The sequence below is a fragment of the Teredinibacter franksiae genome, assembly GCF_014218805.1.
Classification (GTDB): domain Bacteria; phylum Pseudomonadota; class Gammaproteobacteria; order Pseudomonadales; family Cellvibrionaceae; genus Teredinibacter; species Teredinibacter franksiae.
The window spans coordinates 461,372-519,042 of sequence record NZ_JACJUV010000008.1; the positions used below are offsets into that span (position 1 = coordinate 461,372).

Annotated in this window: 50 protein-coding genes, 1 other RNA gene and 1 pseudogene; 9 read left to right on the forward strand and 43 right to left on the reverse strand. The window is 46.5% G+C overall.

What is annotated here, in order from left to right; translation table 11 throughout:
* Positions 1-612: a hypothetical protein gene (locus H5336_RS21595; RefSeq protein WP_185236521.1), complete on the reverse strand. Its 612-nt coding sequence runs from the start codon at positions 610-612 to the stop codon at positions 1-3.
* 516 nt (positions 613-1,128) lie between these two features.
* On the opposite strand from H5336_RS21595, the gene H5336_RS21600 reads away from it, so the two are divergent.
* Positions 1,129-1,794, forward strand: coding sequence for an outer membrane protein (locus H5336_RS21600; protein WP_185236522.1), 666 nt, complete (start codon positions 1,129-1,131; stop codon positions 1,792-1,794).
* Positions 1,795-1,918: 124 nt separating this feature from the next.
* Here H5336_RS21600 and H5336_RS21605 read toward each other — a convergent pair whose 3' ends face one another.
* From H5336_RS21605 to H5336_RS21615, 3 genes are all read right to left on the reverse strand, one after another.
* Positions 1,919-2,881 carry an HlyD family secretion protein gene (locus tag H5336_RS21605; RefSeq protein WP_185236523.1) on the reverse strand — a complete coding sequence of 321 codons (963 nt, stop codon included), beginning with the start codon at positions 2,879-2,881 and terminating at the stop codon, positions 1,919-1,921.
* Positions 2,881-3,246: a DUF3302 domain-containing protein gene (locus H5336_RS21610; RefSeq protein ID WP_185236524.1), complete on the reverse strand. Its 366-nt coding sequence runs from the start codon at positions 3,244-3,246 to the stop codon at positions 2,881-2,883. Before H5336_RS21610 ends, H5336_RS21605 begins: the two co-directional genes overlap by 1 nt.
* A gap of 125 nt (positions 3,247-3,371) precedes the next feature.
* On the reverse strand, positions 3,372-4,067 hold the full coding sequence (locus tag H5336_RS21615; protein ID WP_185236525.1) for a MaoC family dehydratase: 696 nt from the start codon (positions 4,065-4,067) through the stop codon (positions 3,372-3,374).
* Between the two features lie 252 nt (positions 4,068-4,319).
* Here H5336_RS21615 and H5336_RS21620 point away from each other — a divergent pair, with 252 nt between their 5' ends.
* Both H5336_RS21620 and H5336_RS21625 read left to right on the forward strand, forming a co-directional pair.
* Complete coding sequence (locus tag H5336_RS21620) at positions 4,320-5,555, forward strand: tyrosine-type recombinase/integrase (RefSeq protein WP_185236526.1); 1,236 nt, start codon at positions 4,320-4,322, stop codon at positions 5,553-5,555.
* Between the two features lie 101 nt (positions 5,556-5,656).
* Positions 5,657-7,948 (forward strand): PQQ-dependent sugar dehydrogenase, encoded by a 2,292-nt coding sequence (locus H5336_RS21625; protein WP_185236527.1) that lies wholly within the window; start codon positions 5,657-5,659, stop codon positions 7,946-7,948.
* A 142-nt stretch (positions 7,949-8,090) separates the two neighbouring features.
* Here H5336_RS21625 and H5336_RS21630 read toward each other — a convergent pair whose 3' ends face one another.
* Positions 8,091-8,297 (reverse strand): cold-shock protein, encoded by a 207-nt coding sequence (locus H5336_RS21630; RefSeq protein ID WP_185236528.1) that lies wholly within the window; start codon positions 8,295-8,297, stop codon positions 8,091-8,093.
* Between the two features lie 701 nt (positions 8,298-8,998).
* Entirely contained in the window at positions 8,999-9,460 is a 462-nt protein-coding gene (locus H5336_RS21635; RefSeq protein WP_185236529.1) for a GNAT family N-acetyltransferase, read from the reverse strand.
* A 190-nt stretch (positions 9,461-9,650) separates the two neighbouring features.
* Between H5336_RS21635 and H5336_RS21640 the strand changes: the two genes are divergently transcribed.
* The gene (locus H5336_RS21640; protein ID WP_185236530.1) at positions 9,651-10,712 is read left to right on the forward strand and encodes an acyltransferase family protein; all 1,062 of its coding nucleotides are present in this window, start codon (positions 9,651-9,653) and stop codon (positions 10,710-10,712) included.
* 16 nt (positions 10,713-10,728) lie between these two features.
* Here the strand turns inward: H5336_RS21640 and H5336_RS21645 are convergent, their stop codons facing one another.
* From H5336_RS21645 to H5336_RS21675, 7 genes are all read right to left on the reverse strand, one after another.
* Complete coding sequence (locus H5336_RS21645; protein WP_185236531.1) at positions 10,729-11,205, reverse strand: RDD family protein; 477 nt, start codon at positions 11,203-11,205, stop codon at positions 10,729-10,731.
* A gap of 257 nt (positions 11,206-11,462) precedes the next feature.
* Entirely contained in the window at positions 11,463-12,779 is a 1,317-nt protein-coding gene (locus H5336_RS21650) for a GGDEF domain-containing protein (RefSeq protein ID WP_185236532.1), read from the reverse strand.
* A 26-nt stretch (positions 12,780-12,805) separates the two neighbouring features.
* Complete coding sequence (locus H5336_RS21655) at positions 12,806-14,125, reverse strand: GGDEF domain-containing protein (protein WP_185236533.1); 1,320 nt, start codon at positions 14,123-14,125, stop codon at positions 12,806-12,808.
* Between the two features lie 798 nt (positions 14,126-14,923).
* On the reverse strand, positions 14,924-16,213 hold the full coding sequence (locus tag H5336_RS21660) for a DEAD/DEAH box helicase (RefSeq protein ID WP_185236534.1): 1,290 nt from the start codon (positions 16,211-16,213) through the stop codon (positions 14,924-14,926).
* Between the two features lie 252 nt (positions 16,214-16,465).
* The gene (locus H5336_RS21665; RefSeq protein WP_185236535.1) at positions 16,466-16,858 is read right to left on the reverse strand and encodes a DUF2750 domain-containing protein; all 393 of its coding nucleotides are present in this window, start codon (positions 16,856-16,858) and stop codon (positions 16,466-16,468) included.
* Between the two features lie 78 nt (positions 16,859-16,936).
* Entirely contained in the window at positions 16,937-17,185 is a 249-nt protein-coding gene (locus H5336_RS21670; protein WP_185236536.1) for a hypothetical protein, read from the reverse strand.
* Between the two features lie 147 nt (positions 17,186-17,332).
* The gene (locus tag H5336_RS21675) at positions 17,333-17,815 is read right to left on the reverse strand and encodes a YajQ family cyclic di-GMP-binding protein (protein WP_185236537.1); all 483 of its coding nucleotides are present in this window, start codon (positions 17,813-17,815) and stop codon (positions 17,333-17,335) included.
* Positions 17,816-18,607: 792 nt separating this feature from the next.
* Between H5336_RS21675 and H5336_RS21680 the strand changes: the two genes are divergently transcribed.
* Positions 18,608-19,603, forward strand: a complete 996-nt coding sequence (locus tag H5336_RS21680; protein WP_185236538.1) for a GGDEF domain-containing protein — start codon at positions 18,608-18,610, stop codon at positions 19,601-19,603.
* Between the two features lie 82 nt (positions 19,604-19,685).
* On the opposite strand, the gene H5336_RS21685 is transcribed toward H5336_RS21680, so the two are convergent.
* Both H5336_RS21685 and H5336_RS21690 read right to left on the reverse strand, forming a co-directional pair.
* Entirely contained in the window at positions 19,686-20,789 is a 1,104-nt protein-coding gene (locus H5336_RS21685; RefSeq protein ID WP_185236539.1) for a mechanosensitive ion channel family protein, read from the reverse strand.
* A gap of 401 nt (positions 20,790-21,190) precedes the next feature.
* Positions 21,191-21,937: a hypothetical protein gene (locus H5336_RS21690; RefSeq protein WP_185236540.1), complete on the reverse strand. Its 747-nt coding sequence runs from the start codon at positions 21,935-21,937 to the stop codon at positions 21,191-21,193.
* Positions 21,938-22,176: 239 nt separating this feature from the next.
* On the opposite strand from H5336_RS21690, the gene H5336_RS23220 reads away from it, so the two are divergent.
* On the forward strand, positions 22,177-22,362 hold the full coding sequence (locus H5336_RS23220) for a hypothetical protein (protein ID WP_246439468.1): 186 nt from the start codon (positions 22,177-22,179) through the stop codon (positions 22,360-22,362).
* Positions 22,363-23,225: 863 nt separating this feature from the next.
* Here H5336_RS23220 and H5336_RS21700 read toward each other — a convergent pair.
* Both H5336_RS21700 and H5336_RS21705 read right to left on the reverse strand, forming a co-directional pair.
* Complete coding sequence (locus tag H5336_RS21700; protein ID WP_185236541.1) at positions 23,226-23,843, reverse strand: DUF4136 domain-containing protein; 618 nt, start codon at positions 23,841-23,843, stop codon at positions 23,226-23,228.
* A gap of 1,154 nt (positions 23,844-24,997) precedes the next feature.
* On the reverse strand, positions 24,998-26,023 hold the full coding sequence (locus H5336_RS21705) for an IS630 family transposase (protein ID WP_185235916.1): 1,026 nt from the start codon (positions 26,021-26,023) through the stop codon (positions 24,998-25,000).
* 695 nt (positions 26,024-26,718) lie between these two features.
* On the opposite strand from H5336_RS21705, the gene H5336_RS21710 reads away from it, so the two are divergent.
* Positions 26,719-27,687 (forward strand): transposase, encoded by a 969-nt coding sequence (locus H5336_RS21710; RefSeq protein WP_185236542.1) that lies wholly within the window; start codon positions 26,719-26,721, stop codon positions 27,685-27,687.
* A 215-nt stretch (positions 27,688-27,902) separates the two neighbouring features.
* A pseudogene (locus H5336_RS23955) lies at positions 27,903-28,233 on the forward strand (transposase); the annotation flags it as partial.
* A 1,017-nt stretch (positions 28,234-29,250) separates the two neighbouring features.
* On the opposite strand, the gene ltrA reads toward H5336_RS23955, so the two are convergent.
* From ltrA to H5336_RS21775, 12 genes are all read right to left on the reverse strand, one after another.
* A complete protein-coding gene (gene ltrA, locus H5336_RS21720) occupies positions 29,251-30,540 on the reverse strand; it encodes a group II intron reverse transcriptase/maturase (protein ID WP_185231675.1) in 1,290 nt (429 codons plus the stop codon).
* A gap of 614 nt (positions 30,541-31,154) precedes the next feature.
* A complete protein-coding gene (locus H5336_RS21725; RefSeq protein WP_185236544.1) occupies positions 31,155-31,601 on the reverse strand; it encodes a hypothetical protein in 447 nt (148 codons plus the stop codon).
* A 134-nt stretch (positions 31,602-31,735) separates the two neighbouring features.
* On the reverse strand, positions 31,736-32,029 hold the full coding sequence (locus H5336_RS21730) for a DUF7684 family protein (protein ID WP_185236545.1): 294 nt from the start codon (positions 32,027-32,029) through the stop codon (positions 31,736-31,738).
* A gap of 116 nt (positions 32,030-32,145) precedes the next feature.
* The gene (locus tag H5336_RS21735; protein WP_185236546.1) at positions 32,146-32,400 is read right to left on the reverse strand and encodes a hypothetical protein; all 255 of its coding nucleotides are present in this window, start codon (positions 32,398-32,400) and stop codon (positions 32,146-32,148) included.
* Between the two features lie 117 nt (positions 32,401-32,517).
* The gene (locus H5336_RS21740; RefSeq protein WP_185236547.1) at positions 32,518-32,931 is read right to left on the reverse strand and encodes a hotdog fold thioesterase; all 414 of its coding nucleotides are present in this window, start codon (positions 32,929-32,931) and stop codon (positions 32,518-32,520) included.
* Positions 32,928-34,226 (reverse strand): AMP-binding protein, encoded by a 1,299-nt coding sequence (locus tag H5336_RS21745; protein ID WP_185236548.1) that lies wholly within the window; start codon positions 34,224-34,226, stop codon positions 32,928-32,930. The genes H5336_RS21740 and H5336_RS21745 overlap by 4 nt, the downstream gene beginning before the upstream one ends.
* On the reverse strand, positions 34,217-35,227 hold the full coding sequence (locus tag H5336_RS21750) for an enolase C-terminal domain-like protein (RefSeq protein ID WP_185236549.1): 1,011 nt from the start codon (positions 35,225-35,227) through the stop codon (positions 34,217-34,219). Before H5336_RS21750 ends, H5336_RS21745 begins: the two co-directional genes overlap by 10 nt.
* Positions 35,228-35,232: 5 nt before the next feature.
* Complete coding sequence (gene menB, locus H5336_RS21755; protein WP_185236550.1) at positions 35,233-36,084, reverse strand: 1,4-dihydroxy-2-naphthoyl-CoA synthase; 852 nt, start codon at positions 36,082-36,084, stop codon at positions 35,233-35,235.
* A 2-nt stretch (positions 36,085-36,086) separates the two neighbouring features.
* A complete protein-coding gene (locus tag H5336_RS21760) occupies positions 36,087-36,845 on the reverse strand; it encodes an alpha/beta fold hydrolase (protein WP_185236551.1) in 759 nt (252 codons plus the stop codon).
* Complete coding sequence (menD, locus tag H5336_RS21765) at positions 36,842-38,554, reverse strand: 2-succinyl-5-enolpyruvyl-6-hydroxy-3-cyclohexene-1-carboxylic-acid synthase (RefSeq protein WP_185236552.1); 1,713 nt, start codon at positions 38,552-38,554, stop codon at positions 36,842-36,844. The genes H5336_RS21760 and menD overlap by 4 nt, the downstream gene beginning before the upstream one ends.
* On the reverse strand, positions 38,544-39,941 hold the full coding sequence (locus H5336_RS21770) for an isochorismate synthase (RefSeq protein ID WP_185236553.1): 1,398 nt from the start codon (positions 39,939-39,941) through the stop codon (positions 38,544-38,546). The genes menD and H5336_RS21770 overlap by 11 nt, the downstream gene beginning before the upstream one ends.
* Positions 39,942-40,199: 258 nt before the next feature.
* On the reverse strand, positions 40,200-42,617 hold the full coding sequence (locus tag H5336_RS21775; protein WP_185236554.1) for an esterase-like activity of phytase family protein: 2,418 nt from the start codon (positions 42,615-42,617) through the stop codon (positions 40,200-40,202).
* Positions 42,618-42,773: 156 nt separating this feature from the next.
* On the opposite strand from H5336_RS21775, the gene H5336_RS21780 reads away from it, so the two are divergent.
* Positions 42,774-44,108 (forward strand): cellulase family glycosylhydrolase, encoded by a 1,335-nt coding sequence (locus tag H5336_RS21780; RefSeq protein ID WP_185236555.1) that lies wholly within the window; start codon positions 42,774-42,776, stop codon positions 44,106-44,108.
* Between the two features lie 241 nt (positions 44,109-44,349).
* On the opposite strand, the gene H5336_RS21785 is transcribed toward H5336_RS21780, so the two are convergent.
* From H5336_RS21785 to H5336_RS21850, 14 genes are all read right to left on the reverse strand, one after another.
* The gene (locus H5336_RS21785; RefSeq protein ID WP_185236556.1) at positions 44,350-46,608 is read right to left on the reverse strand and encodes a vWA domain-containing protein; all 2,259 of its coding nucleotides are present in this window, start codon (positions 46,606-46,608) and stop codon (positions 44,350-44,352) included.
* Between the two features lie 111 nt (positions 46,609-46,719).
* Positions 46,720-47,094 (reverse strand): hypothetical protein, encoded by a 375-nt coding sequence (locus tag H5336_RS21790; RefSeq protein ID WP_185236557.1) that lies wholly within the window; start codon positions 47,092-47,094, stop codon positions 46,720-46,722.
* Between the two features lie 62 nt (positions 47,095-47,156).
* Complete coding sequence (locus tag H5336_RS21795) at positions 47,157-47,387, reverse strand: SlyX family protein (protein ID WP_185236558.1); 231 nt, start codon at positions 47,385-47,387, stop codon at positions 47,157-47,159.
* Positions 47,388-47,478: 91 nt separating this feature from the next.
* Complete coding sequence (locus H5336_RS21800) at positions 47,479-47,913, reverse strand: YcgN family cysteine cluster protein (protein WP_185236559.1); 435 nt, start codon at positions 47,911-47,913, stop codon at positions 47,479-47,481.
* Positions 47,910-48,203, reverse strand: coding sequence for a YcgL domain-containing protein (locus tag H5336_RS21805; protein WP_185236560.1), 294 nt, complete (start codon positions 48,201-48,203; stop codon positions 47,910-47,912). The genes H5336_RS21800 and H5336_RS21805 overlap by 4 nt, the downstream gene beginning before the upstream one ends.
* A complete protein-coding gene (gene rnd, locus H5336_RS21810; protein ID WP_185236561.1) occupies positions 48,200-49,363 on the reverse strand; it encodes a ribonuclease D in 1,164 nt (387 codons plus the stop codon). Before rnd ends, H5336_RS21805 begins: the two co-directional genes overlap by 4 nt.
* A 6-nt stretch (positions 49,364-49,369) precedes the next feature.
* Positions 49,370-49,963 carry a recombination mediator RecR gene (recR, locus tag H5336_RS21815; RefSeq protein ID WP_185236562.1) on the reverse strand — a complete coding sequence of 198 codons (594 nt, stop codon included), beginning with the start codon at positions 49,961-49,963 and terminating at the stop codon, positions 49,370-49,372.
* A complete protein-coding gene (locus H5336_RS21820) occupies positions 49,963-50,283 on the reverse strand; it encodes a YbaB/EbfC family nucleoid-associated protein (protein ID WP_185236563.1) in 321 nt (106 codons plus the stop codon). The genes recR and H5336_RS21820 overlap by 1 nt, the downstream gene beginning before the upstream one ends.
* 3 nt (positions 50,284-50,286) lie before the next feature.
* Complete coding sequence (gene dnaX / locus H5336_RS21825) at positions 50,287-52,404, reverse strand: DNA polymerase III subunit gamma/tau (RefSeq protein WP_185236564.1); 2,118 nt, start codon at positions 52,402-52,404, stop codon at positions 50,287-50,289.
* A gap of 204 nt (positions 52,405-52,608) precedes the next feature.
* A complete protein-coding gene (locus tag H5336_RS21830) occupies positions 52,609-53,535 on the reverse strand; it encodes an AEC family transporter (protein ID WP_185236565.1) in 927 nt (308 codons plus the stop codon).
* A 105-nt stretch (positions 53,536-53,640) separates the two neighbouring features.
* A complete protein-coding gene (locus tag H5336_RS21835; protein ID WP_185236566.1) occupies positions 53,641-54,060 on the reverse strand; it encodes an NINE protein in 420 nt (139 codons plus the stop codon).
* 543 nt (positions 54,061-54,603) lie between these two features.
* Positions 54,604-54,700: signal recognition particle sRNA small type (gene ffs / locus H5336_RS21840), an RNA gene on the reverse strand.
* 152 nt (positions 54,701-54,852) lie between these two features.
* Entirely contained in the window at positions 54,853-56,037 is a 1,185-nt protein-coding gene (locus H5336_RS21845; protein WP_185236567.1) for a phosphoglycerate dehydrogenase, read from the reverse strand.
* 280 nt (positions 56,038-56,317) lie between these two features.
* A complete protein-coding gene (locus H5336_RS21850; protein WP_185236568.1) occupies positions 56,318-57,433 on the reverse strand; it encodes a phosphoserine transaminase in 1,116 nt (371 codons plus the stop codon).
* Between the last annotated feature and the right edge of the window lie 238 nt (positions 57,434-57,671).

Consider the following 57,671-nt stretch of genomic DNA (forward strand, 5'->3'; position numbering starts at 1 on the left):
CTACTTCCCCGAAGGGAAACTACCCATAAGCACCTGGGTCAACCTATCTATTCGCCGCAAGCGTTCCTCAGGTTCCAACCCTTCAATAACGAAGGCCTCTACACTTGATCGCCACAGGAGGTTATTTCGGATTGCCTGGCTACCCGACTCAAGCACCCATGCATTATTCTTCGCCACAGCGGCTATAACGGTAGCCGTACGGTCTTGCTCAGCAGCATTCATCCCAGGCGCTACCTGAAAAAATTGGGATACACGCTTAGAAGACTCCACCTGGTTATCGAGTACTGCGAGGCCTAACACATAGGTGGCATTAGAAGCGTCTGTGGTAAAACGGTAACCACGCTTTTCCAACAGTTCTTTTACTTGCCCCATCATGTGGGAAATAAGCATATTTGCATCAGGCTCACCTTCTGGAACAGACCATATAATGCCGTTTTCGTACCAGCTAAAAGTATCACCAACTAAGGGGCTAAACGTTGGACTTTTTGTAGCCGCAGCAGAATAGGCTTGCTTGGCGCGAATATCGTCTTCTTCGCTCGATGGGTTAGGGCTGGTACAGGCGGTAAACAAAACAGCCAATAGAAAAATAGCTAAGGCTTTAAATGAGAGCATGGTTAATCCTAAATTTGGTCCGAATGTGATTATACATTTGATACTGGCAACAGGAACCAGCGTTATTAGCCTGTTTCAACAATTCATTTTCAGTGCACCCCGCTAGTATTTTCCGTAACTAGAAACTCACCAACAAAAAATATGGGATGGATATTCTACATTACACGAAGGTAGCGTTCATAACCCTCGCCTATGATTCGAGCTTTGCGCTTCGATCTACCAGGATTTCAATTACCGAAATTACCGAAATTACCGCCACAGGCTAAATTAACAACCGCGCTTCACAACAACATTGAACCTGTTCATGCTACCCAATGGAGCGCCACGGTTACTTGAAGCTTTACCCTACGGAGCGTTATAAAGCGACTAATACGACCGGTAATCTCGTGCCAACCAACAAGAAAGCATGATTTAGTTTTGCCACGCTGGTGAATCATCGTTAAACTTCCACATTTTAAGCTGATTGGGGAACCAGACAACAAGTTCAGCTTCTACTTCCCCCCTACGGAGAACACAATGCATAAACGTTTTTATAAACCCGCCCTAATGTGCATCGCATTAGCCATTTTTTGGAGCTCTAGCACACAAGCTAGGCGTGTAGGTTCTGGTGAGGCCATTTTTATATTGCCCTATGTCCAGAGTCAAACCATCGATTTTGAAGGTGGCGCCAAGGCTGACATCAATTCAGACCCAGGTATAGGTTTCGGTTTTGCTTACAACTACAGCTCAAAACTTGCCGGCAGAGTTGATTTTCTTTGGAACAATGTAAGTTACGATGCCACCAGAATTATTGACGATGCTGACAAAACAGAAGAAATTGTATCGGGCAGGCTAGACACCTTTAACCTTTTACTGGGTGGGGAATATTACTTCCTCGAAAACGAATTATCTCCGTTCGTTGCAGCGGGCATTGGCTGGAATTATATCGATACGAATATTCCATCTGGCCCACCATCGAATGTCTGCTGGTGGGACCCGTTCTGGGGGTATATTTGTAGCGGATATCGACCAACCTACGGCTCAAATGAATTTTCGTACAACTTTGGCCTTGGGCTGCGGGTGCCGGTAGGACGATCAAATTTCCTAAAAGTAGGCTACTACACGAGCTATTCGGATCTAAACAACTCAACCTCTTCTACTTCAATCGATACGTTTCGATTCGAATTTGGATTCAGCTACTAAGAAGCAGTAACCGACATTTTGTTGAAATACCGCTTCATTGAAGCCAAAAAGACTACCGGAGAAAGCTCTAAACGACTTCCTCCGGTTTTTTTTGAGCAGAATTTAGATGCCCTTTAGGGAGCTTTTAATGAAATGGGAACAGATAGTCCACCCAAGCGGACATACGCAGTAATATTTTGCGCACAATCGCGATATGATGAAAATGCTTCGAGTAAATAGCTGACTGAGCATATGCGCCGCCCGGAACCCGCCCGGCATACTTTTCAAAGCGCTCATCAGTGATATGAATTAATACCGGAATCTGCCCAGCCAAAGGCGCCATTGCCGGGCTAACCAGATCCCCCGACGCCTGAACTTGGCCCTCGGCAAGTGCCGGTAAAACAGATTTCACCTCCGCGCTAAAGACCGTTCCCGGAATACCATCGAAAGCAACCTCAGCCTCCGAGCCAACCTCCAAACGCAACATCGTATTCTGACTGAACCAACCAATAAGGTACTGCTCGTCCGTCGCAATAAATATCATTACGGGTCGCTGAGGTATATTCGACGCTCGCATACCGTGCCATAGCGCTACCTGAGTAACGTAACCATCAGCGGGAGCTCGCTCAGTGGTTTGCTCTAGCTGATAATTGGCTTGTGCAAGTTGTGCGTGTAAATCGTTCAACGTAGCCGTGGCTAAATCAAAATCTCTTTTGCTACCTGCGTTACGCTGAAATAGAGAGTTGGCACGATCAATATCGGCATTAGCCAATTCTATACGCGCCTCTAAGCCTTTAATGGTGTATTGAAAGGGCGTAGGGTCCAAGCGGAACAAGACATCACCTTTTTCCAAGGATTGATGATGGCCCTTTACCGCCACTTCTATTACTTCGCCGTTAACATGCGGCACTATTGGTGTCGATATAAAGTACTGCCTACTTATTTCAGCGTAGGGGTGGTTGTAATTCAGGGTTAAAATGAGCCCGCCCATAAATACAATTCCACCTAACACAGCGGTAGGTATACTCCATTTATTGAGGGGGATTTTGAAAACCTTAAATAGAACAATACAAATTGCCGCATAGGTGAGGATTAACAGTGAATCCATTACTTTTCCTCCCCAGCGCTTTCACTATGGCCTACAGCAGAACCCGCTTTTTCAAGCTCCTCCAGCCGCTGAGATAGCAATTTTATTTGCGCTGTAATACTTGCAGGGCTTTCACCTCTATCGCCCCCAGAGGAGGCCATACCCCACCCTCGATCCTCTCGGTAAAGCGTGGCCCATATCCACAAAAAAGGCCAAATAAAATGCAATGTAAACAAGCTTATCCAGCCAGCATAGTGTATTGCGTCCTGATGTGGATGGTTACGATGTACTGAAATCTCATACGGAATATCATGAATCACAATAATGCCGTAAAAGATCGTTACAGTCGCGAAGATCAATATTACGAGTGCCACATAATCCAACACTTTGTTATCTCCATTTTATTTAGGTCACCTCTAATTAATTGCTTTTGGACTCTGACGCTGTGTGGGCAGAGACTAAAATCAAATATTTGAGGTGCTCTCAACTATCGACTATCGACTATCAAGGCTTAAACGGTAGGTAATTGCAGGTAAACGCGGGTAATCATCTCTACAGTACAAGCTTCCTTTCTGCTTGGCGCTATTTCGATGTGAATCTCTTCGGTGATATCCAGGCTGCGTTTGTTGGCAACCAACTCCCTTAAAATGCTTCTGGTACGAATTGCGTTGCCAGGTTTAACGGGAGCAAGAAAACGCGCATTGTTCAACCCACAATTCACGATTAAACGTGCGTTGGGGTAATGTAGGCTGGCATAAGCCTCTAGGCTGCGAAGCTTGGGGATGAGCGACAAGATAAGAAAGCCATGGGCAACCGTCGATTTAAACGGCGAGGAATGTTTGGCCTGCTCCGGGTCTACATGGATCCACTGCTTGTCACCCGTAACCTCAGCAAAATTGTCTATATCTTGCTGACTTAGCTTATGCCAATCGCCAATATGTATTTCTTGGCCAAGTCGGGATTGTAGCCGCAGCTTTAATTCGAGCACTTCAGAGGTAGGGATTACAGCGGAATGTTGCTCCTCATTGGCTACCGCCATTAATCTAGAAAACCAGGCACTGGCAAATGAGTTAGAAAATGAATTAGTAACTGATTGGTTAAAGTTTTCTTTCAACTCTCTAACCTGAGGCTCCCACTTTTTGATGAACTCGCCATTGCTGATCTGTATCTGCTGGCTCTTTTCTTTCAATAAGTTAACCAGTTTCACCAGAGCAATCCCCTTTTACAGTTAAACCAGTAATAGTTGGAGGTTTAGAACAACCTCGTTGAGGGCAATTAGTTACGAACTTGGGCATTCTACGGCATATCCCCACCGTAACAAGTGCTGTAATCATAGCGGTTTTAACGAGCAAACCAAATCCAAACAGTCCAAAACATTAACTAATTACGCTAAATTATTGATATATATAGAAACTTTGCCATAGAATAGGTTGAATTCACTCACGTTAATTGACCGCCTTTGAACTCACCAACCCCCATATTTGACAACTTCGACACGCTTGATAACCCCTTCCACCAGAAGGTCTTCCATATTGCGTCTTTCTTTGGCCGCAAGGAAGCTATTTTAGCGGCCGATACAGACTATGAGTTTTCACTTAAATTTTTGTACAGCTATATTGGCAGTAGTGCTACGTTTAGCGCCTACCGTCGCGAGCTGGAACGTCTGCTGCAGTGGTCCTGGTTTGTACGAAAGCTACCGATTACCGGGCTAAAACGAGAAGACATCGAAGCCTATGTAAAATTCGCCCGCAACCCTCCGGCCGCCTGGATTGGCTTAAAAAACGTGGCGCGCTTCAAACAGATTGGCGGTGACCGTAAACCCAATCCCGACTGGCGCCCCTATGTCGTCAGCATAAACAAAGAGCTCGTACGTGCAGGTATTACACCAACGATAGAACAATACGAGCTGTCTCAAAGTGCGCTAAAGGCCACCTTTTCTGTGCTCTCGTCCTTCTTTGGGTACCTCATTCAGGAAGGCGTGGTGGAAGCGAACCCCGTAGCGCTTATTCGGCAAAAAAGTAAATTCATTCAAAAAGAGCAAACACAAAAACCTATACGGCGGATATCAAACCTTCAGTGGGATTTCCTTAAAGAGCTCGCTCAAGAGTTAGCCGAACAAAACCCTGTAAAGTACGAACGCAGCCTGTTTATCCTTAATTGCTTATTCGGTATGTACCTGCGTATATCCGAAGTGGTTGCAGATGAACGCTCTACCCCCACCATGGGAGATTTTCAGCGGGATATGGACGGTAACTGGTGGTTCCACGTTACCGGTAAAGGCAATAAAAATCGCATTGTGACCGTATCTGACGAAATGCTTAATGCCCTTAAACGTTATCGCCAATTCCTCAACTTACCGGTACTCCCTGTATCTGGAGAGCGAACCCCCTTAGTGGCCAAAACAACCGGGCGTGGCGCGGTAACCAGCACAAGACAAATTCGCTCCCTACTCCAAGAGCTGTTCGATCAAGCCTACGAAAAAATGGTTAAAGAAGGCTTCGCCGACGACTCACAAGACCTGCGCTCGGCTACCGCGCACTGGCTGCGCCACACCGGCATTTCCGAAGATGTAAAAATTCGCCCGCGCGAACATGTCCGAGATGACGCAGGCCACGCAAGCATGGCAACCACTGACAAATACATCGACAGTGATTTACGCGAGCGCCACGCTTCCGGCCGACGAAAAAAGCTCTAGCCCTACCAAACTGATAAAAATTGTAAAAACCGCACCCAGTAGCTCCTGACTGGTGCAGGTTAAATGATAGGCTGCCTTCTTAACCTGAGGGAGCAAACACTATGTATCGACTTACCGGTACCCCGGCCCGCTTCGTATTCGCACTGGCCATCAGCTCGCTATATGCCTGCGGGGGCAACTCAACCGGCGGCAGTAACAACACACCCGCTAATTCCAGTAGCGCTACCTCAGCATCATCAAGCTCCAGCGTGTCTAACGTCAGCTCTTCCAGCTCAAGTATCTCATCAAGCGCCAGCGCTAGCGTTAATTCTTCAACAAGCAGCGCGTCTCAGTCCAGCGCAAGCAGCGCGGCATTAACCCGAGTGAGTAACACCCACTGTATTGCACCTACTCAAGTATCTCAGGGTGATACTAATTTTTCGTTTACCCAGGCTTTCCCCAATTTACCGGCAATATCTGGGCTGCTGGGGTTATTCCAAGCACCGGGTGACAACAACCATTGGTACGCATTGATACGCAACGGGTTGATATTGCGCTTTTCTACCGACACCAACGCCAGCACAACTGATACGTTTTTTGATCTAAGCGCTTCGGTACGTACCAGCTTCGAAATGGGTATGCTGGGCTTAGCGTTTCATCCGCAATTTGCCACCAACGGTGAATTTTTTATCTCTTACAACAACAATAATAACGAATCGGTTATCTCTCGATTCACCTTCAGTGGTGCCCTACCCGTTGCCACCAACACGGAAGAAATAATACTTACCGTTGCCCAGCCGGCACAAAACCACAATGGTGGCAATATCGGCTTCGGGCCGGATGGTTATCTTTATATAGGTTTTGGCGACGGAGGCGGCTCTAACGACCAATATGGTCACGGGCAAAACACCCAAACCTTGCTCGGAAATTTACTCCGTATAAATATCGATGCAGACACAGGCTACACCATTCCCAGCGACAACCCCTTCGTGGGGAATGCTAACTTTTTACCCGAAATATACGCCTATGGCCTACGCAACCCATGGCGCTGGAGCTTCGACAGCCAAAACGGCAGCCTTTGGCTGGCCGATGTTGGCCAAGGAAAATATGAAGAAGTGAACATTGTAAACCCCGGTGACAACCTGGGTTGGCCAATAATGGAGGGCAACAACTGCTTCGGCAGTAATGCCTGCTCAAGCGAGGGCCTCGCACTGCCCATTACCGAATACGACCATTCTGGCGGTGCCTGCTCAATTACCGGCGGCTTTGTATACCGAGGTAATGACAATGATATTAGCGGCCATTATTTTTACGCCGATTACTGCACCGGCGATATTTACCGCACCTGGCACGACGGAACAGAGTACCAGTCTGAAATTATTGGCCCAAGCCACACAAATATTGCGGCATTCGGCCAGGGCCACAGCGGCGAAGTCTATGCGCTAGCGGTCAGCGCGAGCGCCGGCAATAATATTTTTAAAATTGAGCAAACAGAAAGCGGTAATAGCAATATTCCACAACTGTTATCGGCCACCGGCTGTTACCAGTCCACACCTGACAAAACGCCTGCCGAGAGCCTTGTACCCGTTAGCCTCAACGCTCCGTTTTGGTCAGATGGCGCAGAAAAGGAACGGTTTTTTGCCATTCCAGACAACACCTACATCAGCCTTGATAATGACGGCGATTTTGAGTTTCCTCAGGGAGCGGTTCTGGTTAAAAACTTTTACGACGGCAGCCAAATACTGGAAACTCGCCTGCTTATGCACCACAGCACAGGCTGGGCAGGATACAGCTATGAATGGCTAGAAGACGGCAGTGATGCACGCCTACTTAGCGAAGCAAAAGAAGTGGATACAGGTAATTTTACCCATACCTTCCCAAGCCAAAGCCAATGCACTATCTGCCATACCGGCGCCGCGGGCGTATCACTTGGGTTTGAAGCCATGCAGCTGGAAAAAAGCCACACCTACACCAGCGGTATTACCGTAAATAGCCAAATGCAGGAACTTTACCGGGCTGGCTTTTTAGCTATGGATCCCTCCACCATTACCTACCCAACAATGGAGCCGCTCACCAACAACCAAGCCAGTATTGGCGACCGAGCACGCGCCTACTTACACAGCAATTGCAGTGGTTGCCATAGGCCCGGTAGCACAGCGGCACAAATGGATTTACGCTATACAACGCCACTTACAAATACAGGGGCCTGCAACCAGGAGCCTTACGGCGGAAACCTAGGCATAGCCAACGCGCGCATTATTGCACCAGGCTCGGCTGAACGCTCGATAATGCTCGAACGCATATCGGTATTAAACGAAAATCGAATGCCACCTCTCGCCACCCAGCGGCTTGATGAAAGCGCCATAAGCGTAATAGAAACATGGATTAACGGAATGAGTGACTGTACAGATTAGTACGAGTTTGCAAAAGTGAAGCAGGAGGGAGGAGTACTAACAACGGGTTGCTGAATCACTGAGCGTATCAACAATATCATACCCGTAAACGTAAAACGCCGCGCTCACAAGAGCGCGACGTTGTCTAAATACGGTTTTCTATTTAAACGGGTACAACCTTGTTAGCACAAGGACCTTTCTGGCCTTGACCAACTTCAAACTCAACAGCCTGACCATCATTTAAAGTTGCGTAACCGCCACCTGCTTGAATTTCAGAATGATGAACAAACAAATCTTTGCTGCCGTCTTCTGGAGTGATAAAACCAAAACCTTTGTCCGCGTTAAACCACTTAACTGTGCCTTTAGCCATAATACTTTCTTCTCACATGGTGAAATAATTGAAAGACTCTATCCGCTATCACCATTACGAATACAGTTTTTGAAGTTGTTACAAACACCACCATATGACATGTAAAGCAAGTTGGGCACTTATTCGGGCCAAGAACCACATATCAATACCAATTAAATTGGCAACAGCAATTAACACCGAATACACAAGTGGAAACACCGGAAATACTATTACGGAAAAACCTTACAACCACCATTAACCTTGACGGGGTTCATGTTTTCACTAACATTTTGGATTCACGGCAAGCCTTAAATACCCTGCCATGCCAATAATGGCCTGCGTATCATACACCAAGCCGAAAGGCGGGCACAGGGGGGAGTAACAATAATTACTCTATATAGCATAAAAATACCGCAAATCTAGCCCCGAGTAGTGCTTCAGGCAGTATAAAATCAGACCCATGCGGATATTCACGCCAAACCACCATCCCAAATACGCCTCACCACCCCTTTTCTAGTCTTTGGCATTACAACACCACCAGGGACCAAAAAAACCTATTTTTTCCTATATAAAGAGGTTAGCTAGCTGAAAAGCCATCAAACGCTCAATTGCTACTCAATATTGGCTATTCGGGTCTCGGCGCCTCCAAGTGAAAGGCCCTAGGCTATTGCCACCATTTCATTTTGCCAGGCTGGGGCTGCAAAGCTTACCCCTTCACAAGGTTAATTCACCCGCAGCTCATAAGTAGTGAACTTATTACCGAGCAATTCACTTGTATAAACATTGCTCGCTATTTTATACAGAAACTTATAGTCACGACGAGTATGCAATAAATGAATGTAAACCTGCTTATGGCCAAACGCTTTTGCCCATTGCATAAGCTCACCGAACACCCGCTTTCCTAATCCCCAAAACTTACTATCGATTACAATCGCGATCTCATAACGCTCACCATCAAGCTGTATACCGCACCAGCCTGCTAATCGGTTATTGTACAACACGCCCCGCACCTTACAGCCAGGCATTGCATCCACCTCTAATTTTACTGCAATCCAAGCCTTTAAGGAATTCGCATCAAATAGCGCATGCTCAACCAAATGCTCACGAACCCTGCAACTGTTAACCAAGGGCAGCAACGCGTGAAGCTTCAGCGTATTGAATTCAACGTAGCTTATCACGTCCATTTTCTAGTGCGCTCGACTATAGTCTACCTAGGCTCAACACCCTACCAATAACACACCACAATTGGAAATATTCGGGGAATATCTAGCCATATAACGCCGCAAAGTCTTTAAAGAACTTAAAGGCATCGCAATTAAGATAGACTGCCATTCCAACAAGAAGCTATTCACCACTTTCACCACGGCAAACAAAATGAAAAAAGAGCAGATTCCCGCCATACATGCTTTTCGAGCCTTTGCCATTATAAGTGTTGTAGCCATCCACGCTTTTGAATTTGTTTTTTATTACGCGGGTCAAAGCACTGGCGCACTGCACCCCTGGATACCCTTCGCCCAAAAAGTGAACGCTATGCTATTCCACAGTAGCACGCTGTATTTTGCCCTTATTTCAGGTATTCTTTTTTCGCTGATTCTATCAAACCGCGGATGGAAACAGTTTTTTATCTCGAAAATAAGCTACGTTGCACTCCCCTATTTAATCTTCACTTGCCTCTTTACCTGGCGACACTACGCCTTCTCCGGCGAGCTGACTTATTTTGACAACGGTATTGCCCCCTATATTGAATCTGTTACAAACAACTTGTATACCGGTGGCGCACTATTTACCTTTTGGTATATCCCTATACTGCTAGTGTTGTATTTAAGCACACCGGTTATCGCATCACTGCTTAAACACAAGCAAGGTAAATGGCCCACACGGCTGGTTATTCTACTACCTCTGGTGATCTCACGAGTATGGCCGGAGCTAAGTTGGACAAATTACGTCTATTTTTTTGGTGCCTATACCTTAGGTATGCTTGCGGGCTCCCACTATCGAGAAGCGATTAGATTTATACAGCGTAACCATCGCACAATCTGTCTGCTTGCCTTCGGCTCATCAGCACTCATTCTAGTTTTGATGATGTTCGACATTCAACACCTAACAATAACCGACCTACAAGAAAGCGCATGGTATGTCCAAAAAATATCAATATCCGCACTGGTGCTGTATTGGTTCGAACGAAAGCTAACCCGCATACCGGTTTGGCTGGGCATAATAGGTGATTACACCTTTACCCTCTATTTCATACACGCCTATTTATTGTTTGCACTATACGATTTTTTCTTTATACGAGGCGCAGTATTGAATGGGTTAGTGGCGACGCTCATTTTTTCAATAATCACACTAGTAGCTACACTCTTGGCGTGTGCAGCTATCACCTATTCACTAAAAGCCATATTTGGAAAAAGTTCAAAATACATCATAGGTGCATAACACCACACAGGGGCCATCACCGACTTTTAATCACAACCGTATTTGCTAATTTATCGTGCCAGCCTTGCTTTCTGCGATCAAATGCAACCCAGATAATGCCGATCATGAAAACAAACATAGACGGAAAGTATGCCAAATATCGACCTATAGACTGCCCAACAGATAACTGTTGAGTAGCCCCAAGACTTACAATTTTAAGGCCGAGCAACATCTTCCCCGGCGTGGCCGACTTATAGTGCCAAAACAAGATTATCGCAATTGCGGGGAAAGCGTATGAAATAATATAATCCCAGAAACCTTTAGAAAAAGAGTCTGATACCCAATAGTTCTTACCGTAAATCAGCAAAAGCAACGGGGAACTTACAAGAAGCAGTATAACCGTGTCGATAATCGAAGCGATAACGCGAACCCAAAAGCCTGCATACACCACCTCTTCCTCCTCTCCGCGATCTAGAACGCTTGAGGGGGCCTGATATATATTTTCTTTTTCCATTGCTATATCACCAGATAAAATCGAAAATTTTGTAACTCCGCATGACATCTTACTTAAAAGTCACACCAAAAGAACAACGCTCATCCCACTTTAATGCTTCCCAGCTAAAAACCAAACGCTTTTCACCACTTTACCCTTCTCGCTATTTCACTGAATTATTTTTTGTGCTTAGCGAGAACGCAATCAAAACCGATTTCCTGTGCTAGAGAACCCCTAGCACAGGCTAAGCGTCCGCTCGATTTTGACTGTCTGCGCCGCTACTCATCTATTCCGGCATTAACACAAACCCTATTTCTTCCCTGTGTTTTGGCCTCGTATAACGCTTGATCTGCTCGCTTAAATAAATCATCTGGGTCAGGTTTGGTCATAGATGCCACACCGAAACTTGCGGTCACTTTTAAATCGGGGTGAATTTCAGCGTCTTCCAGTTTTCTTCTCAGTATTTCAGCTACCATTTGTGCACGATAAAGATCACAATCTTGGCATAACAGTAAAAACTCCTCCCCTCCCCAGCGAGCAGGGCAATCTGACCGTCGCGTATTTCCCCTCAGGAGAGCAGCAATAGCGATTAAGACTTCATCTCCAACGGCATGACCATAATGGTCGTTAACTTTCTTAAAATGATCAACATCAATCAGTATCAAAGAAAACGGCGTACGCTTATCTTGCCAAGACTTTAAGTTTTCAAAGAGAGCATCTCTAATGCCAATTCGATTAATCAAACCAGTCAATTGATCTGTTCTCGCCAAATCTACCAACTCCTTATTCTGTAGATCGAGTAGTTTATTAATCTCGGCTAACTCTTCTTTTTTACGCTTATCGCGCGCGAGCCGAAACTTTAACTTAACGAGACGAAAGGCCAGAAGTAACAGTATTAGTGCTGACCAGCCCAAAATTAAAGTACGAAAAATGGCCTCATTGGATACAAAATTTCCCTTCCATACAATTTTTTTCAAGCGAAATTTATGCTCCCCGGTAATTGCCCCCTCCCCTGTCTGTACCTCAACATAAATAACGTTACTAAATTCAGCATGCGAATACTTTAAAGGTACCTTGCTTGCTGCCAACCACCAATTGGCAACTTTGAAACCCTCCATTACAACGGTAAATCCTTCGCTTAAATTTTCAACTGGAATTACTATTTGATTGTATTTTGTGGACAAACTCCTTCCATTATAATAAGGATCGCCTGCATTTCTTAAGTAAAAACGGATAGAATTTGCCGCCCCTTCGTAATCCAGCCAAACTGTCATTTCCTGAAATTTAGATAGATCTAGGCCTTTACCGTTTTCGCCTCTAACGTCGATAATAAGGCCGCAGTAGATTGGTGAAATATTGCCCACCTCACATTTCCACATTTGTTCTTCTTCACGGACCCAGCTAACCTTGCTATTCCCTCCTGACGATGAATCATCACTCATGAACGAAACAAACGCTAAAGGGTCAAACTTTAGCGTTCGGTTAATCCAAGATTGCGGTGTCAATATCAACAAAAAAGACAGGCAAGCAAGAACTCCCAAAAACATCTCGATTTTGGAAATAAAACGAATATTTGATAGTTTTATCGAGGCCATTACACCCTACTTAAGCGCTCCGCTCATCAAAAATACTTTAATTGATCTTGCGTGACGACTCGATTACGACCACTCGATTTTGCACGGTATAACGCGTCGTCAGCGTTTTTAAATAATTGGCCTAAATCTGGCGAATCCAACGTTGAAACACCAAAGCTCGCGGTTACCGATATATCATGACAAAGCACAGTCTTCTCTAACACTCTTCTCAAATTATCGGCAACAGCCTGCGCGGACACTAAATCTGAATTTTTACAAGCTAGAATAAACTCCTCCCCCCCCCATCTCCCGACAAAACAGGATTCATCGACATTTCTCTTGATAAAATTCGCTAATGCAACTAACACATCGTCCCCCACATCATGCCCGAATTCATCATTAATATTTTTGAAATTATCCAAATCCATAATAATAACCGAAAATGGCTCATTCTTTTGGTTCCATTCATGCACGCCAGCCAGCAGACTATCTCTAATACCAATACGGTTGAGTAAGCCTGTTAACGCATCGGTTTGCGCAAGCTCTTCAAACTGTTTGTGTTGCAAATTTAGCAACTTGTTAATGGAGATAAGCTCATTCTGATGACGTGTATTCAACTTAATATCGCGATTCAATTGGAACATACGCAGTACAAGCAAACCAAGAATAGTTAAACCCCACACAGCAGCAAGCACGCGATATAGAATCTCATCCGATACTAGCTGGCCCTCCCAGGTAATTTTTTTTATATGAATTGTATTGCTCATCGACTTATGAAAAGAACCTGTTTGGATCTCCAAAAAAACCACATTTTTAAACTCAGGGTGAGCATATTCAAGTGGAATATTTTTCAGCGCGAGCCACCAATCGGCAACGCCAAAACTAGCCATTTCAAAAGGTTTTGCTTCAGTAAGGTACTCAACTGGGACTTCCACCAAATTGTACTTGGTGAACATCTCATCACAAGAAGAGAAATTACGAGGGTGGCGATTTCGGAGATAGACCCTGACGGTTTTGCTACTTCCTTGGTAATCCGCATCAATTGTCATACGATTAAAGCGGCTAAAATCAATACCCTGCCAACGTTCATTCAACAGATTGATTGTTAAACTGCAATAGGCCGATTTGTAATGCTCGTCCAGATCGCAGTGCCAAATCTGCTTTTCCTTATCTAGCCAACGCACCTGGCTAGCCCCTTTCGCCTCTGATGTTATGTTCGCCGGGTATTTTGTCGGATCGAGTTCGAAGGAGTGCGTTAGCCAGCCTTTTGGCAAAAAAAGAATAGCGAGCGACAGCACCGCGAAGAGGATCAATACGAGGTCTGAGCTCCGTATTGATTTAAACATTGCGTTTTTACTGATACTCATACTCTCGACTTTAAAGGGCGTAACTAAGCTAAAGTTTAGACTACATAACCCGCCCCAACCCGCTATATCGGCACCATAATCATTTTTTTGGTGTATGAAGGCAGGAAACATCAATTAGAAGTAGATGTAATTGGCTCTCCCTCAATCCTTATGGGCCTTCAAATATCTACGTTGATATTGCGAGTGTGGAGGGCATCAAATTTCAGGTAGCCGACACAAGCTATTGTAAGCTAGGTAAAAACATCTGCAGACTACACCACGCCGCCAACCAAAAATGCCAGAGGAGTGTCAAACGTTTTGAACCCCACACAACCTCCACACGCTTGCTACGCGTCGCGCTTTTCTGGTTGAATTTGCTCCATAAACGGGCAAAGACTTTGGGTTCCGCCGCCGCCAGAGGGGGCGCAAGATTGACCCCAAAGCCTAGTAGATGCGCTTATGCACCAAAGGATAGTCACGGAAGGTCAAAGCTTGCCTAATTAACGGTACACGGGCGCGCAAGCACAAAGGTTATATATAAAGGTTTTCACAAGGCGCGTCGTGGAATGCCCCCCCCCCAGTGGCTTACTCCAAGAAATGTAGGCCCAATATAGCGCGCCTCTAATAATCACTTTTGCCCTCTGGTTTTGTGTGCTTTCGTGCGCAGGGAAAGTTCAACCGGGATGCTCGGTGGCACGAGGGATGCCTTAACGGCGTGTATGAATCTCACACAAACCCACGAAGGGAGCGGCCAGGGATAGAGCGCAGGTCTACCTATCAAGGTAGTCTAGTCGCACCGCCGAGCCGTCTAGCCCCTCTCTAGCCCCAAATATTCTTATTCTTAGGGGATTCGACACTATCGGTTGTGATTTTTTTTGATGTTTTCTTATGAGTTTTTGGTGCTTTTTTAGTTGGCGCCTTACTCTTGCGGACATAATTCAAAATGGAAACGGGCACTACTTTCCTCACAGGAAAGCCTTCAACTTCTTTTCGAACGATCAAACGATTTAAGCGGCTTTCAATGGCGCACAAATTTTTAAAATCGCCCCACGCAACAAAAGAAATAGCTTCGCCTTTTGCGCCAGCACGGCCAGTACGGCCAACACGATGAATATATTCTTCTGGTTTAAAAGGCAGGTCGTAATTAACGACTCGACTAAGTTTACCGATATCTATGCCGCGAGCCGCCACACCGGTAGCCACCAAATACTTCAGATCACCGGATTTGAAATCCGCCAAAATTTTCTCGCGCATGGCTTGGCTTCTATCCCCATGAATAGACTCCGCTTTAATACCCCGTTTTGCAAGCTGACTAACCAGCTTAGCTGCGCCATGCTTCTTTTCTATAAAAATAAGCGCCTGATCCCACTTATATTCTTTGATCAAATGGCTTAGCAAAGCGGATTTCGTGTCTTTATCTACGGTAATTAACCATTGCTTGATCGAGGGTGCCGTTTTCGCTTTAGGGGAAATAGATATCTCTACGAGTGAATTGCCCACATTCCCATCAGCAAAGTCATCGGCCAGATCCCGAACGTCGTGACTCATAGTAGCTGAAAATAGTAAGTTCTGGCGCGCCGCCGGTAAGCGATCGATAATTTTCTTTATATCTCCGACAAACCCCATATCGACCATTCTGTCGGCTTCATCCAACACCAACACTTCAAGCTCATCAAAGTGCAATGCGCGCTGGTGAGCCATATCCAACAGCCTGCCCGGAGTGGCAACTAAGATATCTACACCTTCAATCAAACTCTGTTTTTGTGGCTCAGAATCAACACCACCGTATATAGCCATGGATCTGAGGTTCAAATTTTTACCATATTCGGCAATATTGGCTTCAATTTGTACTGCTAACTCTCGGGTAGGCGTTAGAATGAGTGCGCGTATACGTTTCCCACGGAGCTTACGATCCTTATTTAACATTTCCAAAATAGGCAAGACAAAAGAGGCTGTTTTACCCGTACCCGTTTGGGCGGTCGCAACTAAATCTTCACCAGAAAGAATGATGGGGATGGCCTGTTTTTGAATAGGCGTAGGGCTGGAATAGCCTAAGTCTTTAATAGCTTGTAAAATAGGATCACACAATCCAAGATTTGAAAATGGCATAGAGTCTCAGGTAATTAATCAATAACGGAGGGAGTTGCAAGTATAGCAGCGAGGCTTATATTGTAATAGGCGAATATCACCTAAGCCTCATCAAGGGAGCGAGTAAGGCCCCCAGCTTTCGGAGCCCCAGCTCAACAAACACCAGAGCTTAGGCTGAAGGCTTGGCGCTAAGTTTGCGCCAATGTAGATTACCATCAGCGCTTTTCATAAAGCGAAAACCGCCATTATTATGTACCTCACAACCTCGACAATTTATAGGCCAATATTCGAAAATTCATCTTGGAGGTCATTTTTAACCTCTGAAGGCTCCATAATCCACACATCGGCTCCAGAATTGGGGAATACGCCAATTTTCAGGCTGTCACGCTCCAAACCTGGCACCCACTTTGCGAAGAACTCTGGAACAGAAATACATTTTGGTGACAGGTTACCGTCAGAGCCATTACGGTGAGTTTTAGTGAAATCTGCGTGCGGCCAAATGGGCAAATATTCTATGTCATGCTCTTCGGAGTGAATCTTTAAAAATTCCATATCATCATTTATAAGTAGCCAAATATCTCTTTCTTCAGCCACCATGCTTAAAAACATTTCATACCGCGCTTCGCAATCTAGTTTTTCTATGTCTTTCACATTTATATCATTCATTTCTTAACATCCTTAATAGACCATAAAAAAGCAGACTCAAACAGCCGTCGCTATAGCGACATAGGCCTATATGGGCACCTATTTATTAGACGAATTTTCCAGCGCTTCTAACTTTTTATTTCGCTCGGAGGCTGTGTCTTGTACAAATGTATTCATATCCGTTTCGAACTCTTTAAGCTCGCTAGGAGCCACGGGTACTTTTGGCGGTGTAACATCTTGCTGATCTATATTGGTATTTAAGTCGCCTGAAGTTGGGTCAGGATACAATTGCGCACTTACTAGATAAGCAACTATTATTAGACCGATTAATAACGATATTAACCTCATTGTAAGAACCCTCGATAGGGTGTAGCAGCTTGTACACCGTATTGTTCCGCTGACACAGCTCGTTGAATCAAGCCGTTAAGTATTAGACCAACTCATCGAGCGTGACCATGCAGCCTTCACCTATCTAACTTTTCGCGTAGCAAAAAATTAGTCACGAAAATTCTTAAACTGAAACGGCTGACCAAACTCACCTTCGCGGACCAGCTGCATGGCGGCCTGTAAGTCATCACGTTTTTTTCCCGTTACACGTACCTGATCACCCTGAATCGCTATCTGAACCTTAGCTTTAGATTCCTTAATCATTTTAACGATTTTTTTCGCGACGTCTGTTTCGATACCATTCTTAAAACCCACAGTTCTTTGATATGTCTTACCGGTATGATCCAGTTTTCCAATATCCATGGTTTGCGGGTCGATACCGCGCTTCACTATTTTTGCACGTAAAATATCGATCATCTGCTCCAAGTGGAAATCTCCATCAGCCTTAACAACGGTGGCATCGTCTTTCCATTCAAAGCTTGCCTCTACACCACGAAAATCAAAGCGTGTTTCCACTTCGCGATTGGCATTATCGACAGCGTTGCGTGCTTCCTGATTTTCAACTTCAGAAACAATATCAAATGATGGCATAACTCCCCTCCTAAAGGCTGTATACGGATTACCGAACCAAAAGCCAAAACAGCTCGCTGACGGCGGCTCATGAAAGCTGACTGTAATTATGCCCAAATATTGTGGCATTCGCCACGAATACCCATCAAGAGTAAGCTTAGCCCCGCCCCCTCCTTACGAGATCAATAAACTAGGCGTTTATCGTCAAACAAACTTCTCTATCTGCTCTAGAAGCCTCTCCCTACACAACGGGCAAATAGTATTGACCGACCGGTTATCCCGCCTAAATAACGGCACTAGATAACAACCAGACTAAGACTTAAGTACGCCGAACAGCCACGGTACTGTTCCTGTAAGTAAAGCATCACGGAATGAACAATGCCTGCCCAAGGAAGCGATAAACCTCCCTAGGCACCATACCCCACTAGCACTCGGATCTGGCTTCGTGCGTCGCTCCACTTCCTTGCGCCTTGCAGTCGTGCGCCTCTCGCTACGTGCATTGCCCCTCTGTGGCCTTATACTGTAACCCGTAAAAACCACGATAATCGCCGTCTTTGGTGGAAGGTCGGAGCTTATCCCAAGAAGAACTCTTCGGTCGTGATACCTGTGCGCGCACGTAGCCACCAACCTCCTCAATGAGGAAAAACTGCTACTTTTTGACCCTAATAATAGGAGGAGCCCATTAGTCACCACCAGCGGATCACATTCAGTGGTTCTATCCGCTGCTATACTGCAAAGGCGCGTAAATTAATATTTACGGTTTAGACCTCTGTGGTGCAGCGCCCGTCGAGCAAGCTAGGTATAACTCATATAATGTTACCGACCCCCTTCAGAACACTTCCTGAGCTCTTCCGCAAAGACTTTAAGCTGTCCATATTGTGTACACTCGCAGGTTTTGTATTTTGCACGGTAACGCCCTTCGTGGTTTTTCGCCTACTCGCTGGTCAAATCACCATCTTCTTGATCGACCTCAGCCTAGTCATTATTTCCGTTGGTATTGCCGCTTATGCGCTCATCACTCGGCGCGTGGAGCATGCCGCCATTATGAGCGTCTTCTGTATCACCTCCGCGCTCGTTGCTACAGCCTTCTATAACCCAGAATCAGCGCCCTACTGGCTGTACTGCAATATATTTTTTGCCTTTACACTGGCTCCACCACGCACAGCATCGCTATTTGTTAGCATGGGTTTTGTATCAATTTTAGTGCAACCAAAAGCGTTCACAGGCATTGCCCAGTACGCTAGTTTTGTTGTAACGTTTCCCGCCGCTTTTATTTTTGCCTACATTTTTTCCAGCCGGAATGAAAGCCAGCGGAAAAAGCTAGCTGAACTCGCACTTACAGACGTACTCACTAATATTGGCAACCGCAGAGCATTTAACCAAGAACTAGAAGCTGCCAACGCATCTGCCCACAGTAAGCAGCCCCCATCAGCCATCGCGCTGTTGGATATCGATCACTTCAAAGCCATTAATGATAAATACGGTCACGAGCAAGGCGACAACGTATTAAAAGCTTTCGCCGAGGTTGTGGAAAATAATATTCGCCAAGATGACCGCTTATTTCGTATTGGCGGGGAAGAGTTTTGTCTTATATTTGACCATATCGATGAACGCAATGCGATCGCCAGTATGGAACGAATTTGCTTAGCCGTTAGCCAATTTAATTTCATTCAAGGCCACAGGGTGACAGTCTCCATAGGAATCACCCAGCTAAGCACGCAAGACTCACAAGAAGACAGCCTAAAGCGTGCCGACAGAGCCTTATATTCCGCCAAGCATACTGGTCGTAATAGAGTTGTTTACAGCTAATGATTACTTCAGAACACATTACTTCAGGACAAGCGGGCACAACAGTCATGCCATTGCTATTAATTAGATCTGATTTTTCTTTCTATTCACTTTTTTTAGTCTCGGGCACAGCTGAATGACCTGCTGGCGCAGTAACGGGTTCGGAACTCTTACTTTGATTTTCTGTCACATCGGACACCTCCTCTAGCAGCTTAAGTTGTTTCTTGTTTTCCTCAATCGCCTTTTGCTTAGTCTTCTTTTCTTCTTCACTCGCGGCTCCCTTTAGGGCAATTGAAAAACTCTCGATCTCTTCAGCAAGTTTCTGTTTCTCATTCTCAAGCTCCTCTGCCTTTTCAGCTTTATCAAAGGCGATGTCTTCCGCCGAACTTTTATGCTCATCGGGTGCCTTAACAACAGAAGCAGCAGGTATAGCACTTGCGCCATCATGAAGTTTTCTTTGATTCATGTAAGATGGCGACATAATTTCAACACCTTGACTATGCAGTGTATCTAACACGCAACCGTAAAGGTTAGACCTTACAGATATTAAACGTTTTGACTCGTCAAGAAGCCCAGATACACGGTATGTCACTGCAAAATTTCCCAACTCTAAAATATGGACGAAGGGTTCTTGTAACCCACAGGTTTGAGCCGCATCTATGAGAAGACGCTCAACCCGGTTATGGTCAACGTCATATCCCAGTGATAACGTTGCAGAAACAAGGGTTCCGGTTCTGATGGTGGTAACCACAGGGTTATTTATAAAGTAAATATTTGGCAGGGCAATAAGTTCCCGTGTTTCGGTTTGGATCTCCGTATCAAACAACCCTCGCTCCGATACTCGGCCAAAATAATCCCTAACTCGAATAAAATCCCCCACACGGAATGGCTTTGTGATTCTCAACAGAATTCCAGCCATGAGGTTAGAAATGATGGTTGTTGAAGAAAAGGCCAAGGTGCCCGAAATTGCAAGCCCAATCAGACCAATCAATTGATTGCGGGAGCTCTCGCTTATTGGCAACACGAGCACGGACGCAAGAAGCCCAACAATCGTCAACCCAAGCATGATTAGTTGATAAGGAAATTTCCGTTCGTTTCCAAGATCAACTTTTCTACCAATGAGAAACCAATGGGAAAACCACAGTATGGCTACAGTTGCTGTAGCCATACCCATGAAAGGTGTTAATGATGCTATTGATTCAATCATATATGAAACTTTTAAAAATATTTTTGTTTGTGATTGGCGAACGCTTAACTCACCTGCGCTTTGAACCTTAAGCTACCGCGACAAATCTCATGAATGAAAATAAAAAAATCAGGCAGGAGAAGGGAATTATTTTCATGAATTTCTATAGCCATGTTTAAAATATTAATTCTATTGAAACGCTCTAGACACCAAAACGATGCAACCTTGTGGCGCACATTTTTCTAAAACATTGATTTACATGAGTGCATACACCGTCGAATACGCTTTTCTCACGTGTATTAATTCTTGCAAACCCTTAACGCGATTGTTTTCGAAGTACTGCATATGAAAAAAAATACCCGAACGATCCGATTGCTAGGAAATACTTTTAGCCCTCCACACTAACACTTGTATTTTTTCATTTAATGCTCTTTGAGCAATGGAGCCAATGCTGATCGGACACTATTTTTTACCGATTTATTTGAAAAAACTTTGCTATTAAAATGCATTGACTGATCTTCATCACGCACACTTTTTATACGATAAAAATTAGGGACGCCTATCGCACCATAGGTTGTAGCAACCCACCCTCCATTCTCATCAAACACCATCAACTCTAGTGAAAGCCCCTGGGTTTCCCCGGTAAAATTAAAACTCCGGCGATACCCGTCTTCATCAACAAAATCACCCTTTATGGGAACGCGTATGCTAACACCATCCCAACGAGCACGCTGCCCCTTAAACTCGGCCTTCCTTAACACAAAACTCGGAATCAAAACATATTTTGCCTCCCAGCTCTTACACAAAATTTTTGAAACACCCGAAAGCGCTTGCATATATCGTTTAAAATCAAATTGGCCATTTTTTGCTGAGTAAAAGCCACCGATCTTATCCTCCATTTTCTCCCATAATATTGTATATTCATCTCCATCAGTAAGCTGAATTTGAACTGAGGCCTTATTTAACGCAGCCACAAGGGCTTGAGCTATCGGCTCCCGACCTATTTTCAACTCCTCATCAAAGTAATCAATTGGTACAACGACCACACGCTCATTTTCAAATTTTTGTCGGATCGTTGAAAACTGGTTATCCGGCGATATTTTTGTGCCAGCCAATGCAACGTTAACAATCAATCCAACAAAGAGTATTCCAAAAAAATATTTCTTCACATTTTCTCCTCAGAACCATTTTTAGGACATACGTACCAATACTTGAACCCAACAAAACTCCACTGCATATTACCACAGCATAAAGAATCTCAAAGAATGAGGAATGAGCTATGTCGCGCGTATCACTATGGCCTTGATGCGCTAACCGGTAAAGATTACGAATACCGCCGCCAGAGAGTTGAAGACCGCATTTTATTCCTAGGGGAGGTATTCTGTATAGATATCTTGCCTATGCGGTAATGGGTAACCACCAGCACGCGGTATCACACATCAATATTGCAGAAGCCCACAGTTTAACTGACCTAGAGGTATGCGAACGCTGGCACAAGGTTTACAAAGGCACCCTCTTAACTCAGATGTTTATAAAAGGTGGATCGCTCGACGAGGCCCAATGGCTTGCCGTTAAAGAAAAGGTCGATCTCTGACGGCTTGAACTAGCCAATATCAGGCTCTGGATGTGGGCCTTAACGAACCCATTGCCCGCATGGCGTACGCCAAAGACCAATGCACCGACAGGGTTCTGGACAGGGTTCTGCTCCTACAACAACCAGCATTTCCAACATCTATGTTGGTTAGCGCCGGTTTAAATCACAAACATTGCTCTATGAAAAAGCACTGGCCGCCTATAAGGCCTACATAGATTTGAACCCCATTCGAGCCAAAATGGCCAAGATCCCTAAATAATTTGAGCATACCTCAATTAAGCGCCATATTGAAAACCAAGCGACACATAACCATTGAAGCTCGCCGAATTTGTGGGCAACCCCAAGGTCCATCCTTTCACTACAGGATTACGTGCAGCTTGTGGATATTAACGGCAGAGCCATTCGTGAAAACAAACGCTGCTTTATCGACAACAACTTGCCTCCCACTCTAGAGCGACTCAGCATTGCCGGTCGTGAATGGCTTATTCCAACCACCTAGTTTGAATCCGGATTTAAAATTTTGTTTGGCTGTAAGGAGAAGCTAATGCTTGCGCTAAAGGCATTAGGACTAAAAAAAAGACCGGCATACGCCAATTTTGAAGCCATTTTGCGCCTATATGTAACACACTGGTAACGAGGGCAAAAAACAACAACCTAGGCTACAAACTCACTAACTATTCGGCTGTACTTATTCTTAACGTGGCTGTATTGCTTTATATAGTAACTGCCGAATGTTTTCTTCAATTCTGCTTATCACGCAGCCGGAGAATTCGCTTTGCTGGGTGGCATCTCGATTGAGAGACCACCCATTAACAGCACTTAAAACATTAATTCAAATTTGCCAGCGTTAAAATATTTTGGCCTTACTCTTGCCCTGGTGGAAAGGCAGAGAGTACATTCTTAACAATACTAGCAATTTTCGCCTCGCGCTCTTCGGCGGTTAATTCTGCTTTAGACATACGGGCTTCAGCAGTACCACGCCATACTAATTTGTCTGTTTTACCGCCAAGTATGTCCAATACGAAAGTTCCTTGCTTGTAGTGAGTAACTTTAGTTTCGACTTCAGGCTTATAAGCACCGTACCCAACGCCATAATAACGGTAGTGCGAACCGTAGTAAGCGCCATGATTCCAGCCAGAGGAGTATCCGTTGTAGGTGTTATACGTTCGAATATCTAGCTGATCTTCCGAGGTAATACTGTAGTTCACCAAGAAATCGGCTTTTTCAGTGTCCACCTGAGTAAAACCTTTTTTTAGCAACTCCACATCAACACTTTGTCGAATTCGCTCATCGACTATGTCATTGGCCGCGTAGGCCTTGCTAGACACATTATATTCGTTGGGCGCATGCCAGCTATAGGTTTTGTAATTAGCAAAATCCACTGTGGCTTTAAAATCAGATCCATAGGTAACGGGGTTACTCGAGCAGCCTAAAAAGGCAAGAGCAACACCGCACATGGCTATTATTTGAACAATTTTCATAAGGCTATTCTCTTTTTTCGTCCACGACAATTTAAGTATCTTAGTAATAAATCCAACGATCCTATTATACAGGCTGGAATCGCAAAGTCAGTGCAACGCACTAAATGGGCACTCACATTCATCGATTGGCTATGTTGCACCGATGGAATATGAGTGCAAAATGGCGGCTTAACAAGTCGGTGTGTGCAAAAGAGGGTTAGGTTCCCTGTCCGATATTTCAGCTTGAATCTAAATTCAAAAGTTTGATTAAATATAAGGAGAAGCTAATGCTCGCTGCAAAAGCCCTAGGCCTGCAAAGAAGACCCGCATACGTCAATTGTGAAGTGAAATTCCACTAACATCCCCTACCGATATTAGGCCCCGCCCCACTTTTTTTCTGAGAAAGGAATAGTCTCGCTTTAAATTTCAAGAAATCCTGTTTTTCACGTCAGAATAGATCTCGCACTCAGCGGGGACTAAGAACACCCCCCTGAATCAAAAAATCTTCCGGCTAATTGAGTGTGCTTTTCTTAAGATGGCTGTCCGATTAATTGACCATTGGACACCTTTACCTTGTTAGATTGTGGTGTCCGTTAAATCGGGGAAAGTTCATATTCCGGTTCGGCGTATTATTAGGTTTCCATTATTTTTTTATTCGTTATTCAGTCAAATTGGTAGGCGGAACCAATTTTGCTAACCCCTCCAGCATAATTACATACTGGTAGGCTCTTGTAGTGCTTTTCAACCTCCTTTCATAATACCTTATATAGCACGGTATTATTAGTGCGAAAAAAACTCCAGCCTGCAAATAATCCCCACTGAAAAATAGAACTAGGGAAATTAATGGTATAGCCACAACCAAGCTTCGGAAAAATTTCTGATCCGCCACCAAACGATCTATTTCGTTCATAGCCACAGGAAATAAAGTACTTAAAACTGATATTGCCCATTGAAAAGTATTAATAGAATCAATTTCATTTCCCGCAAGAAACTTATTTTTAATTTCTGATGCACGCTGAAATGCCTGCTCATTTGTATATGGATTTCGCCGCCTTCGATGCTTATCATATAAAGAATCAAGCCTAGCCCCTAGCAAATACGAGAAAAACAAAAAAGCTATCCATACCTGACTACCCTCAAGCGGAACAACATCTAAGAAAAAAGGCTTATACTACCTAGGCAGCAGCAAACGATACAGTTGCCTCTTGAAAAAACGATTTAATCAGGGCCTTATCCCGTTTGATACTTTCCAAATCTAAAACGGCACGATTCTTTAGTGATTCCCCCTTCTTGAGTGGCTTTTTTGATGTGCCGATATTTCTCACCTGATTCCACACAAGCTCGTCTGGGTTTAAATCCGGTGCGTACGGTGGTAGAAACACCATTTCAATTTTTCCTTCAAGTGTTTCAATATAGTCCGTGACCTTCTTTGATTTATGTACGGGATGCCCATCAACGATAAGTATGACGGGGTGGTTACGGCCTTTTTGGAAACTTTTTAAGCATTCAATACATTTATCCGCATTAAATTTTCCGTCAAAAACGTGATACCAAAAGCCCCCCTTATTTGATAACGCTGAGATCGCATTAATGGCCTGTCTTTGACCGCTTGTTCTGACGACAGGTGTCTTTCCTTTTTCACCCCAGGTACGCTGTAAAGGATCATCAGAACGAATAGTGGCTTCATCCAACCAAAATATCTCAGCCCCTTTCTTTTTAGCGTATGCCCTAACTTTAGGGTAGACGTCGTCAACCCATTCTTGCACCGCTTTCTCGTCCCGCTCATAAGCTCTACGTAGCGGTTTTTGTGGCGTCAAGCCCAAGCGATGCAGAATTTTACCGACACCGGAAATGCTTAGGGTAACGCCAAACCGTTCAAGAATTAAATCAGCAACAATTTGGCGTGTCCACAAACCAAAATCAAACCCATGCTGCCTAGGATCTCCGCCGATTATCCACCTCTTTATTTCTTGCTCTTCAAGATCGGATAGTGTTCGATTGCGTCCAGTGCGCGCCTTGGGAGCCAGAGCTTCAATTCCTTTTTCACGCGCTAAACGCAACCAAGTGAAAATTGTTCGGCTTCCAAGACCAAAACTGCGTGTCACTTCGGCCGCACTTTCACCATCATGCACTCGCTGCACGGCTATCTTGCGAACTAAATGCTGCTCTTCTGTACTAAGTTTTCTTGCGTCATTTTTCATGACTTCAATTATACAGGTTTCAAATGAAATGTATTGTTTTTTAGTGGCCCGCTAGTACTTACTGTAAGTCACAAATGTAAACATTCCCCCCGGAAGAAAGATTGAAAAAAAATCAATCATTCCCACAAAATAATCTCCTGGCTTTACCATTATCCAAACCCTCTTACGCCTAATTAAAAAACACCCATGATGTCTAAATCACTTGATAATCTTTGCTACCTTATTTATCCATAATTTAAAACGACCACCTAGGTCAGCTGTGAATGTTATGCCTTATAATGTATCCGTAATATTTTTTTAAAAAAAATGATGTGACTGACTTTCAGACCTCCTCACTAAAACAATGACTTTCGGACACCAACACTTGTACCGGAACACGAGGACGGACCACGAGGGACCACGAGGGAACACGAGGACGGACCACGAGGGACCACGAGGGACCACGAGGGACCACGAGGGACCACGAGGGACCACGAGGGACCACGAGGGACCACGAGGGACCACGAGGGACCACGAGGGACCACGAGGGACCACGAGGGACCACGAGGGACCACGAGGGGACAGGGACCACGAGGACACCCACCCCCCATTGACATCGGAACACGCGGAACACGAGGACACCCACTCGCCATTGACATCATACCGAACATCGCCTACGATTAATGACTGTATTTATACACAGTTACGGTAAACCCATGACGACGGCACGGAAGCATCAAGTCTCTATCAGTGACACACCCTATTATCACGTTATGTCCCGCTGTGTTCGCCGCTCCTACCTCTGTGGTACAGATATTCATACCGGGCAATGCTACGAACACCGGCGCGAATGGATTGCAGAGCGTATTCGCTTACTCTCCACCATTTTTGCTATCGATATCTGCAGTTACGCCGTAATGAGTAACCACTACCATATCGTAATCAAAATTGATGCCCAGGCACCGCAAAGCTGGAGCTTCGACGAAGTCATTCAGCGCTGGCTATGCTTGTACAAAGGCCCTTTTTTGGTACAAAAATATCAAAAAGGCGAAACCTTAGATACCGCAGAACAACGCGTACTCGAAGATACTGTAGAAGATTGGCGTACACGCCTTGGCAGCTTAAGCGCGTTTATGCAGCAACTAAATCAAGTCATCGCACGACAGGCGAACCAAGAAGAACGCTGCACTGGCCGATTCTGGGAGGGGCGATTTAAATCTCAAGCCTTATTGACCGAGGAGGCTCTGTTAACCGCTATGGCCTACGTGGATTTAAACCCCATACGCGCAAAAATGGCCGAGTCACCCGAAACTTCTGAACACACCAGCGTTCAAGAGCGAATAAACCCTCGCTTTGAACTAAAACAAGCTTTAACCCACAATCCGGATATCAACCCTCATCACTTCAGCCGCTTTTCCGTTAAAGAATTAGCCGCTTTTGAGGGGAATATTCGGTCTGATATACAACACGGCGTATTATTCGATATCAAAGATTACCTCACGTTAGTGGATACGACTGGCCGTATTCAGCGTAAAGATAAGCGTGGTTACATCGCCAAAAAATCTCTTCCCATTCTGCAACGGCTAGGCATTGACGCTGACGACTGGGTGGGTAACACGCAGAAATTTGAAGCGATCTTCTATAAAAAATTCCATTATAGGCGGCGAGATAAAAACGTCGCTTAGTCCTTTTAAAAAAATCACTGCAATTAAAGCGAGCTCACGCTAGCCAGGCTCTGCCGATGGTTTAATCAGCGTGATTCGTGCTCGTACGCGCCATTCTTCCAGTATTTACGACTATTACCTTAAAACTTTGATCCTTCGTATTTTCCCCAATGGATTTTTCACAAATCCTCTAAGAGTGGGTGTCCCTCCTTATTCCTCAGGTGTCCCTCCTTATTCTCACATTTCGCTATACCGAAAGCAACACAGGGGATGTCAAAACGCGTACATTGCAGGGTGAGGAATTTGTGGCGCTGGTGCTACAACATACGTTACCCAAAGGCTTTAGGCGCGCACGCGATTACGGTTTTCTGCACGGCAATGCCAAACGCCTACTGAAGACGATACAGTACATTTTATGCGTTGAAACACCCATACCGAACACCCGAAAAAAAACCAGTCTTCAAGTGTAAAAAGTGCAAAGGCACCATGCGAGTGATTGCGGTAATCACGCCAAGGAAATCAATAAAAGCAGAAATTGACCCGAATTTTAGTTTGTTTCCAGACTAAAAAGATTAAAAGGGAAGACACCAAAGGGAATCAATTCATTCAAACTGGAGAAGCATCCATGAAATAAAATCAGTATTTTTTTATCGTCTAACAGGCGAGGCTTGCACTCGCCTTCCATAAAGACATAACGTCGACACACCCTTCCGGTTAACAAAACCCATTTTACTTATTTACTATAGAGAGAGCCTGCAGCACGGGCTCGTTCAACAATAGGATAGGTCGCGGCTTCGCGCGACATATCCTTATTTGTTATGTGTTGAGTTCCATTAATAATATGCATACCCCCATTAAAATACCGCATACAGCGAAAACTATATTTGCTACTTTTACACGTAGTTGATACTGGGGCACATACATTTTCGGCACAAAGATTAAATATGGTACTAACACTGAATACCAAAAATACTTTCGAGGCTTATATGCCTCATTCGCTCTCCAAGTGGCAAAAAGCACAATCACAGCAGTAATTAGCCCAACGATAGCCACAAAAGATAAAATCTTTAACATTTTTTATTCGCCGTACTTATAACATTTGTTTATGCATTTGACAATAAATACCATGCATACATAACTGGAGTGGACAATAAGCCAGCTGCTATGGGCAGCAACAATATGATGGCAATTGTTTTGTACCACTTCAAAACAAGCACTCTGCCTACATATATGTATGAAAATACTACCCCGAATACCGAACCTATAATAAACCCGTAATTAAGACTTATAATAAGCATGCCAATTGGCAAAGCAAACTGTAGTAGCAATAATACAAGACCAAACTGTAGTGACTTGGCCACTATCCCCGATTCGACTCCACACTTTTTAATACCCAATAGCTCGGAGGAAGGTAAAACAGATAGTAAATGAACAAAACTAAAAACGACATAGAATCCATATTTAATATGATGCAGTCATGGTAGAACAGCCAGTTACCCAAGCCGCCCCCATACAGATCCGGACGTGCGGAACTACCGCATCCGGCTCCTCAATAATATCGTTGCTCGTGTAATTCACAAGCCCTCAATACCAGTCCACTTGAATGTGACGTTTCCACACCCGTGGTTGCTGGATCTGAAAGTATTTTAACATGTCTTTAAACCCTTGCCAGTTAAAGCTGTGCCGCTGACTTCGCCGATTGAGCCACTTGTATAGACTATGCAGAACATAATCATAAACACGCGCGACACTTCGACTATTATCAGGCAAACCAAAGTAGTTTATAAAGCCCGTCAGCTTACGCCTTAACTGTGGCATCCAGACATTCAGTCGTTTAGACCGATTGGCTTTTATCCACTGATAGAACTCGCTCAACTTAGCTTTGTGTTTCTTTGGTGCCGTATGTCGACGCAACCTAGCCTCACCCTTTTTATCAGTGTCCCAGTAGTACTCAAAGCCCAAGAATTCGAAGCTATGGTGCTGCCCTGGGTGGAACCGACTAAACCGCTTCAGGTGTGTTTTCTCTGGCGCTACGTCTAACTTAAACTCTCTCAAGCGTTTCGGTAGTTCCCGATAAAACTCACGCGCCTCATTAGCGTACTGGAACGCAACAACAAAATCGTCGGCGTACCGTATCAACATGGCTCGCCCCTGTAAGCGTGGCTTTATGCGTTTCTCAAACCAAATATCCAGTGCGTAATGTAAGTATATATTCGCCAATACTGGGCTGATCACACCGCCCTGTGGACTTCCACTGGCCGGTTTCTCAAACACCCCTTCTGGTGATTTTATTCTCGCTTTCAGCCACTGGTTGATAAGGTTCAATAAGGCTTTATCTTCAATACGCTGTTTCAGCATACGCATCAACCACTCATGATCTATATTATCGAAGAAGCCTTTTATATCCGCTTCGACAACATAACCATAAGTACCGTATTGAAGGTTCAACTGTAAACTATGCACCGCTTGATGCGCGCTTCTGTTCGGACGATAACCATAACTATTCTTCACAAAGTCCTGCTCCCAAATACTTTGCAGTATCTGACTCACGCTTTGCTGTACGATTTTATCATCTAACGTTGGCAGCCCGAGCGGGCGTAGTTTACCGTTGGATTTTGGGATAAAGACCCGCTTCACATCATTCGCTCGATAGCTTTTACACTTTAGCGTTTGATGCAGGCGGTTGATATTTTCAGGCAATCGTTGTTTGAAATCGCTAGGTGTTACGCCGTCAATTCCACACGCCGATTGTTTATTGATTTGACCCCAACTTTGTACCAACAAATCCGAATCTAGCAATCCGTATAGATTCTGGAAACGATGATTAGGGTGGGTTTGTGCCTTAAATGCTATGGTATGCAATGCGGTTGTCATAGTTTCTCCAGCCCGACTTGTCCGGACTATGTGTCTGTTACATACCGTGATATTACTGTCAGCCCCCTCGCCATGTGAACGGCTTTCCCGCTCTCAGACTACTATGAGCTGATCCGACTTCCAAGGTGCCATCGATCTGCCTCGCTTTTTACTCAGCGTCACTACCCACTTCCTGCGGGAGCTACTTTGGATCTCTCAAGTTCTCGAAAACATCTCTTTATACATGCCACGGTTTGATAACTCCGCCAACTCGCCACAACCTTGCCAACTAATGGTTGTATTGCATGGGCTTCGGCGGCGTTACAAGCCTAGCCAGTCAGGACAATTTATTATCAGAGCGATACCAACACTTCAGGAACACGCATTCCTTATGGCCTACATAATTCTCTGTCTACGCTTCACACTGGTTGTTCGATTATTTGTTGAAGAAAAAAAAATCAGCAACAGGAAAGTATTCGCGATCCATAATCTCCGCACAGTGCGCAAGACTCGATACAGGTGGCTGGCTAGACCTTACCCGACTGGGACTTACACCCAGCAAGATGCTCCAAGCTTAACTTGTCGCACTAACGCCTCAAGAAGAGGCGCCGCTTGCGTCCTGCTGGCTGAGTTTGTTAGAAATCACAATCCGCACCTTCCTCAAAATTATACTCACTATACAATGATGACTTACTTACTTTCTCATGAACACGCAATTCTTCTTCGACCACGCTCAAGAAATTGTCTTCCACCACCTCGAATAGTGCGCCCCTTGCATTTAACTCTAAGGCCCGACAAAACCCTCGTCTAGCTTCACCCTTGAAGGTCTCGGGATTTGGTTTCAAAGCAAGTGAGAATAATAGCTTTGAATATACGTTACGCTCTGCGGCATCGAGCACTTCAACGGAAACATCTTCATTTCGGAGCCTTTCTACTAGCTTGAGGTCAGCATTCAGATAACCAATGGTTAAATCAGCCAAAAACCTATCGTTTTCAGAATTAGCCTGGTATGTTGCAATCGCATATGCAATTACACAAGAGACGACCACTACCAGAATCACAGGGATATATTTTTTTACCAATGGCACCTCTCCCTAATGATTTCTAACGCTTTGCTCACGCGCACGTTTTGCGGAGCGGTTTTTGGTGTAAAATGGGAGCTTGCGGCCTTACACCAAAAAGTGCGCAGCAAAACGTGACGCTGTGGAGCAACTTGTTAGAGCTTAATTTTTTCAACTTCGCAGTTTCCGTTTTCAGTGAACCACAACTCAGCCATATTCATTACATAATCAAACGATTCATCGTTATGGGACGTAGTTGTAATGTGATGATTTTCATTATACCTCTCAGGATCAGTTACATAGAGATCCATAGCTGTTTCCCACTGACCACAGTGCTTTCCCCACGCACAAAACAATTCAATCTTCCGATTAAATAGCTTTTCAAGAATATATTCGTAATCTTCTGAATATTCTTTATCTGTAGCAATTATAACCTTGCTCGGTTTCATATCTCAGTGAGCCTAACGCCTGTATTTGGCGCATTTTGGTTGACGCTGCTTTTCAAGCGTTGACCAAAATGTCGGCCAAGACACACTTGTTAGAACAGCTACGAAGCTAGTTTTTTCTAGCCATCAATTTCTTCGCTTTCATTTTGTTCTAGAGATTCCCTGGCATCAAGAACATCCCACATCTCATTTTGATGAAGCCAGATTGGACTAGCGTTTTGCTCAATCCATTCATCCTTAGGAATACCATCAATCATTTCCGGTCGCTTAACTCGAACCTGCTTGCCGTTCATGAAAACCCACATGTATTTCTTTTGTCTTTCAGCTTTTACTTTCTTTTGCGCTGTTGTCAATTTCTTTTTAACTTTTGCCATATGTAATATTGGGTTCTAACATTTGTATATAAGACTTCCTACATCTAGACCGCCTATGCCTACATCTAGACACATACTACCGCCAAAGCCCCAAACACGCCATTCACCCCGGCCCCATCACTTAGCGGCCGTCGTTAACCGCGCTACGCAAATGGCTTCGCCCTGCTCGTTCTCAAGGGTAATATCCCACACCTGTAGCATTCGCCCTACCCGCACAGGCTTAACCGTACCCGTTACCACACCGGCCTTTACCGAACGCAGGTGGTTGGCATTAACTTCTACGCCGAATACACTTGCTTCACCCTCAGCCGCAAGGTACCCGGCAATGCTCCCTAATGTTTCGGCTAGCACTACGGATGCGCCCCCATGGAGAAACCCCAATGGTTGGCGCGTGCGATTATCGACTGGCATAGTGGCCGTAATGGTGTCTTCCCCAACGCGGGTTATCTCAATACCCAAGTGTTGGACAAGGCTATTAGAGGCAAACTGATTAAGTTGTTCGGGGGTTGCCGGTTTTTTCCAAATACTCATGGTGACACTACCTTTATGGCCCGCTGTATTAACGGTTGACGTTTTATTTTCATGCCTTGCGGTTCTGGCAGCTGCGCGAAATGGCGCGGTACCAGATAACCTGGCAATAACTTTTTTAATGCCATTATTGTGTTGTGTTGAAAGTCGCTGTCAATGTTTAGTGCACCAAAGCGCTGCACAAACGCGAAGGCTACATGCCCGTATTTTTTATCTGGCACGGGTACTACAACAGCTTGCTGTATAGTAGGGAGTGTTTTCAGGTGGCGTTCAATTTCTTCTGGTTGAATGTTTTTGCCACCACTTACAAACTGGTTATCTACTCTACCGCAAATCCGCCACTTGCCGCTCTGGCATTCGGCTTTATCTCCTGTTTTAAACCAACCTTCGGTATCCCTAGCGGTTAATAGCTGTGCGTTTTGCCAATAGCCTAAAAACAAACTCGCGCTTCGAATACACAGTTCACCGGTGTCCGTAAGCTTCAGTTCGCTATCACCTACACATACCTGTTGGTTTTCCGAAATTTCGGTTAATACCTGAGAGGCTGTTTCGGTCATGCCGTATGTAGGCATTACAGGAATACCGTTCTTTCTCGCCTCGGTAATTAATTCTTCGCTTATAGGCCCACCGCCCAACAATACCGACTTCAACAATGGAAGTTTAGGTTTTAACGCAAGCAAGCGCTGTAATTGCGTAGGCACCATTGACGTGTGGGTAATACGCAGGCTAGCTAAAACATCCACGTACTCAACCCTACCGCCTATAACTAAGGTAGTCGCCGATACAAGCGTACGCAGTACCTGCGCAATGCCGCCTATGTGGTAAAGCGGTAAACTGAGCAGGGTTCTATCGCCCGGTTGCAGCGGAATAAGCGTATTTGCGGCCGTGGCGTTGGCCAGCAGTGTTTGCCAGGAATGAAGGGCCAATTTTGGCTCACCGGTGGAACCCGAGGTGAACACCCCCAAGCATGCATGTTCACCCATTTCGGTGGTAAGTGTGTTTTGGACACTCTTTTGCAAATACGCTAACCGCGTCAGTGGTGTGTTTTTATCTACAGGTACCACTAGGTTACCGGCACGCATAACCGCAAAAAATGCGAGTAGGCTCTGCAGGGATTTCTCGACGGGTAATAGCACAACGGATTTGGCTGGTAATATTTTTGCGCTCGGCAAACACAGCATAGCCTCTACGTGCGCATGAAATTCTGAAAAACTGGCGATTCTCCCCTCCACCATTATGAAAGGACTATTGGCAGCGCTAGCCGCAATATTGGCGAGGGGGTAGCCGCTTACGGCCATTGCCACTGCTCCAGTAATGCCATATTTTTACTGTTTAGCTTTTGTTGATAATCCATCGCAAAGTATTTCAAGGTATCTAAGCCGTGATATTCCTCGGGTGAAAGCTTATTTGCAAAGTCATGTAAACTCGTCATGCCTACAGGCCCCTCAAAACTGCTGCTAATCACGGTTTGTACATTGTATTTTTTGGCCTCATGTACGTAATGCCAATAGCGCCCCTGCCCCAGTAATGTTGGTTTAAGTATTAACGCACGGACGGGTAAGCCAACGATCGGGAAATTACTGTGCGGGTTTGACTGTTGATACAAGCTTTCGTCTAACGCTAAGGGTATTGCACTATAGGAAGGCCAGTTTTTGTAGGCGTCGGTGTTCGCTATAGGGTCTTCAAGCCATTGAATACGTGTGCAGTCTACCGCCTTACATAACGTTTCAATATCTTCTTGAGCCCACTGTTGATTGGCATCCAGCCTCAGTTGCCCGGTAAATTCACTACCTGCTAATACCGTATTAATACGTTCAATATCGTTTCGCAGTGTATCGCGGCCAACTTTCATTTTGACTACAGGTGCGTTTGGGATTTTGTCTTCGTTTAATACCAACGGGCATATCTTTACACGGGGCCACGACTTAATGCTTACGTCTACGTCTACGTCTACCTCTAAACCTATGGCTGGCTCAGCCAACTGCGATAGCGAATAAGAGACACTCGGGCATAGGTCGGTGCTACTGACTCTAATAGCACGCAGTAATTCACCAATAGATAACGACGGTTTACGGGCAAAAATCGCCTGCAACTGCGCAATGCAGTTTTGTATTGTTTCACGACTAAAACCCGGTAAAGGTGATACCTCTATCCACCGCTGGGTTTCCGGCAATAAAAAATTTAGCAACAATAGCTGACGCGTTTTCACAACGGTTTTCGACATTTGAACCGGATGCGCCATTGGAATGGCGTATTCAAATAACTGCACCCGATAAATATCATCGCTGTGGCCCGGCATTACAACTATGACTGCCGCTTAAACTTTGAGAAATCGGGTTTGCGCTTTTCTAGGTAGGCATTGCGACCTTCTTGGCCCTCCTCGGTCATGTAGAAAAGCATGGTAGCGTTACCGGCCAGTTCTTGAATACCGGCCTGACCGTCGTAACCCGCATTAAAGGCTGATTTAAGTACCCTAAGTGCAATAGGCGATTGCTGCAGCATTTCGCTTGCCCACTGTACGGTTTCTACTTCCAGCTTTTCGAGTGGAACAACGGTATTCACCAAGCCCATTTCCAGCGCTTGCTTTGCATCGTATTGACGGCACATAAACCAAATTTCCTTGGCTTTCTTTGGGCCGATTATGCTCGCCATGTAGCTTGCACCAAAACCGCCATCAAACGAACCCACTTTTGGCCCGGTTTGGCCAAAACGGGCATTTTCGGCGGCTATGGTAATATCGCACACCAAGTGTAATACGTGGCCCCCGCCTATGGCATAACCAGCCACCATAGCGATTACCGGTTTGGGTATAGAACGAATTTCTTTTTGTAAATCGAGCACGTTTAAATGGTGCGCACCGCTATCATCCTGATAACCGGAATCGCCACGCACGCGTTGGTCGCCACCGGAACAAAACGCTAGATCACCCTGCCCGGTTAAAATGATTACGCCAACGTTTTCATCGAAACGCGCGTCAGACAATGCCGCACGCATCTCCATAATGGTTTGTGGTCGAAAGGCGTTGCGAACTTCCGGGCGATTAAGGGTGATTTTGGCTATGCCCTGCGCCTTTTGGTACACAATATCGGTATAGCTATTTGCACTATCCTGCCAGTCTAGTGCAGGTTCTATGCTGCTTTTCGACGGATCTGTCATTATTATTTAACCTTTTTCATCAATACGGATGTTATCTGTTTTGCCAACCATACTGGCTGTTCAAAATGAATATTATGACCTGCGTTTTCGGCTGGTCTGAACGCTACACCGGTAAGCGATTGTCCAATTGCCGAAAATTTTATATCTTTATCGCCTGCGAAAAAAGTTACGGGTAACGCAAGCTCTTTAAGTACAGCCCTAAAATTAGGCTGCCGACCAAGGCTAAAAGCCATAAGCTGTTTAGCCAATAGCCCGCCAGACAGCGTGCGCTTGGCTATAATTAAGGCGTCAATTTGCGCTGTCGTCAAATGACTAAATACTGGCTGCTGGTACCACGCCTGTAAAACCTCGTTTATTGGGCCCCCATCATTCAATTCAACTAATGGAGAAAAACGTGCAGCCCAAGCTTTGTCTTGCGCTAATCTCTGCTGCTTTTCAGCTTCCGTTTTTAACCCCGGGTTAGCACTTTCTAGTATTAAACTGTATAAGGCACCCGGTTCTTCTACCTGTAAATATTCGGCGGCCGCCATTGCCAGCCGACCACCAAGCGAATAGCCATATAAATGGAATTTAGCGGGGAGCGCAGGTCTTTGTTGTGCAAACCAGCGGTGTACGAGCACGCGAAAATCTAGCTGAGTGTCATCCACGCGCGGCAAATCTAATACGGTGCAAGCAACCTGCGCGGGTAATGCCTTTTGCAAGGCATCGAAGTCTGAAGCTTTTCCCATAAAGCCGGGCATCAGCACCAAATTTAAGCTCATAAGGGTTCGGAAAGCCGCTGTACTAAGTGCTTCAGTGGCTCTGCACCGCCCAAGAGGCGGCACTCCAATACACTGCTATTAGCGCTGTTTAGCCACGCCGTGCATTGCCCCTGAAATTCTTCGGTTGTATGCACCGCTCGGTATTCAAGGCTAAATTGCGCGCACGCATGGGAGAATTCTAAACCATGGGGCATAGCAAATAATGCGTTAAACCCTTCCTGTTGCGCGGCGGCCAGGGTGGCGAAAATTTGGCCGCCATCGTTATTCAACACTAAGAGCTTTACCGGTAGCGGGCTTTTGCTGAGCAAAGACAAACTGTTTATATCGTGTAACAACGAGGTGTCACCAATAACCGCAACAACATAATCAAACTGCCCATGTGCCAGCGCTGCCGCAGTGGCGAGCAGGCCATCAATGCCGCTGGCTCCGCGATTGGCGTATACCAATATCTGTGCTTTTGTTTGGGTACTATAGCTATCGAGCATACGAATGCTCAAGCTGTTGCCCGGCATTAAAGCCACCCGCCCTTCTATGCTGGCCATCACCTGTTGGCATACCACCGCTTCGTGCCATTGGCCCTTTAGGTATGCGCTAATACGTTTGCCAAGTGCCTCACTGCTGCCTAGCAACTGTTGTAGCACTGGGCTGACTAATCTGTCCCCAGGCAGGTACTTAACAAATTCAGAATAGTTAACGTGGTATTGCGTGGATTTACCCGAGGGGTCGAGTTTTTGGTTATTTTGATCCAGTAAAAAATAATTTTCCGCCGCGTCGGGCAGCCATCGATTAATACGTTTACTAACAATACGGCCGCCCAATTGCAGTATTCGGTTAGGCTTTACCTCGGCGGGCTTCAATAGCAGCAGGTCGGCGTGGGCAATTACATTGGGCAACGCGCCGAATCGAAACTGGCTACCAATGTCGGCGAATATTGGGCATTTTAATGTCCGTAACCAAGGGCCCAGAATGTCAGCCTCGCCCGGAGACAAAGCACCGAGCACCACTATGGTTGAGGCAGAAGCACTCAATTCAAACGACTGGAGAAAAGCGCGAAGCCCCTGTACTTGCGCTGTTTTTTGTACCGTTTTTTGACCTGTAGCTTGTACTGAATGTTGCGCTTGTTCTAACGCAACGCTAGCCACCGGTATTGGTTGCGCTAAACCTGACAAGTAATCTTCGGGCTGTTGATACAGCGGTTCATCAAACTGACAATTGAGCTGCGCAGGGCCGCGAGTTCCACCCAGCTCAGCTAACATCGCAACCTGCCCACGCCACGCCTGCGGGTTTGTTGGGCGCGTTAAATTAACACTAAAATTGGCGTTGATACCAAACAGATCTTTTTGTTGAATAGCCTGGTTGGCACCGCAACCCAACAGGCTGTCGGGCCTGTCGGCAGACATCACCCACAACGGCTGGCAGGTTTGCCAAGCTTCTACTACCGCAGGGTATACATTCGCCACGGCGGTGCCCGAAGTGGCAATAACAACAACAGGAGCATCACCTACACGCACTAAACCAAGTGCAAAAAAACCTAGCCCGCGCTCGTCATAATGGGTGTGTAAACGAATATCGGGGAAATACGTTTTTGCATGGAAGCAAGCAATAGCCAACGGCGCACTGCGGCTGCCTGGGGCGATACAAAATTCTCGCACTCCTTGCTCATAACAATAACGGATAAGCCCGCCGGCCCAACTTGCATTAGTGTGCATTGTAATCAATAGCCAACGCGTTGTTGCCAATGGCCTGTAGCATAGCCTCCAACTTACTCTCCAGTTCGTGCCATTCTTGTTCAGCAATAGAACCGGCCACAATACCAACGCCGGAGTACAACCACAGCCGCTCGTTGTCTACTAATGCGGAACGAATAGCCACACTGAGCTCACAATACTTGTCGCCCAAAATACCGACACTGCCGCTGTACCAGCCTCGGCAGAGTTGCTCTATCTCGTTGATAAACGCTTGTGCACGATGGCTTGGATAACCGCAGATGGCCGGCGTGGGGTGTAGGCACCGGTACAAATCGCTATTGGCCGTGGTAGCACTCACGGTTGCACTTAGTGGCTGACAACGGTGTTGAATGCGGTTTAGCTTTAAAATTTTAACCGGTTCACTATCTTCTAAATGCGCCGTTACCGGCTCTAGGCTTTCTTTTATGGCCTTGGCAACCAGCTTGTGCTCATGAGTTAATTTCGGGTCTTCGCGCAATATGCGCTCTAGCGCTTTGTCTTCGGTTTCGGTGGCACCCCGCCTTACCGTTCCCGCCAAGGCTTCTGTTTCCACGGCGTTTTCTTTTCGGCTCAGTAGCCGTTCGGGGCTACAACCTATAAAACATTTACTGTCTGTTTCCACGGCGAAGGTATAACACTCGGGGTTTGCGGCTTCCAGCGCGGCCAAAATAAGCATAGGGTTTGGAATGTTCGACAATTCAAGTGCCACTTCCCTTGCCAGCACTACTTTCTGTAAGTCTCCATTTTTAATTTGAGCCAGCGCTTCTTCTACCTGTTGCTGCCAAAGCTCTGCACCAACACTATTGCGCCGCGACTCTATTCTCACCGGCTGTAGTTCGGGCATTTCGGTATAGGCTAGTTGCCGGCAGTAGCTGTGAATGGATAACTGTTGTTCTTGCCACTGCGCAAACGATTCAGCGTAAAGGTTGAAGGCAATATAAAAGAGTCCACGCTGTTGGCGAATCTCAATCAACGGTAATACAAAGCGCGCCCCAGGAAATTCTCGCCATTGGTAGGCTCCCGAGCGGCCACTAAAAGAACAACCGCCTACCCAGTAGGCCTCGCTCCCCTTCACAACCTGCTCTGCTTGAGCAAATAAAGCCGGTATTGTTGCCGGAGCAGTGGCTTTCAGCTCCAACGCAGCACCAATACCGGCCAACGCGAGCGATTGATCACGCAGCGAGAAATAGCACCGATTACCTGAGGGTAAGCATGATAACCATTGGAGGATATCCTGCGTTTCAACGCGCACCTGCACCCTCGCCAACTTTTTACCCGCGTACCGACACAGTGCCAGCTGACGTAATAGCGTATCCAACCCTGCCGCCAGGGTAGATGCCGTATAAGTAATGGGTATGGAGGTGCTCATGCCAACGACGGTTCCTTAATCATTCCGGGGAAATCCCTGGAGAGTTCCTTGATATTTATTAGTCTACGCTGGCCGCAGAATTTGAAGCTGACATTAGTCAAACTTATGGGGAATGCCTAGCCGCCACTTGTAGCTTATACCCCTGTAGGCCAGATAACCCGCGCTAATAGATACTAGTACACCCAACATTACAGCATAAATTTGAGTGATAGTAGTGAACACTCACAAAACACGTTCAGAGTTTTGACGCCAATTCGCTTACTGCAAGATATTGCCTAGATTTATCAACTGTGTTTCGCCACTGTTGTTATTTACTCCATCGTTGTCGTTAATGATGTACACATCACCATTGGCCATAACCGCCGCACCCTCGATTTTTTCGAGTATTAGGCCACCCGTTCTTGCCAGATCAGTCATTAAGTCACGTACACGTGTTTTACTGAGGGTAATACCGTCTATGTAGGCGGAAAGGTTAATCACGTAGAGCCGTTTGAGCGCCGCATCAGGCCCGCTCTGATTATCTCGCTCAACCACCAAAAACTTACCCTCCCCCATCGAACTGATATCCCCTAGGCCAACCCAGCCACCGTTTTGAGATTCCGGCACATCCAGTGGGTAGTAAACAAATGCCCATTGATTAAGGGCGATATCGTAAATACCAATGCGGGGGTTGGTCTCTCCCCGCCAGGCGCGCTGAAAAGCCACATACAATTTGCCGTTGTATTCAGCAACACCTTCAAAGCCGAAATTAACTTGTAACTTATTAACGGATTTAGGCAAGCCAATTACATTTTCGATAACACCGCTCGCATGGGTTTTAAAAATAACATTGCGCGATTTTATGGGATAATTCTCGGCGTCTGCTTTTGTACCTGCGCCCTCGGAGGCTACCCAGAAACCGCCATCAGACGCTTTTGCAATTCCTTCTGCATCAATGTTTACAGACTTGTCAGTGTTAATCATCTGCGCAAGATCAACCTCGTCAAACTTGCCCGCCTTTTCAGTTTTACTGGAGGTGCGTATACCGGCAAACACGTTGTCGCTGTCTGTTAGCGTTGTTTCCGCCACCAACACCGCAGGCTTACGACTTACGTCGAGGGTATAAATGCGATTGGAGCCGAAGTAACCGTCTTCAATTGCGTAGAGAATTTGGCTATTCGCAGGGTCGGCCGACAAACCCGATATTGCCCCCCAGGGAATCGCCGTACCGTCAAGTCGTTGCGCAGACTGAACTGTTGGGTATGCGGCTGGGCGCGAACTGTAGGCGTATAGATTAACAACAGACCGAATTTTATCTGGCCGACTGTCTACTTCGCTGGCAACAACTAGCAGGTTACGCGAAGGAATGGCCAAACCACCTTCTGGGCCCACAGCAGCCGGTAACACCTGTTTAAATACGGGTTTCTTTGGGTTACTTACATCGTACACAAACACCAAGCTGGAACGCTCGGCGTTTACAAATAGGTACGGGGTTTCGTCAAATACACCTAGCTCTACATTTTCTGGCTCATTACCTTTATTTCCAGAGCGGTCGTCGGGGTAGTGGCCATATTGCACCGCCATGTGATCCAGCGTAGAGCCGGAATCCCACACCACATCTCCGGCTGTATTAAAAATGGTAAACCCGCGGCTACCGCCATCCATATCACCTTCATTTGCGGTGGCGAAGTACTCGGTATTAATCCAACTAACGCCGTCTGGCTCTCGAAGAATTTTAGCCTTGGCGTTTGTCTGGCGGATAAACGCAGGAGCTTCTTCTTGGGTATCTATTGATTGTAAGTTAGCAACCCCGGCGGAAAAATTATTAACAACACTGCCATCCGATAAATCTACCAAAAAAATATGGTTATTTTCCTGCAACGTTACCACGGCAATGTTGTTGACATTAATATCAACATATTCTGGCTCCGGATCGCTGGGGTACAAACCGCTAAACCCGGTAACATCGACTTCACGAAGGCGCCAGCGTGCGGGGTCTGGTTCGGCGATGTCAACAATAACCAAACTACCACCAGGTGTTTGAGGTAACCCGCCCAATTCGCCACCGCCTATTACCTCACACTGCTGGCTGGCAATGTATTCATCGGCATAGACCGCTCCTACGTACTTACCCTTTGTGCAGAGCATGTCGTTGCGTTCGTTCTCAATGGCTATTAGCGCATATTGACCATCGGGGCTAATGGCAATTGAATCCGGCTGGCCGCCTAGACCGAGTGAGCGTATGTGCGCCTGGCTGTTAATATCCACCACCACCAACTCGCCATCCGCATGTTCATAATCAAGCGAAGTATTGACCGCTACCAGTGCATACGCCCCCTTTACCGCTACAGACGTTGGCTCGCCAGAAAGCTCAAACGTACCTATACCCTTTGGGTTTTCAGGGTTGGAGATATCGATAAAGCCCAATTGCTCGGCTGGGCTATTGGTATACACCAGGGTATCACCCTCAACAGAAACCGCTAAAATTTCGGCCGAAGTCGGCTCTTCGGTGTTACAGCTACTACCCACCTGACCACATACCGGAAAGCTGGCAATACGATTAAAGCTCTGGGTGCTAGCCTTTACTTCTGCCGCTTTCGGTTCGTTCGTAACAACCGGGGCCTCCGTTTCTTCACACCCGGTAATACCCAATGCGGCCGAAATAACAGCCAATTTTAATAAACCCGTTTTACGCATAGCCCATAACTCATTATTTTATTGTCGTTTTTGGTGTAATTGTGCCACGCAAAGGGTTGTAATAAAGCAACATTTTACCTGAACACCACAATTTAAAAGCCTATAAACCTGTACATAGCTATACTGTATACACCCTATTAGCACTCAATTTTTAGTATGAAACTCTCGCGCCCCATTCTGTTAGCCTTGCTGCTGGCCTTACTATTTACCTTTCTATTTGCCTTTTTATTCGCCACGCTATGCCGCACCGCAAATGTTGGTGCACCATCCACACTGTATGTAGATAACGGACACATTTATACCGCGCAAGGTGAAAGGTTTGTGATGCGTGGCTTTAATGAGATGTTTGTTTGGTCTGAAGATGTTCGCGGTGAAAAACTACTCCCCGAAATTGCCCAGTCTGGCGCTAACACTGTGCGCTTGGTATGGAGCCTTCGACACCCAAAAAACCAAGACCTTATCGCGTTAATTGAAAACACCATTGCCCACAAAATGGTCGCCGTACCAGAGTGCCACGATGCCACGGGTAAATGGGGTAAGGCCCTGCAGCAATGCGTTGACTTCTGGTTGCAGCCTTCGTTGTTAACCGTTGTGGAAAATAATAAAAAATGGACAATTGTTAACATCGCCAACGAAGCTGGCTCCCACGACGTTACCGACAAAATGTTTGTGCAAACCTACAAAGCGGCCATCAGTAAACTTCGTCGCTACGGCTACACCGTGCCCATAATGATAGACGCCTCCCAGTGGGGGCAAAATGTCAGTCAACTGCTACGGACTGGGCCCGCCCTGCTCGCCCACGACCCACAGCATAACCTCATTTTTTCTACTCACTCCTACTGGCCCGCGAAGCAAAGCATGGCCAACTACGCAAAAGCGGCCGTGGATGCAAAAAAACTGGGCCTCACCATGATTATTGGTGAAGGCCCATCGGTTACGCGCACGGGTCAGTGTGATAACCCCACACCGCTGCCTTACCTTGAAGGCATGAAGCTGCTACAGGAACACAACACCGGCTGGTTGAATTGGTCTTGGGGGGGCAGAAAGAATGGTGACTGCGATAACTTCCTCTATTTTGATATCACTCAGGGCGGCCGTTTTGGTCATTGGTCGCACACCCCTGGCGCTAATATTGTCGCCCTTAGCCCCTACAGTATTGCCAAAACGTCAATTCGCCCCGCGTCATTTTATGAAGACGGTAAAGTGAAAGTTTCGGGTATATACCTGCACATAAACACCACACAACTCAGCGTTGGTGAAAGCGCCCGTTACGAGGTTATTGTTACACCGGTAAATGCCCACCACAAACATTTTTCTATTGCGCTCTCTGGCGATAAAAATGCTATTGCCATCGATAAAGCCAAGGGTTCTCTTAGCGCATTGAGACAAGGCGCCGTAACCTTAACGGCCACCACCCAAGACGGAAGTTTTAGCTGGTCGCAAAAACTTATTATTACCGACCAGCTTGAAAAAGGCCGACCCAGCAACTAAAACGGACTTTTTAATTCCGCTAAAGCACTGGCCTAAATCACCGACCTGAATCACTGCCGCTCTTCGACGGAAAATCCGTTTACCGTACCCCGGTTATGCGCAGCCAAAAATGAAAGATGAAAAAAGAAAAGAAAGAAAAAATGTATCATCAACACACAACTAGAATGTGCGATACCAACAGGTGTGTTTCGCTGTGTGAAGCGCTTGTAGAGAAAGATTCAAAACAGTTTCAATGATGCTTTTATTTTGTGTCGTCATCGTCATCTGCAACATCATCGTCTTCAAGGTCATCAATAAGTGTCGATATAGCTTCGTCTAGCTCGTCTTCGGCGAGATCTAACCCCTGCGCCTTAAGCATATCGGCAACCATGTCGTCGTCTTCTTTTTCGCTGCTATCTTCTGCCTCTTCGGTTTCATCAAGCATAGTATCCAGATCGTCTAACTCATCTTCGTCTTCTAGCTGTGATTGTGCCGGGTCGAGGTCATCGCCTTCATCCACTTCCACCCCGATATCTTCCATTACCGGGTCTAGGTCTTCCATTGGTGGCTCTTCTTCCATCTCCGGTTCTGACTCAGCTTCTTCTGGGGCTTCTTCAGTAGCAGGTTCTGCTGCGCGCTCCTGCTCCTCTTCTTCGCTTATCGCTTCGTCCGTAAACGGTTCGAGTGCATCCTTACCGCCACCCATAATTTTTTTATACAAGACAAAGCCGAGGCCAAATAAAATAAGGTTGCCACCCCCTAGAATGGCCCAAAGCATCCAGCTAGGCGTGCCTTCACTTACGGGAATCTCCTGCTCAGTATCAACATCAGTTTCAGCATCAACATCTACTTCAGGCGTTGGCTCGGTTGTCGGCTCTATCGTGGGCTCATCCTCTTTTTCTACAAGCTCTTCAAAAAAAGGCGCTTCCTCTTCAACAAAACCACCGTCTAGGGAATAATTGAAACTGATATCTTCCAACGTAACTTCAAATGCGTTGCCTTCGGTGTCGTAACCTTTGGCTTTTATTTTCGCCGTGTACTCACCTTCTATATCGGGCAGTAAAGTGGCTTTCCAGGTATCTGAATCCGTCGCGGCCAAAGGTCTTATCTTCTTTCGGCCCTTAGGTGAAATTACCGTAGCGGCTACTTGTGTGCGCGGAATATCGATATTCTGATTGTAGGAGTTGGCAATAAGTAAATACTCTAGCTTACCGTCGGTAAACACCTGCTTTACTTCTGCACCAAAGGGCTGACGTACGGCAAACTGATGTGTGAACTGGCGAACAAAGGTCTTGCCGTCTACCACCACATTCAACTGGTAAATACCATCCTTATCAAAATTGGGCAGCAGGATATTAAAGCGTCCATCAATTGGTGATTCCCCCTGATTCACACGCTTTTGCCAAAATTGTTGTAAATCGAATTCGTCATTACCGGCCTCCATGGAGGCATCTATATCCATTAGCGACAAAAATTCTGGGCGTGTAACGGTCTTGCCATCTTCCTGGAGTACCAAGCTAAGATTTTCTACTTGGCCTTTAAATACGTTCACCGGTAATGGTCTTACTCGCAGATTTAGGTTGCTCACTACGGTTATTCGGCTACCCGGTTCCATATCCGCATTGACCCCCCACTCGCCCTCGAGTGGCTGGCTTACGGTAATCAGATCGTATTTATCTGCCCGGTACCATTTAACATCGGCATCGCCACTGGTTGCTGAATACACGTTCTGGTCTGGGCCTACCAACTGTGCCTGCTGTAACGCATCTTTACGAAAAATTAACGCCGTAAACTCTTCGACACTGGAATCAATCACAAAGGCGTTGTCGGTAAGAGGAACCTGCTCTGCCGGTACAGCCGCATCAAAGGTTTTCAGGAAGATACGCATCAAGTCATCGGCGGTGTGGGCCACTTCGGCCAAACCGTTTGTACTCAATGACAACTTGTTCATTAAATTTCTATCGGCGTTATCGGATAGAGCAATGGTATGGATGGTAATACCCGCGTCTGCCAGCGCCGGTAGCACTTCGTCTACGATACGCCGCCACTCACGCTTATTTGCCTGTGGCGATTTATCGATATCAACCATGCCATCGGTCAGTAAAATAATGGATGTGCGGTATTTTTTAGCGGCACTTTTAGCATCGTAGGCGGCTTTCTCAAGGGCTTCACCGATATTGGTGTACAGCCCAACGGAGCGAATATCAGCCGATTTCTGTTGCGCAGACTCCCGCCACTGGGGCGTCACGGGTTTGTGTGGCACCAACATATTGATCCACTTACCGAAGGTCCAAACCCCCGCACGGCTGTTTTCCGGTAACAGTTGAACCAAAAGTTCCACAGCGGGCTGACGCAAATTATTGGGGTCGTTGCGTTTCATACTGCCGGAAACATCGATCACCAGACGAACGTCTGGTGGTAGTAAGGTCGGGGGCTCACTGTCTTCTGGAGGCTGAGCCAACACAGGTATATTCGCGAGCAGACACAATACGCCAATACAAACGCGCTGGGTAAACGTCATAGAAGGGTCCCCGGAGGCTAAAAATAGAAACAAGCTCTTCCGTTATTTATAGCAGTAAAGCTAGGAAAATGCCGGGATATAGGCGTGGGAGGAATATGAATTTAGTTGTTTTTACGCCTCAACCGAAGAATCAGTAGAGGATTCGAGCTTTCTCCGCAGCAGGAACCAGCGCACAGTAAACCCCAGGGTAGAAAGCGCTAACGCGACGACGAGTGCCGTAAGTAATGGCATACCCGCACGCCAAAAAGCCGTGCTCCCTTCAAAAAACAACTCAACCGCCGCAATTAATATGGCCGGTGACAGGTATTCCTGCTGGGTATTGGTGTACCAAGGAACCAATATAGCCACCGACACAACCAAACGCAGCATAAACCTTACTTCTAACCAGGGTATACGCCGTGTAATGTACCACCAGCAGGCGATCAGTAATCCTGCACCTATTAGGTAATATAACCAGGCATAAAGGTATTCGCTTTCGGTCATCATTGGCTGAAGTTCTCTCGGTTATCAACGATATAGTGGTATTAGCTCTAGTATCTTAATGAGTATCAATAGTGCGGTGGACGTTCGTCCACAGTATTTACAGGGCCATTCTGACCCTGCTCCACTTGATACACAATATCGTCCACCTTTTTATAAAGCAGGTGGAATTGTTTCTGTAAATCCTGAATCTCTCGCCCCATGGTGGCCACTTCGTTGTTCAGCGTATTAATGGTATCTTCGTGAAAGGCGATACGGGCCTCTAGGTCTTCTCTATCGCTGTTTTGTTCGTCTGTCATAACATCTACCTTACTTTTTCCAGCGGTATTTAGGGCTGGCTCAACCGACAAAACTATAGGGTGGCTTTACTACAGCCCCCTTGAGCGCCAATTAAACCCAATGAACAATATGCTCTTCCAGCCCGTCTGGGTGTACCAGTGTTTCACTCAGTACTTTACCCATAACCGAGATTTCCGCTGTGTGCACACTATTGGCATCGCCACTGAGCAATGGATGCCATTGCGGTAGGGCCTCGCCTTCAGCCAGCAACCGATATGCACAGGTTTGTGGCAACCACTCAAAGGTTTCCGGCTGCTGTGTACTCAAAACTAAACACTCGGGGACATTGGTTTTTCTATTCGGGTAATCTGTGCAACGACAGGTGTTTTCGTCTAGGTAACGACAGGTCACACGCGTAAAAAATAATTCGCCGGTATCTTCGTCTTCCAGCTTGTGCAAACAACACTTACCGCAGCCATCGCACAGCTGCTCCCACTCTTCAGGCGACATTTCAGCAAGACTTTTTTCTCGCCAAAATGACGTCACGAATGTTTACCCATTTTGTCATTGGGAATGTTCTGCATGTAACCTTCACTGATACCCGTTGGTGGTATCTGCAAATAGAAATCTTGGCTTTCGATCGCTTTCAGAACGACCGAAGCATCCGCTCTCGCTAACGTTTTGTTGGGCGTTATCAATAAAGACATTGCCAGCTCAGCTCGACCAAACTGTTGGCGTAGCGCTTCGGGCAATGCCTGTAAATCAAAGCCTTTGCGCACGTATAAGTACATGCCTTCTTTTTTACCTGAGCGGTATATATCGGTTATCACCTTCATTCTTCACCGTAAATCACGTTTGCCAGCGGCTCCTGAAGTAGGGCCCGCCGCCAGCTATTTAAATAGGGTTCTAATTGCTCTTGAATGTACTCAAGGTCATCATTTTGCTGCTCAAAAAAATGGCGGGTAATGGCTTCGTAGCCACGTTTTTTCATTAACAGTTCTGGCGCAATATTTTTTTCTTCACCAATACGTACTACCGCTGCACGTAATTTTTTTGCCCATTTGTTTTCGCTGCTCGTCAGAGGTTTATCCATCAACGGCGGAAAACTCTCCGGGTCGGAATTTTTTGCCGCTTCCACCAACGCAATAAGCTCATCTCCGTCGGAACGAATCATACGCTCAGAAATGCCCTCGAACTTACGCAACTGAGAAACATGTTCGGGCGCCACCATGGCAATATCCATAAGTGAATGTTCTTTGATTACGCGATTACGGGGTATATCGCGTTTTTGTGCCCGCTGTTCTCGCCATACGGCCAGAGATTTCAATATGGCCATTTTAGGCCGGTTCAATCGCCAACCTTGCTTTATACGGGTATAACAGTTTTCGTCGCCTTGATTATTGGCATAATTCTGTAGCAGGCTTGCACATTCTTCAGTAGCCCAGAATAAACGGTTGTCCGTTTTTAATTTAAGAATTAAATAATTGGCAAGCTGATATAAGTCTTCAACATCAACAGCCGCATATTCAACTTGGGCTTTACTCAGCGGGCGCTGCAACCAATCAGAACGCGTTTCCGATTTCGGCAACTCTTTCCCCAATGCCGCTTTAACCAGGTTTCCGTAACCCACAGAAAAGCCGAATCCACACAGGGCGGCAGCAACTTGGGTATCGAAAAGGTTCACGGGTACAACATTAAGTAGTCGCTGAAAAACCTCCAAGTCTTCCGAGCAAGAATGCAACACTTTTAAAATGTTAGCGTCAGTTAACAGCCCAGTGAAAGGCGACAGATCCTCTATTGCCTTTGGGTCTATAAGGTAATTAGCCTCGCCATCGTTCACCTGTAACAATGCCGCTATAGGGTAGTACGTTTGCGTGCGCATAAACTCGGTATCAACAGCCAGCATTTTACAGGCTCGCCATTTCGCACAAAGTTCGGCTAATTCCGCGTAATTCTCTACCCAATGTATGGGCTGTGAAAGCAAGGGGTTGGACATAATAACTTACACTTCCCGTCGACTATTGAGTGCATGGGCGAGCGTACTGCCGTCGATATATTCCAATTCACCACCAATAGGAACACCGTGTGCAATACGTGTGACTTTAATACTGTGCTGTTTGGCGCGTTCTGAAATGTAATGGGACGTTGCCTCGCCTTCAATGGTTGGGTTGGTAGCAATAATCAACTCTTTCAATTCGCTATTTCTGAAGCGTTCTTCGAGTAGATCTATACCAATTTCTTTTGGCCCAATGCCATCGATAGGCGAAAGTTTACCCAACAACACAAAGTAAACACCCGAATAAATACCGGCCTGCTCCAACGCCAAGACATCCGCCGGTGTTTCGACAATACACAGCAGTTGATGATCTCTTTTGGGGTTGGCACACAGATTACAAAGCGTTTGCTCGGTTAAAGTACGGCACTGCTGACAGCGGTGTACAGCCGTAATTGCAGCTTGTAATGTAGTGGCCAAATGATCGGCACCGTGGCGATTGTGCTCGAGCAGGTTTAATGCCATACGCTGAGCTGACTTTGGCCCAACACCGGGCAAAACGCGCAATGCATTGATAAGTTGGTCAATTAAAGGGGAAAACATTAGAACGGCATCTTAAACCCTGGCGGCATTTGAATACCGCCAGTTAAGTCGCCAAATCGAGATTTATTTTCTTCCTCTACTCGGCGCACGGCATCGTTTACGGCCGCCGCCAACAAATCTTCTAACATGTCCTTTCCCTCTTCCATTAAGCTGGAATCGATAGACACATTTTTTACATCATGACGCCCGGTCATGGTTACTTTCACCAGCCCGGCACCGGCCTGGCCTTCAACTTCCATACTGGCGATATCTTCCTGCATTTGCTGCATTTTCGCCTGCATTTCCTGAGCCTGTTTCATTATGTCGCCCAAGCCTTTCATAACCTACCTCTTCACCGTAACTGATTGTTGATCTAGCACCGCACCAAATTCCCGCTCCAACGTTTGAATAACAGGGTCGCTGGTTAGCGTTTGCAGTGCCTGTGCATGTTGTTCAATTTTTTCCCTTTCGGCACACTGGGCCGGTGTTTCCACGCCCTCCGGTAGCGACTGCAAATGGATGTCGACTTTTACCGGCTGCTGAAAGTAATCGCTAAGCAAACCGGCAAGACGCTGGTTGTGCGAATTATCAAATAGACTGCTCTTATTTTCATCTAATGCAAAAAATAATTGGTTGCCTTCTTTACCAATGAGGGCGCAGTTAGATGCGGTATTTTGTACGATACCTTTTACCCCCAACTGGCGGAAAACAGTACTCCAGTGTTGCGGCGTCAGCACGTCTAAACCTATGGGCGCAGCACCATCGGAGGTTGCCGAGCGATGCTCGTTGGCCGCGCTGGCTTGTGCCTCTACGGCTTGCTTTTGCTTGGCCTCGACGGGTGGCTCAACTACGGCTGCGGTGGGAGCTATGCCCTCTTTGCCTGTAATCGCTTTAATTTGATCCTTTAGCTGTTGTTTTATTTCGCTGGCATCGTTCGTTTGCTTTGCATCAGCAGCATTCAATAAAGCCTGTGCGTTGTTCGCAGGGAGCACCACCGCTGTCGACTGCGGGCTAGGCGCTGCCAAAGGTTCTTCTGCCTGCGCAATGTAAGGGTCATTAGGTACGGCGCTTTCCTCAGCTGCAGCACTTTCGTAGACAACAGGACTTTCGTGCGGTGGCACTGCAGGCGCACTGGGCGCGCGGGTATTGGGCGCAAAGCTCTGTGGGTCTGAGGCTTGCACTGAAACCACGTCGCCAACACTTCCAGCATTAGCTGAAGGGGTTGTGACTTCGCTCTCTAACGCGGCCTCAGTGTGGAGCTTTTTTGCGGGGGGCTCTCCCGTACCAGTATAGTTGCTGGCATCATTTTGTACTGCAGCAGCCGCTGTGTTTTCTGGCGTGGTCGCTAACAAGGTTTGCGTCGGTATATCGGCCACCCCTTGCGGTTTGAAGGCCAACATACGCAGTAACGTCATTTCAAACCCGCTTCTAGGGTCTGATGCCAGATACAAATCTCTTCTACCGATTAAGGCTGTTTGGTAGAACAATTGCACATCTTCTGCGGCCATCGCCGTAGCAAATTCTAAAATTTGTGTTCGATCACCAAAGCTATTGTCTAATGCTTCAGGCAAAGCCTGCGCAATGGCAATACGGTGTAACAGGGTTAAAAATTCGGCGAGTGCTGCGTTAAAATCCGGTGCATGCTCGGCAAATTTGGCTACCGACTCTAGCAGCAACTTACCGTCACCCTGCAGCAGTCCATGCATTAAATTCTGAATGAGCTGGTGATCAATCGTACCCAGCATGGAGGCAACATCGGCCTCCCCTATTTTGCCACTGCCAAAGGCAATAGCCTGGTCCGTAAGGCTGAGGCCGTCGCGCATACTGCCATCGGCCGAGCGGGCCAACAGCCAGAGGGCTCCGTCATCAAAGGGTACAGCTTCTTTGTCGAGTATATTCTGCAGGTGACCGACGATACGCTCTGGGCTCATATTCTTTAAATTGAACTGCAGGCAGCGCGAAAGAATGGTAACCGGAAGCTTTTGCGGGTCGGTGGTGGCCAGTAAAAATTTCACATGCTCGGGAGGCTCTTCTAGGGTTTTCAACAGCGCATTGAAGCTGTGGTTTGAGAGCATGTGTACCTCATCTATGAGGTAGATTTTGTAGCGGCCGCGTGTAGGCGCGTACTGCACGTTGTCTAACAGCTCTCGGGTATCTTCGACTTTAGTACGTGAAGCCGCATCCACCTCGATCAAATCAATAAAGCGACCTTCGCTAATCTCCACACAGGAGCTGCACTCACCGCAGGGCGTGGAAGTAACGCCTGCTTCGCAGTTGAGGCACTTCGCTAAAATACGCGCAATGGTCGTTTTACCCACACCTCGAGTACCCGTAAACAAGTACGCATGATGCAGGCGATTATGGTCCAGTGCGTTTATCAGCGCCCGGAGCACATGCTCTTGGCCCACCATTTCCCGGAAATTGCCTGGCCGCCACTTGCGTGCCAATACCTGATAGCTCATTGAGCGTATTGTCTCTAGTTGCGTGTAATGAATAATTGAAAGAGCGGCATTATACCTGTGGATACGCGTTGCTAGCCCTAATTTTTAACGTAGGAGTAGATTTGTGGGCAAAGGTCTTGAATTTATAGGTGATAGCGCCGTTTTTTGCTAAAGCTGTTCTCACTAATACAGGTTTCATCACCATTAGCTTCGGTTACGATCAGCTTAAAGCATTTGATGATAACCCAATAAGACCAGCCCACAGGTCACTGTAATTGGGCTTAACGCCGTGGACAAGGTAATAATTTCCGCCGCTAAAGTACCGTGGCTGCTCATCTGCTTGCTCATTATGTAGGCCGCTGCAGCGGTTGGGGCAGACATCATGAGAAACAACACTCCCAACGCCTCCCCACGAAAACCATACGCTATGGCTCCCAGCACTACAATCAACGGCAATATCACCAATTTCAGCGCTGTTGCCATTGCCGCTTGCCGATGATTCGCTTTAAAACTCTGCCACTCAAGGCTGGCGCCAATACACAGCAGCGCAAGTGGAAGCGTGAGTTGCGCAAGATACCCCAGCGACAGTGTTGCCACAGTGGGCACGGGCAAACGTACCTGAGACCATAACAGGCCTGCGACGATGGCAATAATGAGCGGGTTCTTAACGAGGTTAGTCAATACACCGATGCGTGAATCGCTTAGCAATAACACCGCAAGAACATTGTAGAGAATAGTCAGGAACGCCAAGTAGACCGCTGCCATGGCCAGTATTCCCTGGCCAAAAGCATTCACACACAACGCCAAGCCAATAATGCCCATATTGCCTCGAAACGCACACTGCACGAATACACCACGCTTGGACTTTTCAACTATGAGCGGCGTTACCAACCACAGGCAGGCAACGGTCGCCAGCGTTGCAGCCACTGCAAAGACCACCAACGGCAAGTTGATACTCTGCTCGGGTGAGCTAGACGCCACACTCAAAAACAACAGACAGGGTAGGCTAACGTTAAAAACCAACTTATTACCTACAGAGACAAAGTGGTTATCAATTAGCTTAATACGTTTGAATACGATGCCGGCGACAAGCACAATCAGCACCGGCCCAGTTACATTCAACGCTGCTTGGAAATGGTTAACTAAAGACAAAGGTACATACCTGAAGGGGTCGGGCGGGCTAGTTTACCACCGTATAACTTCCTCTAACCAGAATGCAGCCAAGTACCTAGCTTTCATAGGCACACACCAATTTAGCTATGAATAGCGCGCAAAAGCTTGTCGACAATCGGTATTAAGCTCATCTATTTGATCATTCAACGTCCACAAATCGAACAGAATACCCAAACCACATAGGCCAAAAGTGAACAGGTAAATAATGCCTGAAATCCATTTCCCCATGTACATACGGTGCACGCCAAACACGCCGAAGAAAAAGAGCAGCAGCCAGCTCGCCGAGTAATTAACCTCTCCCTGGATGTAGCTTCGATCGGCCTCTCGGTCCATAGACGGAATCAGAAAAAAATCGATTATCCATCCAATAAAAAACAGCCCTAAAGTAAAAAACCAAATAGTGCCGGTGATCGGTTTGCCATAGTAAAAACGGTGAGCGCCGATAAAACCGAATATCCAAGCGAGGTAGCCGACGATAACCGAGTGGGAGTTATTGCGTTGCATTGACGTTCCTTTATTGAAATTTTACCTCTACTCTTAACAGGTTTCATGCCAACACATAACACACTGATTTTATTAGATTTTTTTGGCGATCAATAGAACAACTAACGAAGGAGTTAGTCGTCACCACCAATTTTTAGTCGTTATCACCAGCTTTAATTACGGCGCCTCCAGCCAACGCCCCGTGTGACAAACTGACGCTAAAACACCCCTCGTCACTGCATTTTAATGAAAAGATAACCTTTCGCTGTATTAACATCTCAGTACTTGCTGGGCTATTGCTCTTCTGGCATTTGGCCAACATCACAAGTTTCAATTCAGCCTTTCCAGAAGAGAACGGGTTTGCCCTACGCAATGGGGCGGGCAGACACATAAAAAAATATGCCCGAATTTTTTAGCGAAGAAAGCCGTCTCTACAAAGGTTATAACGGAATGACTGATGACCGAGGAAAAGATAAAAAAATAGCAAAGTCGAACGCGCGCACTACACCAACGTGTATATGTACTTGAATAATTTGGGGGAATTTTAAACGTAATGGAGGCGACCCAACCCAGCCACACCCCGGCACACAATTATACTGCTACCGTTGCTCCCTTCCAGGCCTGGCGGAGTTCACAGCGAATCGTTGCGAGGGGACCAGATTGGGCCACCATTACAAATCGGGAAACGGATTCGTTCCCGAGAGGCAGCGCATTATCCGGTTTTAGCCGAACATTGCAAGCCACTCGTGGTGCTCTGGGGTGGTTACGCGACTTCAGCTAGGCCGCAGTCCGTTCAACCGCCCCTAAAGTTACTTATTTGGCCGGTAAAATGACGCGCAGAGAAATAACATGCTCAACATTTTTAATCGCTTCGATTACGGTATCGCTGGGGCAAGAATCGATATCGAGAATATTGTAAGCCACATCGTTACGGCTCTTATTTACCATATCAATAACATTGACGTCGTTTTCAGCAAATACTGAAAGTACATCACCCAGTACTCCCGACACATTCGCGTTGGTGAAGGTTATTCGGCAATTACTCACCATGCCACCCATACTGGTTTGAGGGAAGTTAACCGAGTTTTTGATATTTCCGTTTTCCAGAAAATCACGCAGTTGATTAACCGCCATTACCGCACAGTTCTCTTCGGCCTCTGCAGTACTTGCGCCTATATGGGGAACAGCCACTACTTTCTCATGACCAATCAGACAAGGCTCAGGGAAGTCACACACATACTTCCGCAACTTTCCGGCGTCCAGCGCGGCGACAACAGCCTTTGCATCGACAATTGCATCACGAGCAAAATTCATAATGGCGGCTGTTGGTTTCATCAGCGCCAGTGTCTCAGCGTTTATCATGTGCTTGGTCGCTTCGATGGCAGGCACATGCAAAGACAGGTAATCTACTTCACCCAACAGGGACTGTAGGCTTTCCATGCGACGCACTTCACTTGGCAGCCTCCAAGCGGCTGCGATAGACAGCGCGGGGTCAAACCCAACCACGTCCATGCCCAGCGCTAGAGCGGCTTCCGCAACCATTGAGCCGATAGCACCCAAACCAACAATGCCTAGAGTTTTACCCGCTAATTCACTGCCCGCGAAGCGTTTTTTCTCAGCTTCCAGCAGCTTGGACATTTCACCTGCATCTTGCATGTCGCCCAAGGTTGCGACGAAGTCCTTGCCTTCAAGAATACCGCGCGAACTTAACAACATGCCGGTTAACACCAGCTCTTTTACCGCATTAGCATTGGCACCAGGCGTGTTAAATACGACAATGCCTTTCTTTGTGTACTCATCTACGGGCACATTGTTAACGCCAGCACCGGCGCGCGCTACGGCCATTACGCTGTCGGGCAGGTTTTCGTTATGAAGCTTCTGACTCCTCAGTAAAACGGCTTCGGGAGCAGCGGCTTCTTCACCTACGGAATATTTTTCCTGGGGGAAAAGGCTAAGCCCTTTGTCAGAAATTTTGTTAAATGTACGAATCTGATACATGCTGTTAGCACCTTAATGGTTTTATCGGACCCGGTGAGAACCAGGTCTCTTTCATTTGTCAGCTTTTTTAACATTCAGGCGCAAAAAACTTTTTAACCTGTTGTTTTCTAAGCACTTAATTTTTGGCCTTGATCTTGCTAAACACCTAAGACCAAGCTTTAAGAGGGCCTTTGGCCCGATTACGGCGAGGTAAAACCTTGTTTCTTCGATTCGGCCCTGGTCTCCAGGGCCTTTTTATTGGTAAAGCTTGTAGCTCAGTTGAACCAGTAAGCCCCTCGTTTTATGCGGTAACCTGCTGGTAAGCCCAATCTAACCAAGGCATCAACGCCTCTAGATCGGCAGCCTCTACAGTGGCACCCGCCCATATTCTCAAACCTGCGGGGGCATCGCGGTATGCGCCAATATCGTAGGCAACGCCTTCTTTATCCAGCAGTTTTACCAGTGCTTTTACCTGCTCTGGTTGCGCTTTCAGGGTCAAACAAACACTGGTGTTAGACAGCGTATCGGCACTCTCCGCAAGGAAGTCGATCCAATCGTTGGCCTCAACAAACGCACTAATCACCGCCAAGTTTGCTTGCGACTTCGCAATGGCGCCTTTAACCCCACCCAAGCTCTCTACCCAATCCAACGCATCCAAATAGTCTGCTACACAGAGCATAGAGGGCGTATTGATAGTGGCACCTTTAAAGATGCCCTCAACCAACTTCCCGCCTTTGGTCATACGGAATATTTTTGGCATAGGCCAAGGTGGCGTGTAGCTTTCCAGACGCTCTACCGCGCGGGGGCTAAGGATCAGCATACCGTGCGCACCCTCTCCACCCAGCACTTTCTGCCAGCTATAGGTCACAACATCCAGCTTTTCCCAAGGCATATCCATCGCAAAAACAGCCGACGTGGCATCACAAATGGTTAAACCTTCGCGGTCATCGGGGATCCAATCACCATTGGGCACCTTTACACCGGAAGTGGTGCCGTTCCAGGTGAAAACAACGTCTTTGTTAAAATCAACAGCGGCTAGATCCGGTAGCTTGCCGTAATCTGCTTCGAGAATTGCAACGTTGTCCAATTTAAGCTGTTTGGTAATATCGGTTACCCAGCCGCTACCAAACGACTCCCAGGCCAACACATCAACGCCGCGAGCACCGAGTAGGGACCACATAGCCATTTCGACAGCTCCGGTATCAGACCCAGGTACAACACCCACTCTGTAGCCTTCGGGTAAACCCAAGACTTTAGCGGTTTGCTCACAAACACGCGCCATCACATCTTTACCCAATGCAGAGCGGTGTGAACGACCCAATGTCGCAACATCGAGTGAAGACAGGTTGTAACCTGGTCGCTTGCTACAGGGACCAGAAGAAAAGTTAGGGTTGGCGGGTTTCGCTTGTGGTTGCATTTTTGTCCTCGGTTTAACGTCCAAAACCCCTAACGGGGTTCTGTTAGGTTTGCGCCAGAAAAAATCCTGAATCCAAATCGGGGTATCCGGGTTAAGTTTTCACGATGGGGAGCGCGTTCTATATCAGCGATTTTCAGGAGCCTCCTGAAAGGGGCGCCATTATGCCACTCTTACAGGCTCGCTCCTAGTAGCTGCCGCTTAGATCGGTGGCGCATTTAGCCGCCTGTTGAAACTGATC

What these genes read in the sequence shown, in the direction of transcription:
- H5336_RS21775 (WP_185236554.1), bottom strand. Translation starts at nt 42,617, where the DNA reads ATGCGTAAAACGGGTTTATTAAAATTGGCTGTTATTTCGGCCGCATTG.
- H5336_RS21745 (WP_185236548.1), bottom strand. Translation starts at nt 34,226, where the DNA reads ATGGCCGTAAGCGGCTACCCCCTCGCCAATATTGCGGCTAGCGCTGCC.
- H5336_RS21600 (WP_185236522.1), top strand. Translation starts at nt 1,129, where the DNA reads ATGCATAAACGTTTTTATAAACCCGCCCTAATGTGCATCGCATTAGCC.
- H5336_RS21670 (WP_185236536.1), bottom strand. Translation starts at nt 17,185, where the DNA reads ATGAGGTTAATATCGTTATTAATCGGTCTAATAATAGTTGCTTATCTA.
- H5336_RS21640 (WP_185236530.1), top strand. Translation starts at nt 9,651, where the DNA reads ATGAAAAAAGAGCAGATTCCCGCCATACATGCTTTTCGAGCCTTTGCC.
- H5336_RS21630 (WP_185236528.1), bottom strand. Translation starts at nt 8,297, where the DNA reads ATGGCTAAAGGCACAGTTAAGTGGTTTAACGCGGACAAAGGTTTTGGT.
- H5336_RS21665 (WP_185236535.1), bottom strand. Translation starts at nt 16,858, where the DNA reads ATGAATGATATAAATGTGAAAGACATAGAAAAACTAGATTGCGAAGCG.
- H5336_RS21735 (WP_185236546.1), bottom strand. Translation starts at nt 32,400, where the DNA reads ATGGCAAAAGTTAAAAAGAAATTGACAACAGCGCAAAAGAAAGTAAAA.
- H5336_RS21780 (WP_185236555.1), top strand. Translation starts at nt 42,774, where the DNA reads ATGAAACTCTCGCGCCCCATTCTGTTAGCCTTGCTGCTGGCCTTACTA.
- recR (WP_185236562.1), bottom strand. Translation starts at nt 49,963, where the DNA reads ATGTTTTCCCCTTTAATTGACCAACTTATCAATGCATTGCGCGTTTTG.
- H5336_RS21740 (WP_185236547.1), bottom strand. Translation starts at nt 32,931, where the DNA reads ATGAGTATTTGGAAAAAACCGGCAACCCCCGAACAACTTAATCAGTTT.
- H5336_RS21650 (WP_185236532.1), bottom strand. Translation starts at nt 12,779, where the DNA reads ATGGCCTCGATAAAACTATCAAATATTCGTTTTATTTCCAAAATCGAG.
- H5336_RS21790 (WP_185236557.1), bottom strand. Translation starts at nt 47,094, where the DNA reads ATGATGACCGAAAGCGAATACCTTTATGCCTGGTTATATTACCTAATA.
- H5336_RS21705 (WP_185235916.1), bottom strand. Translation starts at nt 26,023, where the DNA reads ATGAAAAATGACGCAAGAAAACTTAGTACAGAAGAGCAGCATTTAGTT.
- H5336_RS21750 (WP_185236549.1), bottom strand. Translation starts at nt 35,227, where the DNA reads ATGCCGGGCCACAGCGATGATATTTATCGGGTGCAGTTATTTGAATAC.
- H5336_RS21760 (WP_185236551.1), bottom strand. Translation starts at nt 36,845, where the DNA reads ATGAGCTTAAATTTGGTGCTGATGCCCGGCTTTATGGGAAAAGCTTCA.
- menD (WP_185236552.1), bottom strand. Translation starts at nt 38,554, where the DNA reads ATGCACACTAATGCAAGTTGGGCCGGCGGGCTTATCCGTTATTGTTAT.
- H5336_RS21660 (WP_185236534.1), bottom strand. Translation starts at nt 16,213, where the DNA reads ATGCCATTTTCAAATCTTGGATTGTGTGATCCTATTTTACAAGCTATT.
- H5336_RS21785 (WP_185236556.1), bottom strand. Translation starts at nt 46,608, where the DNA reads ATGACGTTTACCCAGCGCGTTTGTATTGGCGTATTGTGTCTGCTCGCG.
- H5336_RS21675 (WP_185236537.1), bottom strand. Translation starts at nt 17,815, where the DNA reads ATGCCATCATTTGATATTGTTTCTGAAGTTGAAAATCAGGAAGCACGC.
- H5336_RS21820 (WP_185236563.1), bottom strand. Translation starts at nt 50,283, where the DNA reads ATGAAAGGCTTGGGCGACATAATGAAACAGGCTCAGGAAATGCAGGCG.
- H5336_RS21605 (WP_185236523.1), bottom strand. Translation starts at nt 2,881, where the DNA reads ATGGATTCACTGTTAATCCTCACCTATGCGGCAATTTGTATTGTTCTA.
- H5336_RS21845 (WP_185236567.1), bottom strand. Translation starts at nt 56,037, where the DNA reads ATGTATCAGATTCGTACATTTAACAAAATTTCTGACAAAGGGCTTAGC.
- H5336_RS21850 (WP_185236568.1), bottom strand. Translation starts at nt 57,433, where the DNA reads ATGCAACCACAAGCGAAACCCGCCAACCCTAACTTTTCTTCTGGTCCC.
- H5336_RS21595 (WP_185236521.1), bottom strand. Translation starts at nt 612, where the DNA reads ATGCTCTCATTTAAAGCCTTAGCTATTTTTCTATTGGCTGTTTTGTTT.
- H5336_RS21635 (WP_185236529.1), bottom strand. Translation starts at nt 9,460, where the DNA reads ATGGACGTGATAAGCTACGTTGAATTCAATACGCTGAAGCTTCACGCG.
- rnd (WP_185236561.1), bottom strand. Translation starts at nt 49,363, where the DNA reads ATGTCCAACCCCTTGCTTTCACAGCCCATACATTGGGTAGAGAATTAC.
- ltrA (WP_185231675.1), bottom strand. Translation starts at nt 30,540, where the DNA reads ATGACAACCGCATTGCATACCATAGCATTTAAGGCACAAACCCACCCT.
- H5336_RS21685 (WP_185236539.1), bottom strand. Translation starts at nt 20,789, where the DNA reads ATGATTGAATCAATAGCATCATTAACACCTTTCATGGGTATGGCTACA.
- H5336_RS21835 (WP_185236566.1), bottom strand. Translation starts at nt 54,060, where the DNA reads ATGCAACGCAATAACTCCCACTCGGTTATCGTCGGCTACCTCGCTTGG.
- H5336_RS21805 (WP_185236560.1), bottom strand. Translation starts at nt 48,203, where the DNA reads ATGAAGGTGATAACCGATATATACCGCTCAGGTAAAAAAGAAGGCATG.
- H5336_RS21770 (WP_185236553.1), bottom strand. Translation starts at nt 39,941, where the DNA reads ATGAGCACCTCCATACCCATTACTTATACGGCATCTACCCTGGCGGCA.
- dnaX (WP_185236564.1), bottom strand. Translation starts at nt 52,404, where the DNA reads ATGAGCTATCAGGTATTGGCACGCAAGTGGCGGCCAGGCAATTTCCGG.
- H5336_RS23220 (WP_246439468.1), top strand. Translation starts at nt 22,177, where the DNA reads ATGGGTAACCACCAGCACGCGGTATCACACATCAATATTGCAGAAGCC.
- H5336_RS21645 (WP_185236531.1), bottom strand. Translation starts at nt 11,205, where the DNA reads ATGGAAAAAGAAAATATATATCAGGCCCCCTCAAGCGTTCTAGATCGC.
- H5336_RS21710 (WP_185236542.1), top strand. Translation starts at nt 26,719, where the DNA reads ATGACGACGGCACGGAAGCATCAAGTCTCTATCAGTGACACACCCTAT.
- H5336_RS21730 (WP_185236545.1), bottom strand. Translation starts at nt 32,029, where the DNA reads ATGAAACCGAGCAAGGTTATAATTGCTACAGATAAAGAATATTCAGAA.
- H5336_RS21625 (WP_185236527.1), top strand. Translation starts at nt 5,657, where the DNA reads ATGTATCGACTTACCGGTACCCCGGCCCGCTTCGTATTCGCACTGGCC.
- H5336_RS21680 (WP_185236538.1), top strand. Translation starts at nt 18,608, where the DNA reads ATGTTACCGACCCCCTTCAGAACACTTCCTGAGCTCTTCCGCAAAGAC.
- H5336_RS21700 (WP_185236541.1), bottom strand. Translation starts at nt 23,843, where the DNA reads ATGAAAATTGTTCAAATAATAGCCATGTGCGGTGTTGCTCTTGCCTTT.
- menB (WP_185236550.1), bottom strand. Translation starts at nt 36,084, where the DNA reads ATGACAGATCCGTCGAAAAGCAGCATAGAACCTGCACTAGACTGGCAG.
- H5336_RS21655 (WP_185236533.1), bottom strand. Translation starts at nt 14,125, where the DNA reads ATGAGTATCAGTAAAAACGCAATGTTTAAATCAATACGGAGCTCAGAC.
- H5336_RS21795 (WP_185236558.1), bottom strand. Translation starts at nt 47,387, where the DNA reads ATGACAGACGAACAAAACAGCGATAGAGAAGACCTAGAGGCCCGTATC.